The sequence below is a fragment of the Anaerovorax odorimutans DSM 5092 genome (assembly GCF_000426305.1).
Taxonomy (GTDB): domain Bacteria; phylum Bacillota; class Clostridia; order Peptostreptococcales; family Anaerovoracaceae; genus Anaerovorax; species Anaerovorax odorimutans.
Genome location: NZ_AUFC01000023.1, coordinates 1 through 40,939, shown reverse-complemented (window position 1 = coordinate 40,939; position 40,939 = coordinate 1). Strand labels below are relative to the sequence as shown.

At 28.6% G+C, this 40,939-nt stretch carries 44 protein-coding genes; 18 read left to right on the top strand and 26 right to left on the bottom strand.

What is annotated here, in order from left to right; genetic code table 11:
• The coding region (locus K292_RS0109495) for a helix-turn-helix domain-containing protein (RefSeq protein WP_027399652.1) at positions 1-192 on the bottom strand (192 nt) is incomplete at its 3' end.
• 116 nt (positions 193-308) lie between these two features.
• Positions 309-1,106: a transglutaminase-like domain-containing protein gene (locus tag K292_RS0109490; protein WP_027399651.1), complete on the bottom strand. Its 798-nt coding sequence runs from the start codon at positions 1,104-1,106 to the stop codon at positions 309-311.
• Between the two features lie 457 nt (positions 1,107-1,563).
• Between K292_RS0109490 and K292_RS0109485 the strand changes: the two genes are divergently transcribed.
• The 6 genes from K292_RS0109485 to K292_RS0109460 are packed head-to-tail and all read left to right on the top strand — an operon-like array spanning position 1,564 to position 5,381.
• Positions 1,564-2,625 (top strand): type II secretion system F family protein, encoded by a 1,062-nt coding sequence (locus tag K292_RS0109485; protein ID WP_051280584.1) that lies wholly within the window; start codon positions 1,564-1,566, stop codon positions 2,623-2,625.
• 10 nt (positions 2,626-2,635) lie between these two features.
• On the top strand, positions 2,636-2,965 hold the full coding sequence (locus K292_RS0109480) for a hypothetical protein (protein ID WP_027399649.1): 330 nt from the start codon (positions 2,636-2,638) through the stop codon (positions 2,963-2,965).
• A gap of 16 nt (positions 2,966-2,981) precedes the next feature.
• Positions 2,982-3,497, top strand: a complete 516-nt coding sequence (locus tag K292_RS0109475; RefSeq protein WP_027399648.1) for a DUF4860 domain-containing protein — start codon at positions 2,982-2,984, stop codon at positions 3,495-3,497.
• Positions 3,494-3,913: a type II secretion system protein gene (locus K292_RS0109470; RefSeq protein WP_027399647.1), complete on the top strand. Its 420-nt coding sequence runs from the start codon at positions 3,494-3,496 to the stop codon at positions 3,911-3,913. Before K292_RS0109475 ends, K292_RS0109470 begins: the two co-directional genes overlap by 4 nt.
• Complete coding sequence (locus K292_RS0109465; protein WP_027399646.1) at positions 3,910-4,305, top strand: hypothetical protein; 396 nt, start codon at positions 3,910-3,912, stop codon at positions 4,303-4,305. The genes K292_RS0109470 and K292_RS0109465 overlap by 4 nt, the downstream gene beginning before the upstream one ends.
• Before the next feature lie 17 nt (positions 4,306-4,322).
• On the top strand, positions 4,323-5,381 hold the full coding sequence (locus K292_RS0109460; RefSeq protein ID WP_027399645.1) for a type IV pilus twitching motility protein PilT: 1,059 nt from the start codon (positions 4,323-4,325) through the stop codon (positions 5,379-5,381).
• Positions 5,382-5,587: 206 nt separating this feature from the next.
• Here the strand turns inward: K292_RS0109460 and K292_RS0109455 are convergent, their stop codons facing one another.
• The 9 genes from K292_RS0109455 to K292_RS0109415 form a co-directional block, all read right to left on the bottom strand.
• Positions 5,588-6,871 (bottom strand): LysM peptidoglycan-binding domain-containing protein, encoded by a 1,284-nt coding sequence (locus tag K292_RS0109455; RefSeq protein ID WP_027399644.1) that lies wholly within the window; start codon positions 6,869-6,871, stop codon positions 5,588-5,590.
• A 132-nt stretch (positions 6,872-7,003) separates the two neighbouring features.
• Positions 7,004-7,702, bottom strand: a complete 699-nt coding sequence (locus K292_RS0109450; protein ID WP_027399643.1) for a LiaF transmembrane domain-containing protein — start codon at positions 7,700-7,702, stop codon at positions 7,004-7,006.
• Between the two features lies 1 nt (position 7,703).
• The gene (locus K292_RS0109445) at positions 7,704-8,159 is read right to left on the bottom strand and encodes a LytTR family DNA-binding domain-containing protein (protein ID WP_027399642.1); all 456 of its coding nucleotides are present in this window, start codon (positions 8,157-8,159) and stop codon (positions 7,704-7,706) included.
• Positions 8,160-8,480: 321 nt separating this feature from the next.
• The gene (gene rlmH / locus K292_RS0109440) at positions 8,481-8,960 is read right to left on the bottom strand and encodes a 23S rRNA (pseudouridine(1915)-N(3))-methyltransferase RlmH (protein ID WP_027399641.1); all 480 of its coding nucleotides are present in this window, start codon (positions 8,958-8,960) and stop codon (positions 8,481-8,483) included.
• Positions 8,961-9,141: 181 nt separating this feature from the next.
• Positions 9,142-10,362, bottom strand: a complete 1,221-nt coding sequence (locus K292_RS0109435; protein WP_027399640.1) for a S1C family serine protease — start codon at positions 10,360-10,362, stop codon at positions 9,142-9,144.
• A gap of 17 nt (positions 10,363-10,379) precedes the next feature.
• Positions 10,380-11,174 (bottom strand): MBL fold metallo-hydrolase, encoded by a 795-nt coding sequence (locus K292_RS0109430; protein WP_027399639.1) that lies wholly within the window; start codon positions 11,172-11,174, stop codon positions 10,380-10,382.
• Positions 11,175-11,252: 78 nt separating this feature from the next.
• Positions 11,253-11,972, bottom strand: a complete 720-nt coding sequence (gene yycI / locus K292_RS0109425; RefSeq protein WP_027399638.1) for a two-component system regulatory protein YycI — start codon at positions 11,970-11,972, stop codon at positions 11,253-11,255.
• 12 nt (positions 11,973-11,984) lie between these two features.
• Positions 11,985-13,457, bottom strand: coding sequence for a hypothetical protein (locus K292_RS0109420; protein WP_027399637.1), 1,473 nt, complete (start codon positions 13,455-13,457; stop codon positions 11,985-11,987).
• Positions 13,458-13,477: 20 nt separating this feature from the next.
• Positions 13,478-14,002, bottom strand: a complete 525-nt coding sequence (locus K292_RS0109415; RefSeq protein WP_027399636.1) for a hypothetical protein — start codon at positions 14,000-14,002, stop codon at positions 13,478-13,480.
• A 143-nt stretch (positions 14,003-14,145) separates the two neighbouring features.
• Between K292_RS0109415 and K292_RS16635 the strand changes: the two genes are divergently transcribed.
• Complete coding sequence (locus K292_RS16635; RefSeq protein ID WP_084145957.1) at positions 14,146-14,688, top strand: RNase H family protein; 543 nt, start codon at positions 14,146-14,148, stop codon at positions 14,686-14,688.
• 39 nt (positions 14,689-14,727) lie between these two features.
• On the opposite strand, the gene K292_RS0109405 is transcribed toward K292_RS16635, so the two are convergent.
• From K292_RS0109405 to rsmG, 7 genes are all read right to left on the bottom strand, one after another.
• A complete protein-coding gene (locus K292_RS0109405) occupies positions 14,728-15,831 on the bottom strand; it encodes a SpoIIE family protein phosphatase (RefSeq protein WP_027399635.1) in 1,104 nt (367 codons plus the stop codon).
• Positions 15,831-16,265 carry a type II 3-dehydroquinate dehydratase gene (aroQ, locus tag K292_RS0109400; RefSeq protein ID WP_027399634.1) on the bottom strand — a complete coding sequence of 145 codons (435 nt, stop codon included), beginning with the start codon at positions 16,263-16,265 and terminating at the stop codon, positions 15,831-15,833. Before aroQ ends, K292_RS0109405 begins: the two co-directional genes overlap by 1 nt.
• A 36-nt stretch (positions 16,266-16,301) precedes the next feature.
• A complete protein-coding gene (locus K292_RS0109395; RefSeq protein WP_027399633.1) occupies positions 16,302-17,441 on the bottom strand; it encodes an aminotransferase class V-fold PLP-dependent enzyme in 1,140 nt (379 codons plus the stop codon).
• 252 nt (positions 17,442-17,693) lie between these two features.
• Positions 17,694-18,608, bottom strand: coding sequence for a ParB/RepB/Spo0J family partition protein (locus K292_RS0109390; RefSeq protein ID WP_027399632.1), 915 nt, complete (start codon positions 18,606-18,608; stop codon positions 17,694-17,696).
• The gene (locus tag K292_RS0109385; protein ID WP_027399631.1) at positions 18,608-19,381 is read right to left on the bottom strand and encodes a ParA family protein; all 774 of its coding nucleotides are present in this window, start codon (positions 19,379-19,381) and stop codon (positions 18,608-18,610) included. The genes K292_RS0109390 and K292_RS0109385 overlap by 1 nt, the downstream gene beginning before the upstream one ends.
• Positions 19,382-19,842: 461 nt before the next feature.
• Positions 19,843-20,658, bottom strand: a complete 816-nt coding sequence (locus K292_RS16630) for a ParB/RepB/Spo0J family partition protein (protein WP_037372934.1) — start codon at positions 20,656-20,658, stop codon at positions 19,843-19,845.
• 110 nt (positions 20,659-20,768) lie between these two features.
• Entirely contained in the window at positions 20,769-21,479 is a 711-nt protein-coding gene (rsmG, locus tag K292_RS0109375) for a 16S rRNA (guanine(527)-N(7))-methyltransferase RsmG (protein ID WP_027399630.1), read from the bottom strand.
• Positions 21,480-21,596: 117 nt separating this feature from the next.
• Between rsmG and K292_RS18620 the strand changes: the two genes are divergently transcribed.
• Positions 21,597-21,818, top strand: coding sequence for a hypothetical protein (locus tag K292_RS18620; protein WP_156900510.1), 222 nt, complete (start codon positions 21,597-21,599; stop codon positions 21,816-21,818).
• An 83-nt stretch (positions 21,819-21,901) separates the two neighbouring features.
• Here the strand turns inward: K292_RS18620 and mnmG are convergent, their stop codons facing one another.
• The 7 genes from mnmG to rpmH form a co-directional block, all read right to left on the bottom strand.
• On the bottom strand, positions 21,902-23,788 hold the full coding sequence (gene mnmG / locus K292_RS0109370; protein WP_027399629.1) for a tRNA uridine-5-carboxymethylaminomethyl(34) synthesis enzyme MnmG: 1,887 nt from the start codon (positions 23,786-23,788) through the stop codon (positions 21,902-21,904).
• A 10-nt stretch (positions 23,789-23,798) separates the two neighbouring features.
• Positions 23,799-25,178: a tRNA uridine-5-carboxymethylaminomethyl(34) synthesis GTPase MnmE gene (gene mnmE / locus K292_RS0109365; protein ID WP_156900509.1), complete on the bottom strand. Its 1,380-nt coding sequence runs from the start codon at positions 25,176-25,178 to the stop codon at positions 23,799-23,801.
• Positions 25,179-25,278: 100 nt separating this feature from the next.
• On the bottom strand, positions 25,279-26,085 hold the full coding sequence (jag, locus tag K292_RS0109360; protein ID WP_027399627.1) for an RNA-binding cell elongation regulator Jag/EloR: 807 nt from the start codon (positions 26,083-26,085) through the stop codon (positions 25,279-25,281).
• 36 nt (positions 26,086-26,121) lie between these two features.
• Entirely contained in the window at positions 26,122-26,808 is a 687-nt protein-coding gene (locus K292_RS0109355) for a YidC/Oxa1 family membrane protein insertase (protein ID WP_037372932.1), read from the bottom strand.
• 50 nt (positions 26,809-26,858) lie between these two features.
• The gene (gene yidD, locus K292_RS0109350; protein WP_027399625.1) at positions 26,859-27,068 is read right to left on the bottom strand and encodes a membrane protein insertion efficiency factor YidD; all 210 of its coding nucleotides are present in this window, start codon (positions 27,066-27,068) and stop codon (positions 26,859-26,861) included.
• Between the two features lie 18 nt (positions 27,069-27,086).
• The gene (gene rnpA / locus K292_RS0109345) at positions 27,087-27,425 is read right to left on the bottom strand and encodes a ribonuclease P protein component (RefSeq protein ID WP_027399624.1); all 339 of its coding nucleotides are present in this window, start codon (positions 27,423-27,425) and stop codon (positions 27,087-27,089) included.
• Between the two features lie 49 nt (positions 27,426-27,474).
• Entirely contained in the window at positions 27,475-27,609 is a 135-nt protein-coding gene (gene rpmH / locus K292_RS0109340) for a 50S ribosomal protein L34 (protein ID WP_027399623.1), read from the bottom strand.
• 351 nt (positions 27,610-27,960) lie between these two features.
• On the opposite strand from rpmH, the gene dnaA reads away from it, so the two are divergent.
• The 10 genes from dnaA to K292_RS0109290 all read left to right on the top strand — a co-directional run bounded on the left by dnaA (position 27,961) and on the right by K292_RS0109290 (position 40,608).
• Complete coding sequence (dnaA, locus tag K292_RS0109335) at positions 27,961-29,292, top strand: chromosomal replication initiator protein DnaA (protein WP_027399622.1); 1,332 nt, start codon at positions 27,961-27,963, stop codon at positions 29,290-29,292.
• A gap of 227 nt (positions 29,293-29,519) precedes the next feature.
• Entirely contained in the window at positions 29,520-30,629 is a 1,110-nt protein-coding gene (dnaN, locus tag K292_RS0109330; protein ID WP_027399621.1) for a DNA polymerase III subunit beta, read from the top strand.
• 67 nt (positions 30,630-30,696) lie between these two features.
• Positions 30,697-31,800 carry a DNA replication/repair protein RecF gene (gene recF / locus K292_RS0109325; RefSeq protein WP_027399620.1) on the top strand — a complete coding sequence of 368 codons (1,104 nt, stop codon included), beginning with the start codon at positions 30,697-30,699 and terminating at the stop codon, positions 31,798-31,800.
• Between the two features lie 284 nt (positions 31,801-32,084).
• Positions 32,085-34,007, top strand: coding sequence for a DNA topoisomerase (ATP-hydrolyzing) subunit B (gene gyrB, locus K292_RS0109320; protein ID WP_027399619.1), 1,923 nt, complete (start codon positions 32,085-32,087; stop codon positions 34,005-34,007).
• A gap of 12 nt (positions 34,008-34,019) precedes the next feature.
• Positions 34,020-36,521 (top strand): DNA gyrase subunit A, encoded by a 2,502-nt coding sequence (gene gyrA / locus K292_RS0109315; RefSeq protein WP_027399618.1) that lies wholly within the window; start codon positions 34,020-34,022, stop codon positions 36,519-36,521.
• A 60-nt stretch (positions 36,522-36,581) separates the two neighbouring features.
• Positions 36,582-36,893: an STAS domain-containing protein gene (locus K292_RS0109310; protein WP_027399617.1), complete on the top strand. Its 312-nt coding sequence runs from the start codon at positions 36,582-36,584 to the stop codon at positions 36,891-36,893.
• Positions 36,894-36,923: 30 nt separating this feature from the next.
• Positions 36,924-37,328: an ATP-binding protein gene (locus K292_RS0109305; RefSeq protein WP_027399616.1), complete on the top strand. Its 405-nt coding sequence runs from the start codon at positions 36,924-36,926 to the stop codon at positions 37,326-37,328.
• Positions 37,329-37,342: 14 nt separating this feature from the next.
• Positions 37,343-38,083 (top strand): SigB/SigF/SigG family RNA polymerase sigma factor, encoded by a 741-nt coding sequence (locus K292_RS0109300; RefSeq protein WP_027399615.1) that lies wholly within the window; start codon positions 37,343-37,345, stop codon positions 38,081-38,083.
• 37 nt (positions 38,084-38,120) lie between these two features.
• A complete protein-coding gene (trpS, locus tag K292_RS0109295; protein WP_027399614.1) occupies positions 38,121-39,101 on the top strand; it encodes a tryptophan--tRNA ligase in 981 nt (326 codons plus the stop codon).
• 316 nt (positions 39,102-39,417) lie between these two features.
• On the top strand, positions 39,418-40,608 hold the full coding sequence (locus tag K292_RS0109290) for a pyridoxal phosphate-dependent aminotransferase (protein WP_027399613.1): 1,191 nt from the start codon (positions 39,418-39,420) through the stop codon (positions 40,606-40,608).
• 166 nt (positions 40,609-40,774) lie between these two features.
• Here K292_RS0109290 and K292_RS19550 read toward each other — a convergent pair whose 3' ends face one another.
• Complete coding sequence (locus K292_RS19550) at positions 40,775-40,939, bottom strand: transposase (RefSeq protein WP_281168543.1); 165 nt, start codon at positions 40,937-40,939, stop codon at positions 40,775-40,777.

Sequence of the window (40,939 nt, the reverse complement as noted above, 5' to 3'; positions counted from 1 at the left end):
GAAAGGGTATATATCATTTTTTCTGGAACGAAGTAAGCCCTCGTCTCCAAACTCTTTATAATTCTTTACCCATATTTCAATTGAAGATTTATGTGCTATATCAAATTTTTTTGCTAGATATCTGGTACCACCTTCACCTCTAATATAGGCAATAACTACTTTTTTCTTAAATTCATAACTATATTTTGCCATGAAAATACCGACCTCCCAATCGTTAGATTCTTAGGTCTAACTTTTGGGGGTCGGTTCAAAAAGGAAGTCTATTTTTTATTTATCCTATCTAATAGATTATATGCTTTTTTAATATTTTAGTATTCATATACCTTTTTAAAATCCGATGCATCTTTTTTCATAGATGCTTTTTTCGTTTTTGCATATACTTGTAAATCATAAGTTGTATCGATTATCATCCATTGTTTATTTTTAGTATCATATATTTCATTCCATGCATGATACCCCACAGCATTTTTAGGAGCATACCCTGTTACTAATTTTGCTGGTGTTCCTTCACTTCTAAGCATTGCTGCAAAAAGAGAAGAGAAATCATAACAAATACCTGATTGTTGCTTTAAAGTTAAATCCGGAATGGGAATATAGTTTTTAGATAATGAAGATGACTTATTATAATCATATATATTATTTTTAATAATATAATCCCATAGTACTTCTGCTTTCTTTGCTATATCACTTGTTCCGCTTGTTAAAGAGGAGGCTTTTGCTACAGTCAGTTTATTTTGAGACCAATTTATATTTTGAACTGAATTCAAATATACTGAATTAGGGTCTTTTAAATTTATATCAACAGTTGTTGAAGAAATCATTTTATAATAACTTGCAGAAGTATTCTCTAATAAACTTATATTATAGGTACCATTACCCATCTGTAAAGGAAAGCTTTCCTTTGTTCCATCATTTTTTATATCATAAATATATTTTTCTTCGCCCTTCTTGATAATTATTTTAGCTTTTTTATCAGTATTACATGACACATTAATTATACCCTTATCAACCTGACTTGTATCAAAATAATTGTCTGCATTGGATATAATTGAAAAAGCTAAAATAAAAACCAATACTAGCATTATAAATAAAGCCTTTCTTTTCATTTAAATCCCCTCCACATTTTTCATTTCAACGTAATAACCCTCATTTTTACTTCTATTAAGTTGTTTCAATTATAAGTTAAACAATCAAGAGTAATTTTATAATCACCTTTTCCATTCTGATTAGCTAATAATATCATGTCTGTATGTACTCCACATGGTTCAATGTTTCTTCATATCCACAACTCTACTTTAATCATAAAAACTATTATACCTTTATAATAATATTTTTTTACTAATTTTGTCAATTGTTATACCAAAATTAAGTAAAAAATTTATATATATATAATATATAAAAGAACTCTGTTATTGCATTATTTTAACAATTTGTATATATTATACTTTAAAGGTTCTTGTCTAGCCTTCCACATTTTATTATAATATTATTTAGTGATACTATTTTTGATAAAGTTTTTAACTATTTATAATAAATCAACACAGTATAAAGGAGATTATGACTATGCAGCAACATAAAGAAGCTATTGTATCAAAAACAAAACCTTTTTCATCAATTGAACTATCAATATTCTGTGAGCAAGTTGCAATGATAATTCAATCAGGTATGTTAATCTACTCCGGATTACAAATGATTACAGATGATACAAAGGATATGAGAATTAAAAGAGTTCTACAAATAGTTTCTGATCAGCTGGCAGATAATAATTCTTTTGACAAAGCCCTGTCTGCTACAGGCGCTTTTCCTTCATATATGATACATATGGCAGCAATTGGAACAGAAACCGGCAAACTTGATATAATTATGCAGTCCTTATCAAAATACTACAATCAACAACATAACATGAAGGAAATGATTAAAAGTGCTGTTATCTATCCTGCTATATTAATTGTTATGATGCTTATAGTTCTTATTTTCCTCATGGTAAAAGTTATTCCTGTCTTTGAAAATGTTTTTCATAGTTTAGGTATGCAGATTTCTCCAAGTGCAGCTTATATGATAAAAATTGGTAATATGTTGAATAATTATTCTTTTGTTTTTCTTATCATATTATGCATTATAGGTATAGTAGTAGTATTTCTAACTAAGACGCAAAGAGGAAATTCTATTATTAATAACTGGATATCTCAAAGGAAATTTTCTGAAAAATTCTCCATATCGGCTTTCGCATCATCAATGTCTATTATGATTTCAAGTGGCATAGATACAGAGCAATCTCTAAAACTGTCTCTTGAAGTTATTTCAAATGTAAATATAAAATCCAAAATAAATAATTGTATTAATTTAATTGTTAATAACAATAAATCTTTTGTTAATGCTTTTGAATGTGTTAACATATTTTCCAATACGACTATGGGAATACTTTCTATTGGTTCCAAATCAGGAAATTTAAATTCAGCTATGGATTATATTGCAGATATATATGAAAATGAGTATCAATATATTATTACAAAAAATATTTCTCTTATTGAACCTATTTCTGTAACTATACTATCTATTTTAATAGGAAGCATATTAATTTCAATTATGCTCCCGCTATTGAGCGTAATGTCTTCAATTGCTTAAGGAGGTCTATATGAGTATTAATTGGAAGAAAAACTCCGGTTTTTGGAAAAGCTTAATTATTCCTCTTATTGTTTTTCTTTGTTTTATTATATTTCTTATTTTAGGTGTAAATAGTATATTAAAAACATCAAACACAGAAAGCATAAATGTTTTGCAGAATTCAATACAGAGAGCAATTATACAATGTTATTCTATTGAAGGAATGTATCCTCCATCAATTGAGTATTTAGAAGAAAATTACGGAATTGTAATTGAACATGAAAAATACGTAGTTCATTATGAAGTATTTGCTGCTAATATTTTACCGGATTTTTATGTTATAGATTTAAGCACAGAATAAAGGAGACTACTTAATTATGATTAAAAATTTAAAATTTAATTATAACCACAGATCAGTGGAATTAATTTTAATTTTAATACTTCTTTGTATTTTTTCATTTACATGTCTTTTACTTGTCTCATTTGGCAGCAACATATACAAGGAAATTACTAAAGAAATGGATAGTAATTTTCAACTTAGAACACCTTTATCATATATAAGTACCAAAATACGTCAGTATGATGCAGAAGACGCCATTTGGTTAGAAGAAAAAGATGGTATAACTGCATTGGTTTTAGAGTCAGATGATGCAGGCGAGTTATGCCAGACATGGCTTTATGAATATAAGGGCTATCTTTACGAACTTTACATAGAAAAGGGAACTAATTTTAATTTAGATGATGGAATTGCCATAATTCCAAGCTATGGGCTTAAGCTTTCCATGGCAAACCAAGATAGTATTTATATTCGTTCATATGATTCAAATAAAAAAAGTATGCGCCTTCTTCTAAGCTTACGCTCCGGGAAACATGAAAATGGAGGCTTTAAATGATAGATAACAGAATTACAAAGTCTAATCTATTTTTAATTGAATTGATTATTGTTATTATGTTTTTTGCATTTGCAAGTACAATTACCCTTCAAGTTTTTTTTAAAGCAAATGAAAAGTCTGCTGATTCAACTGCTTTAAATGGAGCTCTTATGGTTACGCAAGCAGCAGCAGAAAAAGCAAAAAGTATTACATATACAGATCTTAACAAAATAGCCGAGACTGAATATTTTGATGAAAATTGGAACCCATCGAATGTTGAAAATGCAAAATATACTCTTAATACAAAAATTAAAACCGAAACAAAGAATAGCGGTATAATGGTTACATTAACTTATAAAGCAAAAAGTTCAACTGAGACTATTTATGAGTTAAAAAGCAAAAAATATTTCCCTAATGAAGAAAGGCAAATATTATGAGCAACAAATTTAAATTGAGTCTAGGTCTGGGAGGGCCGTCAATTATCATGATTTTTGTTATCCTATGTTTAACTGCTCTAGGTACTCTTTCCCTTTTAACAGCAAATTCCGATTGGAAGCTTACAAACAAATATGAGCAATTTGTTACTTCATATTACAAAGCTGACAATAAAGTTGAAGAATGGCTGGCTGATGTTGATTATACCTTAAAAACAGGAGAACAACCAGAGTCAGATACCTTTACTGCTTCTGTTTCTCCCTATCAAAAAATAGTAGTAAAAATTAAAATTAACGGCACAAAATATGAAGTTATATCACAAAAGTTAATTACAACAAATCAATGGAAATATGAAGAAGATCAAAATGAATTTAACGATATTATATTAGATTAAAGCGAGGAATATATTAAATGGATATTATAGAGTTTTTTAAAGAAGCTATAAGTAATAATGCTTCAGATATTTTTATAATTGCAGGCAAACCTTTAAGTTATACGTGTAATAGTGAATTTATATCTATTGGTGATAAACTTTTGCCTCCTGATACACAAGATATAATCCATAAAATTTATGATCAAGCTTCAAGAAACATTAATATATTAAAGGAAAATTTTGACGATGATTTTTCTTTTTCTATACCTAATATTGGTCGTTTTCGTGTGAATACATTTATTCAAAGAGGCTCAATGGCAGCTATTCTTCGTATTGTTTTATTTAATCTTCCTGATGCCTCAAATCTTGGAATTCCAAAACAAGTGACTGAATTTCATAAATTAACCAAAGGATTGGTATTGGTAACAGGTCCTGCTGGTAGTGGAAAATCCACTACTTTAGCCTGTATAATTGACCAAATTAACAAATCCAGGTCAGCACATATCATTACACTTGAAGATCCTATAGAATATTTACATCGTCATGACAAAAGCATTGTAACTCAAAGAGAAATATTTTTAGATACTAAAAGCTATTCTAAAGGATTGCGTGCAGCACTAAGAGAAGCTCCAAATGTAATTTTGCTGGGCGAAATGAGAGACTATGAAACCATAGCAATTGCCATGTCTGCCGCAGAAACTGGTCAGCTTATATTTTCTACACTACATACACTTGGAACGGCAAATACTATTGATCGCATAATTGACGTATTTCCTCCGGATCAACAGCACCAAGTACGTATTCAGCTTTCCATGGTACTTAAAGCGGTTGTTTGTCAGCAATTGATTCCTTCTACAAACGGAAAGCCTGTTCCTGCATTTGAAATTATGATGTGTAACAATGCTATTCGTAACATGATAAGGGAGTCTAAAGTACATCAAATTGATTCTATTATTTATTCATCTAAGGATCAAGGCATGATAAATATGGATACTAGTATTATGAATTTATATGAAAAAAAATTGATTACTAAAGAAAATGCTTTAGTATACAGTTTAAATCATGACGCTATGAAAAAATCTCTATCAAAAAAATAAAAAAATTTATAGTACAGACTTATAAATAATCATTTTAAAAAAAATATATATCAATTACCGCTTTTCTATAAGTCTTATAAAATTAAATCTCTTATTATTAAAGGCAATATTATAATAAAATAATATTGCCTTTAATAATAAATTTTAAAAAGAAAGGTTTGATTTTTAGGGATTCAAACCTCTGTTTATTATACACCCATTCTTGTTCAATTGCTATAAGGAAATTTTTTAATATTAAAATTATCGTTAAGCAATTCCCAGTTTTGCGGGAAAGGATATCCCAAAACCCAATAGCTTATACCTTTTAAATTATAATCTTTTACTAAATCAAATTTTGACTGTGCACTTCTTGCATCTTCAAACCATACTTCATGCAATCTTCCCTTTTCATCTTCATAGCGATAATAAGGTGATTGGGCAACCGTATCATATTTAATCTCAGCTCCGTATTTTGCCGCTCTTTTAATAGCTTCTTGTGTACTGAAAGTTTCTGCTTCTTGACCTTCTTTATATGGTAATAACCAATCACGTGCATAAATTTGAAATCCAAAGTAAATTTTATCTTTAGGAATAACAGTAACTGCATAATCAAGCACTTTTTTAATCTCATTTATAGGTGAAATAGCTCTTGGAGGACCCATTCTATATCCCCACTCATAAGTCATTAAAATAACAAAATCTGCAAGGTCACCATGCGCCTTATAATCGTGAGCTTCGTATAATTGCCCCATTTGCTCCTCACTTGTTTTTGGTGCTAATGCTGTGGAAACAAAATATCCTTCATCATGCATGCGATCTACAACAAGCTTTAAAAATCTATTATATGATTCACGATCTTGTGGATAAACATTTTCAAAATCAACATTTAAACCTTTATATTCCTTCTCTTTTATAATATGTACAATATTTTTTATTAATTTTTCCTGAACCCTGTGATCGTTGAGTACAATATGTGCAACATTCTCTCCTTTTTCGTTTACAGTAAAATTAGTAATTGTCATCATTGGAGCAACATTTTCTTCGTAAGCTGAATTTATTGCCTGCTTATCTTTTATTTTATTTAGGTTACCATTTTCATCTATTAAATAAGCAAATGGACTTAAAAAACTAAGATTCTTACCTCTTTCTTTGACAATAGGTATGGCACTTTCACCCAAATTATAAATATATGCATTTACATCTATTTCTGGCTTCTGTTTATAAGGAATAATTAATTGAGTATCTGAGTACAAAGTATATGGACTTTCTATATTATTTATAATTAATAAATCTTCCAAAGACACGCCATATTTTTCAGATATTTCATATAGTGTTTCACCAGGTTTAACTATATGAATAGTTTCTTTTTCTGGAATTATTAAAGATTGACCAACTAATAAATTCTTTGGATTTGGTAATTTATTTAATTCTATTATTTCTTCAATTGTTACATTATAAAAATCTGCAATATCAGAAATCAATTCATCTAGCTTTACGGTATGAATAATCATATAAAGATGTCCTCCCTATTATATCTATACCATAATCTATGTTTAATATTTTTATACATTACATAAAATTTATTAATAATTGAATTACATTGTTTTTTTATGTTTTTCTACCATATTTATCTATTCTTCTAACTAAATGTATATTATTTCTACACCTGCAAAACGAATATCTCCAACTAATGTCAAAGTCTCCGTTGTTATTTTTTCATTTTTGTTTTTTTCGCTAATTGCACCTAAAAAGACCTTGGTTTTATCTTCAATTTTCCAAGTTTTCGGTATATATAATTCTATTCCAGAAAAGGACGCATTAATATTAGCTACAGCATTTCCATTTGGTATTACTGCATTATCAAAATATACCTTCATCGCACCAAATGAACAGTTAAAATCACCTTGCTCAAAATTATCCGTGTTTACATACTTTATACTGGCTCCAAAAGAATTGTTAAAATTAACATAACTTTCATCTTCTACATTAATTTTTTCAAATTTATAATCTTCAGAGTTATAATATCTTTTATCCCATCTTATTCTTTTGTGAAAAATCATAGAAAACCCAATACTTCCAAGAAGCGCTGCAATTAATACAGTCCAAGGTGTAATATTTGTAATACCTAATTGTTTATCATATATTATACAAAGAAATGCAATAGGGAAAAAAACACCTGTAAAATTAATACGAATTAAACTTTTTATAATAATTACTATTAGAAAAACTGATAATAATAAGCTAAATATATTTATGTCAGGAAAATACCCAAGCTTACTTATAATCAAGAAAACAGCACCTACTATAAATAATATACCCCAAAAAATTCTTTCTTTTTTCATTTTATTTCCTCTTTTCTAATAACTTAATTTTCAATGGCTTATAATAATATCTTGATATATATACCTGTTTATGAGTATTCTTAAATTCAACTTTACTCGATGATGATATGTTATGTTTTATGGAATAAATACAATCTGTATTAAGAATTGTTGATTTTGAAATCCTCATAAAATAACCTGGCAGAAATTTCTCAAGTTCATAAAGTTTATATTTAACATTAAATATATTATCGATAGTATGCGCACAAACACTATTATTTTCTGTTTCAAAAAATAAAATCTCTTCTAAAGATAAATAATATTCTGTATCACCTCTGTAAAAAGTTAATTGTTTCTTTTGAGATAAAATATTATTAAGAGTAACTTGAATATCTTTAATCTCTTCATTTAACTCTTTACATTTAATGATAATTTCATTTTCTTCTATCTTACTATCTACTTCAACTCGTATTTTCATATTTTTACTCCCCACATTTTTAATTATATTACCCATTTCTTATTCTGTAAATATAACTGTAGTAAGAGGTAAATTATCAGCTGTAAGTGGTATATTTTTAAACTTATATTGTTTAGTAATGCTTCATAATTCTTTTTTAATTTTTAAAACTTACGAATATTAAAAAACCCCAATGTGGGAAGTTTCATACCCTCATGCTGGGATTTTCTGAAATAAATATATATTTAAAATTTACATTTACTTATATATTTATTTATACTATTTTTTTAATTAACTATTTTATAAGCTAACATTCTTTTAATATCTTAGTTATCCTAACTATTATTTGTGGTATGTTTCATTTTTATTTATCTTAAAACTTCTGTATATCTGCTCTAAAAGTATTATTCTCATCATTTGATGTGGGAATGTCATCTTTGAAAAAGATAGTCTGAAATCAGCTCTTGATAATACTTCATCAGACAATCCTAATGACCCTCCTATTATAAAAGCTATATCACTTTTCCCTTCAATTCCTAACTTATTTAACTTCTCAGCTAATGCCTCTGAAGAGAGTTGTTTGCCTAATATTTCCAAGGCAATAACGTACGTATCCTTTTTTATATGTTTTAATATGGATTTCCCTTCCGCCTCTATAACGGCTGATTTTTCAGCGTTTGAAGGATTATCTGGAGATTTTTCTTCTTTTAATTCGTTTATCGTTAATGTACAATATTTGCTCAATCTTTTACTGTATTCACATACTGCATTAACCCAGTATGACTCTTTTAATTTACCGATACAAATAATTCTTATGTTCATATCATTATAACTCCTATTATGGTTTAATTATTACATATCTCTTATATTTATAATACCTATATTAATAATAATTTTTCATTTACACATTTCATCTAATTATATATAAATACTAAAAGTATAAATATATTCTAAAAAAAAATTCGGACAAGGAAGTAATATCCCTGTCCGAAGTATTTTATCTTTATTCTACTGTTTCTGTCAAGGTAACATCTAAGTTTATCTTTTTTGAATTTCTTAGAACCTTTAATGTAATTTTATCACCGGGTCTATATTGATATAAATCTTTTATAAGCTGGCTCATGGTCTCTACTTCTTTATCATTTATGCCAATTATTACATCATCTTCTTTTAGACCAGCTTTTGCTGCTGGAGATTCTGTATATATTTGTACGACATAAACACCCTTCTCAGCCCCAAAATCTTCATTTGGATAAGCTTTTACAAGATCTTCTACACTTATACCCTTTATACCAATATAAGCCCTATTAAATTCCCCTTTTGTAATGATTTCTTCAACTATAGGTTTCGCTGTGTTAATAGGAATTGCAAATCCTAATCCTTCAGCACTTTGAGCCTTTGCTGTATTTATTCCAATAACCTGACCTTCGCTGTTTAATAATGGACCTCCACTGTTGCCTGAATTAATTGAAGCATCTGTTTGAATCAAATCATCAATAGTTGTAGAACCTTGACCATCTGATATGGAAATGGAACGATTTAATCCACTTACTACTCCTTGTGTAACACTTCGTTGAAATGCCATTCCAAGAGGATTACCAATTGCTACAGTATATGATCCAACATTTACTTCTTCTGAATCCCCAAGTTCAGCTGCGACCAAATTATTAGCTTTAATTTTTACTATTGCAAGATCTATACTTGCATCATTCCATAAAACCTCACCTTTTACATCTCTACCGTCTGCAAGTTGTACTGTGATTGTTTTAGTAGAACCATCGTTTACTACATGTGAATTTGTAAGAATGTAACCTTCTTTATCAACTATTATCCCTGTACCTACTCCTGTAGTTTTTTGAGTTTGCTGTCCAAAAATACTCTGAAAAGTGATTTCTGATTCTGTGCTAATACCAACTACTGAAGGGATTACTTTTTTGGCTACTACCTCTGCTGTATTAATATTACTTTCTGGCTTTATAGTTATTGTATTGCTTGTATTATTGCCCAGTATATTCTGACCAAAATACATTGCAGCTATGCCGCCTCCAAATCCTGATGCCAAAGATAAAAATACGATTAAAACAATAGCCAGCACCTTATTACCATTTCTATTTCTTTTGGGTGCTTTATTCTCTACAAAGATTTCTCTTTCAAAATCAATATTTTCTTCTGAGTTTACTTCTTTGTAAATATTATCTTGTTTTTCTAATTTTTCATTATCCATTTTTATCAACCTTCTTTTTATATTTCATATGTACGGCTTATTTCATCCCTAATAATAGTATTTAAATAAACATGTTTGCCTATATAATAGTTGGCTTCTTCTAATATATTTTTTACGGTTTGATAAGCCATTTCAGGAAAATTATTTTCTCTGCTAAGATGACCTAATAGTATTCTTCGTTCCTTTTTATTTTTCGTTAAAAGTTTTACGATAGCCTGACCTGCTGCCTCATTTGACAAATGTCCTTCATCTCCTAATACACGCTGTTTTAAAAACCACGGGTATTTACCTATTTTTAACATTTCAATATCATGATTTGCTTCAAGAATAAGAATATCAGCATTTTCAACTTCGCATAAAATCTCATCATTCATATATCCAGTATCAGTAACAACACTTATCTGTTTATCCCTTGAGTAAAAAGAAAATCCCACAGGATCAGCAGCATCATGTGAAACTTTAAAAGGTTTTACTCTTATATCTCCAATGGTAAATATTTTACCTGTATCAAATGTTTTCATTTGATCTTTACAAATATCTTTATTTATCATCTCCCATGTTTTTTTATTTGCATATACATTTAAATTATTATGTTTTTTTGTTAAAGTTTTTATACTTTTTGTATGATCACTATGCTCATGAGTTATAAGAAGTGCCGATAAAAATTCCAAATTTGTTTTGGTTTTTTCTAGGCCTTCTAATATTTTCTTTCCGCTAATACCTGCATCTACTAAAAGAGCTGTATTTTGAGATTTAATAAGGTAACAATTTCCACTGCTACCACTTGAAAAGGAACAAAAGTTTAATGTCATTTTATTCTCCTTATTATGCTATATAATTGTGATAATTTAATGTAGAAAAATTGAAAACATAAAGAATTTATCGATTCTTTATGCTTGTATATGTTTAATTTTTCCATCATTGTATGTAATTTTCCAAGTAGGTGAAGCCGTATCCAATACTGATGACTCTGTGTCAAAAACACTTCTGTCAACCCAATAAACTAATTCTATCTTCTTAATATAAATTTCTTCTTCTTCTTCTTCATTCTCACTCATAAATTTCATCAAAGCATCACTAGCCGGCATTATTTCTTTTTTTGAATTTCCAAATTCAATTGGTTTTAACCAATATCTGTCAAGTTTTATTACTTTTCCATCTTGAATAATACAATTTACATAACTGTCTTCAATAAGATATCCTTCGAAAACATTCTTATATTTTACAGTCGTAACTTCATTATCTTGAATAACTTCATCAAAAGTTATATTTTTTTCATTAATACCACATTCCTGTAAAAAATTATCTGCCATCTTTATATATTCTTCTTCAGTTAAATTTATTTTTTTACTTTGCGTTTGATTCTTAATAGCATTATCTAAATTTTCTTGATTTAAATGATCATATTTAACAGATAGTACCGGCAGGCGATTTTGTTTTTCAGGAATTTCAGTCTGTAAAATAATATTTTTACTTTTTAAATGCTCAATAAGAGCAGCATTATCAAAGCTTTCAAAATTATTTTCTTTATTAAAATAAGAAAAAATTAATAAAAGATTCGTAAGAATCAACGCTATAATTAATATACTTTTTGCTCTTGTCAAATCCATATTGATTCCTCTTTATTCAACAGAATATGTAATAGGCGAAGCATTATACAAATCAAAGTAAATATTAATTCCCTCTATAGTTATTACCCATACCGGTTTTAAATCAAACCCAGAAGAGTCATTAGTTTCAATTCTTATATAGCCTACCTGTACTTTAGTAATGCGCTTTGCCACATCTTCAAATATATCTTGAGCACTACTTGTCTCAAAATTTTTTCCTTCATTTTTCAATGAACTATAAATATATTCAGTATTTTGAGCTATCATATTTACAGCTGAAAATGCCTGATTTATTTCTGAGTTTTCAAAATTACTTTCATGAAAATCAATCATATCTCTCTTATACAAAATTACTTGCTGACCTCTTACTTTAACTGTAATTATGTCATTATTTTCATAAAAAAGTTTTCCTCCATTTAGTTCTACACCGAAAGTGATATCATAACCTTTATTTTTTCCTGTAACTTCAGTAACTTTTTTAACATAAGTATTTATTTTTGAACCATTTGAATAATTCCATGTTCCATGTGTTTGAACAAAATTCAAGGCTATATCCAATGATTCAAAATAATCCTTACTTGAATAATTCTCTTCATTTAGTTCTTCTTTATATTCCAAACTACCATCAGGTTTAAAAATTAAGGTTTTATCTCCGTAACCATACATAAAAATTATGTTTCCGTTTTTTTCTTCTATATTTCTTGTAAAATCAAAGCTTTCACCAAAAAATTTTTCTGCAATGCTGTTTATTTTATCCTTATCATCAGTATATATTTCCTGTTTAGCTTGAAATTCCGTCATTGTTGTATTTAATGATAAAGGAATAATCGTTCTATTATCCACTCCCGAATAAATTCCTAAAGGATAATATGCGTCATAACCCTTTTTCTTTATATTATCAATAAGTTTTAAAAACCATGAAAATTCTTCATCACTTATCAACATATAATATTTCTGATTTTTATCATCACTTATAAATAAACTTTCCATACTTGCCTTCGAATATCCAATAGATGTCATCATCTCAATTGAGTTATATTCTTGGGCACTTTCAATACCGTATTTTTTACAAAAATCAACAAATGGAATAGAATAAGAAAATTTTGCCTGTATAGAAGGCTGATTCATTACTTCTGTATACTGTTTTTCTGTTATTTCTTGTACTTTAATATTTTGGGATTGTCCGAAATTCTTTAATTCTTTTATGATACTATCTTTATTATCTTCTGAATTATCCCATATATAATATTGGTCATACGGTATTTTATAAAAATTATCACCGCCAAAACAAACAATTATATCTTCCGGCTTAGTAACATCTTTTATTGTTAAATCCTTTTTTTGTGATATTCCTTCTTGAAATCTTATATCATCAAATGATGCACCCAGCCAAAAAAAGTATAAAAGTAGTATTGTTAATAAAGACAATACTACTAAAATAAATGTTTTTATATTTTCAGTAATTTTTTTGTTTAGCTTCACCATAATAAAACGTCGCCTCTAGTTTAAAATATGGATTTTAACACATTTTGTATAAATTTAAAAGTTCCTGATTGTTCTGTTTTAAATAAATCCGGAGAACTATCATTTTCTTTTGCATTTACAAAACTGTAATTCGTATATTTTATTTTACCGTCTTTTCCAATTGTATCTACTTTAACTTCATATAATCCCGGTGTAATATCTATTTGTTTTGTATAAAAACTTAGATTATTATTACATGAAAAAGTTTCTGTATCCATAACAGTTACATTTTTTAAATTATCCTTCGTAAGTGTATTTGAATTCTTTACTTCGTCCGAATTAATAGATTTTTCAACGCCATTTACTACTATTTTCTTTTCATATGCAGTTACATTAATAGTTTGCGGTTTTGTAATTTTTACTGAAATAAGAAGATTATTTGCCGTAGTAGTACTACCTGTAACCGGATTAACTATACATACAGCCGGATTTGCTGCTGCAAATGCAGAAGTAGGTGCAAATACTAAAGACAGAATAATTACTACTGCAATTAAATATTTTTTCAATTTTTAACCTCCTTCTCTTATTATTTATTTCTAAATAAATTTACCTTATGTTATACTACATAGTATATAATATGTATGTTACAAACGTGTTACGCAGGGTTTAAGATAGCTTTACAAAACAAAATAGAGAGGAACAATGTAATATGAAATCAATAAATATATATACTGACGGTGCTTGCTCTGGCAATCAAAATAAAACAAATATAGGTGGTTGGGGTGCTATTTTAGAATATGGAGAACATAAAAAAGAATTGTTCGGAGGAGAAATTAATACTACAAATAACAGAATGGAAATGATGGCATTACTAAAAAGCTTAGAATCTTTAAAAAAAGAAAATCTTGTCATAAATGTTTTCTCTGATAGTTCCTATTTAATAAATTGCTTCAGACAAAAATGGTATGAAAACTGGTATAAAAACAACTGGAAAACTGCTAAAAAAACTCCTGTTGAAAATAAAGATTTATGGGAATCTCTATTTTCTTTTATTCATAACCATAATATTAACTATTATCGAGTAAAAGGTCATGTTAGTTTAAAAAATCCAAATACAAAATTAGATACTTTATACAGTAAGTTTACTGAATGGAACGGTTCTGATTTTTCTTTTGATGATTTTTTATATATAACTAAAATGAATAATCGTGCTGATGAACTTGCTAATTTAGGCATGGATGAATTAAGGTAGATATATTAAACAAAAAATTTATATATGTACACAGACTATTTATAATATTTCCATTATTAAAATTGCCATATCATCTATTGGCGTACGATCCGAATAATTTATAGCCATCTTCATAACTTTATTTATAAGTGTATTCCCTTCCACATTCAAGTTCCTGTTTATTGTTTTAATAATACCTTCCGCCCCGAATTCTTTGTCATTTGAACTGTTATATATTTCTGAAATACCATCAGTATAAAGAGCAATTCTATCACCTTTATTTAAATCCAGTGTAACAGTCTCATGATTAGATTTATTTATTAAACTGCAAATAGGCATACCATTGACCACAATTTCCTCTGCGTCTTTACCCTTTTTTATAAAAATAGGTAAACAATTATGACCTGCATTTGCAAAAGTAATTCTATTCAGTTTTTTATCATAAATACCTCCCAGAATCGTCAAATATTGTTCATATCCAACATTTAAATCATTAAAATTTTTAATAAGTTCATTTAATATATCTTTAATATATATAGAATCTGTTTTAGTACCTCTTATAACCTGTCTTAAAAAAATGGTTAAAAGGGATGACTTTATTCCATGACCAGATACATCTGAGATATAAATAAAACATCTGTCATCATCTAATTTTACTACATCAAATAAATCTCCGCCTAAATCTTCACTCTGAACATAACTGGAATCGATTTTGAATGAATTACAGTATATACCATCTTTTGGTAGTGCCTGTGTTTGTATATGCTTTGCAAATTGAATATCATCTTTTAATTTTTTATAATGTTTTAAAAGTTCTAACTCTGTCTTCTTTTGATCTGTTATATCCTGAAACAATTCAATAGAGAAGCTTTTATCATCGCCTAAGTTTACAGGGGAAGACATAACTCTATAAAACCTGTCTTCTATTTCAACATCTTTAGAATCAGGCTGTCCTGTATATTTAGCTCCTGTAGTAATACAGTGTTGGCATCTTTCATTATTTCCAAATATTTCATAACACATATTCCCTATTGTATGTCCAAAAATATCTCTCATTTTTTTATTCATGTAAACAACTCGATGCTCTAAGTCCATAACTCTTACCATGTAGTCCATCTTATCAATTACTTCATGCATAAATTCTGCATTTTTTCTTATTGCCATTACCCATTATTCCTCTCAAAAAAAATTCTTAGTGCTTCTAAATATGAATCTATTCCTTTTCCTGAAATTTGTTCTATACATACGTCTTTTATAACTGATTTTTTTCTGAATTCTTCCCTATTATTTATATTGCTTAAATGAACTTCAATAGTAGGAATACTGACACTTGCTATAGCATCTCTTATTGCTATGCTATAATGCGTATACGCTGCAGGATTTATTATAATCCCATCAATTTCATTGAAACATGATTGAATTTTATCAATTATATCACCTTCGTGATTTGATTGATAAAATTCAACTAAAATATTATAGCGACTAGCTTCTTCCTCTATTCTTTTATTTATATCATCCAATGTTAATTTTCCATATATTTTTGGTTCTCTAATTCCAAGCATATTTAAATTAGGACCATTTATCACCTGTAATTTCATATTTTCTTTTACCTTTCTTGTTTGATATCTAGTATACTACTTTTTACTTATTTGGTAAATTGATTTTATTAATGTTTCTATATCTCTTTTTGTATTAAAAGGTCCTACACTTACTCTAACAGCACCGCAATCCCAAGTACCTATCGTTTTATGTGCAAGACCTGCGCAGTGAAACCCTCCGCGGCAGGCAATACCATATTTTCTGTTTAAATCATCGCAAACTTCTTCACAACTCATATCATCAATATTAAAAGTTGATATACCTGCTTTATTTTTGTAATCACTAGGACCATAAAGAGTGACTCCTTTTATATTTCTTAACCCCTCATCTAGTCTTTTAATAAGTTGTTCTTCGTGATTTCTTATATTTGTTATTCCTTTATTCATTACATATCTTGCCGAATATCCCAATCCAATTATTCCAGGTGCATTTACTGTTCCTGATTCAAAACCCTCCGGATAATCTTCTGGTTGATATATTTCTCTCGATAAAGTCCCTGTTCCACCTTGTTTCAATGGACAAAGTGATATTCCATCTTTAACATACAATACACCTGTACCAAGCGGTCCTAATAACCCCTTATGACCTGGAACCGCCAATAGATCTATATTCATTTTCTCTACATCAATTGGTATACATCCTGCACTTTGTGCTCCATCTACTAAGAATGTGATTCCTTTTTCTTTTGCTATAAGACCAATTTCATCAATTGGCATAATTGTTCCTGTTACATTTGATGCATGAGTACAAATGATTAATTTTGTATTTTCTCTGATACCTCTTTTGAAGTTTTCTAAATCAAGACTACCGTCTTTTTTACATTTTACAATAGTAAACGATACACCTTCTTTTTCTAGAGCTTTTAAAGGTCTTAACACAGAATTATGTTCCATTGTAGTTGTAATTGCATGATCACCTTTCTTTAAAATACCTTTAATAGCTATATTTAAAGATTCTGTTGTATTTAAGGTGAAAATAATTCTGCTACAATTATCAATATTAAATATCTTACCTATTGATTTCCTTGATTTATATATTTCTTCTCCTGTTTTCATTGACATTGCATGTCCTGATCTGCCAGGATTACCACAATATCTAGCCATACAATCCTCCATAGCTAATATCATTCCAACTGGCTTTGGAAAGCTTGTAGCTCCATTATCAAGATATATCATTTTACACCTCTTTCGTTTTTCATTATGAAAAACCTTTTAATATCTAATTATATTATGCATTTTAAATATTTTCTGTTACATTTCATCTCTGTATATTGTTTAATCTACATTTAGCCATTTTCACTAGTATTAATTAAGTAAAAATTATTATGTTTTTAAACTACATTATTATGTAAAATAACTTTTTCTACACAAAAACAAGAGGTGTTTCACGTGAAACACCTCTTTAAACCGTTAATATTTCAATATTATTTATATATGTTTACCAACATTTGATAAACTCAATAATATTTCTATCAGTCTATCTAATTCTTCCTTATTATAATATTCCAATTCAATTCTTCCATTTTTCCCTTTATGGTTTATAGCTACCTTTGTACCAAATAAAGTTTTCAATTGTCCTTCTATATCTAAAATTTCTTTATTTTTTACTCTTGGTCTGGCCTTTGGTTTTGGCTTCCTACCTTCTACGATTTCTCCTGATAAAATTTCTATTTCCCGGACTGATAATCCTTCTTTAACTGCTTTTTCTGCAAGTTCTAATTGTTTTTTCTCATCTTTAATTACAATAAGTGCTCTTGCATGACCATTTGTTAAACTACCATTTATAACATAGTTTTGAATTTTATTTGGCAATTTTAATAATCTAATAGAATTAGTTATATATGGCCTGCTTTTACCTACACTCTTTGATACTTCTTCCTGCGTGAGTCCATATGTAGAAATCATTTGATTCAGAGCTTCAGCTTCTTCAATTGGATTTAAGTCTTCCCGCTGCATATTTTCTATAATAGCAATGAGCATATTCTGCTCTTCAGTTAAATTTCTAACTACACAAGGTACTTTTTTTAGTAAAGCTTTCCTTGCAGCTCTCCATCTTCTTTCACCTGCTACAATTTCGTATCCTTTATTAGAGGGTTTAACCATAATTGGTTGTATAATACCATGTGCTTCTATGGATTTTGCCAAATCATTTATCTTTTCTTCTGTAAAATTCTTTCTAGGTTGATTTTCGTTAGGTTTAATATCATTAATATCAAGGAGCATAATAGATCCACCCTCTATTGTATCTGTGGTAGATTCTTCAATATCTTTTGTGCTTATTTCTACATTATTAAATAAAGCTTCCAGACCTTTCCCTAATCCTCTACCTTTTGCTCCAGCCATTATTCTTCACCTTCCAATTCTAAAAATTCTTCAGCAAACTCAATATAAGCTTCAGCACCCTTTGACTTTGGATCATATTCGGTAATTGGCATACCATAACTAGGAGCTTCTGCCAATCTTACATTCCTCGGAATAACAGTAGCATATACCTTTTGTCTAAAATATTTTTTTACTTCTTCCACAACTTGTATTGATAAATTAGTCCTGCCATCAAACATGCTTAAAATTACACCCTGTATTTCCAAATTTTTATTTAAACTTTTCTTTACAAGATCTATAGTACTCATTAACTGGCTTACCCCCTCCAGCGCATAGAATTCACATTGAATAGGAATAAGTACGCTGTCAACTGCTGTAAGAGAATTTATTGTAAGCAAACCTAATGAAGGAGGACAATCTATAAATATATAGTCATAATTACTTTTAATTTTATCAAGAGCTTTCTTTAAACGTTTTTCTCTGCCCTCTAATTGAACTAATTCTATTTCTGCTCCGGCAAGTTGTACACTTGCTGCAATAATATCTAAATTTTCAACACTGGTTTTTAGAATTGCTTCTTTAGGATGCATTTTATCATTAATTAAAACTTCATACATGGTTTTTTCCAACCCTTTTTTAGCAATTCCCATTCCACTAGTTGTATTTCCCTGTGGATCAATATCTAAAATAAGTACTTTTTTTCCTTTTAAAGCTAAGCATGCTGCTAAATTTATATTTGTAGTAGTTTTACCAACGCCGCCTTTTTGGTTAAATATCGCAATTGCTTTCCCCAAAGTTATTCCTCCCTTTTCTCTTTATAACTATTATTATTTCAACATTTATTTCCTAATTTTTAAATTAAACCAAAATAGCTAATTAACATTATATACTATGAATCAATTTTTAACTAGATAAAAACAATAAATTAATATTTAATATTTTTAATTTTTTTCTTATCCTATTTATTTAATAAATAATACTCTGATTTTAAATAAACCATTTTATATATATTTTTTACTTTATTTAATTTAAAAAATATGTAAACTCTCATAACTTTAGAAATACTGATTACATAAAGCAATATTTACATAAAAAAAATGCAAATCACAAAATCAATAGATTTAGATTTGCAATAATATGTTATTTTAATATTTTTTAATTATAATACGTAGATTTGTCCATAATAATTTTTTATTTTAATAAATGTTTCACGTGAAACATTTAGACGTGAAACATTTAAATTCAAAACAGAGTTCTATTCAACCAGCGATAAATTATTTTGTAAATTACTTTTTGGTATGGTAATTTTAACTTCTAAATAATCCCCTTTATCTTCCTGATGATACTTAGCTCCCTTCTCAACTTCGTTTATAGAAGAAAAGGCTTTTTTTAGTGTATTTATGTAAATTTTGTAATTTATGTATTTTACTTTATCTCCTTTTCTTTTTTCTTCTTCATGTTTAACAAGTATATCATCAATTAACTTTTCCGTTTGCTTAACATTTAAACCATTAGCTGTAATCCGCTGCAATATCTGAGCCCTAATTGATGAATCTGGAATTCTAAGCAATGCTCTGGCATGTCTTTCTGAAAGATGATTATCTGAAAGCACTTTCCTTATATCAGACGGTAAAGCCAATAATCGTATCTTATTAGATATTGTAGACTGTTGTTTACCCATCTTTTTAGCAATTTCAGTTTGAGTTAATCCATAATCTTCCATAAGTTTTTTATAAGCCTCTGCTTCTTCTATATAGTTTAAATTTTCTCTTTGAACATTTTCAACTAATGCAAGCAAAGCTGTATCCTTATCATTTGCATCTCTTATTATTGCCGGAACTTTCTTAAGTCCTGCCATCGTAGCTGCTCTTAATCTTCTTTCACCTGCAATTAAAACATACTGATCTTTGGCATTTTTCCTCACAATAAGAGGCTGTATAATTCCAAACTCTTTAATAGAGTCTCTTAATTCCATTAATTCCTTATCCTCAAAAACTTTTCTAGGTTGATCTTGATTGGCGGAAATGAATTCAATCGGTATTTCCATTTGGTCAACTTTTTTTAAAAACATGACAATCCCCCCTTGTCCTAAATCCATACAATCTACTTCATATATATATCATAACAGATAAGACAATAGGTACTAAACCATTACTACACAACAAAAAACCTCTAAAATCGTTATTTTAGAGGTTCTTTCCCAGGAATTCCTGCTTTTCTTGGATATTTCGATATAGTATTTTTAATTTTCTTTATAATTATAATTTGATGATCTAAATCAAAACAATCAATATTCATTATTTTTTTCTTCTCTATTATACCACCTAATATATCTATTGCTTTTAAACTATTATCAATTTCTTCTTTAGCATTACCTGTTTTGTATGCTGCAAAATATCCCCCTACTTTAACAAATGGTAGACAATATTCCGATAATACTGATAAATTGGCAACTGCTCTTGAAACACATAAATCAAACTTTTCTCTGAATTCTTTTTTATGTGCAAATTCTTCTGCCCTACCATGATACAAATTAACATTATCAATATCAAGGCTAGTTTTTATTTCATTTATTATTTTAATTCTTTTATTCAATGAGTCTAAAAGGAAAAATTCTTTATCAGGATAAATTATAGCCAATGGAATTCCCGGAAATCCTGCACCGGTTCCCACATCTATTATTTTTTTGAACTTTTTCATTTGCTCTAATTCACAACAAGCTAAAGAATCAATAAAATGTTTTTTTACAAATTCCTTCCTATCAGTAATCGCAGTGAGATTAACCTTATCGTTCCATTCCAATATAGAATCCATATATTTTTCAAATTTTAGAATCATATCATCATTATAATTTATATTTAATTGCTCTAATGCTCTTTTTAATTGATCCATAATATTTTGTTAAAATAAACCTCTCTTTTATACTATAACATGACATTAGTTTCCAAGCATGTTTCAATGATTCTTACATTACAGCAACGCTGTTTCAATCATTAGAATCATTATAACATGACACAAGCTATCAAGCATGTTTCAATGGTTCCCTCATTACAGCAACGCTGTCTCAATCATAGAAATCATTATAACATGACACAAGTTTCCAAGCATGTTTCAATGGTTCCTCCCTTACAGCAACGCTGTCTCAATCATAGAAACCATTATAACATGACACAAGCTATCAAGCATGTTTCAATGATTCTTACCTCTCAGCAACGCTGTTTCAATCATTAGAATCATTATAACATGACACAAGTTTCCAAGCATGTTTCAATGGTTCCCTCATTACAGCAACGCTGTCTCAATCATAGGAACCATTATATCGCTTTCCTATTTCGTTTCAACTTCTCCAAATAAATTAAAAGTACATTAATATCTGCTGGAGACACTCCTGAAATTCTGGAGGCTTGACCCAATGATACAGGTTTTAACTGATTTAATTTTTGTTTTGCCTCGATTCTAAGTCCATCTATGGCATTATAATCTAATTCCATAGATAATTTTTTATTTTCTAGCTTTTTAAATCTCTCAATTTGATGAAGCTGCTTACTAATATACCCGTCATATTTAATTTGAACTTCCAATTGAGTTATTGAATGTTTCGAAATTTTTGGTCTTTCGTTATCAATTTCCCCTAGTATTTCATATGTTAATTCCGGTCTTTTTAATAATTCTGCAAGGGAAATTTTATTTTGTAATGGTGTACTTCCCTTAGATTCTAAAAAATCATTTATTTGACTTGGAAGTACAAATGTTTCTTCCAATCTGATTCTTTCATTTTTAGCATCATCTCTTGTTTTTATAAAACGTTCATATCGCTTCTTTGTTACAAGTCCACATTCATGACCTTTTTCAGTTAAGCGCAAATCGGCATTATCCTGCCTTAAAACAAGTCTATATTCAGCTCTGGAAGTCATAATACGATATGGTTCATTAGTTCCTTTTGTAACAAGATCATCAATTAGTACACCAATATATCCTTCTGATCTATCTAAAATTAGAGGTTCTTTACCTTCCAATTTTAAAGCTGCATTTATACCTGCAATAAGACCTTGTGCAGCAGCTTCTTCATACCCTGAACTACCATTAAATTGTCCTGCACAAAACAGTCCTTCTATTTTTCTATGTTCAAGAGTAATCTTCAATTCAAGGGGATCTATACAATCATATTCTATAGCATATGCAGGCCTTACTATTTTTATATTTTCCAGCCCCGGAATCGTCTTATAAAACTGCTTCTGGACATCTTCAGGTAAACTTGACGACATTCCTTGTATATATACCTCATCTGTATAAAGACCTTCAGGTTCAATAAATAGTTGATGTCTTTCTTTATCTGCAAATCTATTAATCTTATCTTCTATAGATGGACAATATCTAGGTCCAATTCCTTCAATTTGTCCGCCAAACAAAGCAGAACGAGAAAAGTTTTTTCTAATAACTTTATGTGTTTCCTCATTTGTATAAGAAAGCCAACATGGAACTTGATCTTTTTCTAATTCATCATTCATAAAAGAAAATGGCACTATCTCTTTATCTCCAGGCTGCATTTGCATTCTTTCATAATTTAAACTCCTTCCAAGTGCTCTTGCAGGAGTGCCTGTCTTAAATCTGCGAAGATTTAAACCGTGGGATTTTAAATTATCTACAAGTTCAATAGATGGTGATAAACCATTTGGTCCGCTTTCAAAAGCCCATTCTCCAATAAAAATTTTACCTCCTAGAAAAGTTCCTGTAGCTAAAATAACACTCTTTGCTCTATAAGCTGATCCTGTCTTTAAAACAACACCTCTTACAGCATCATCTTCAACTAATAGCTGAACAACTTCTCCTTGTTTTAAATCCAAGTTTTCTTCTTTTTCTAAAGTTTTTTTCATTTCTTCATGATATCTTGCCTTATCTGCTTGAGCTCTAAGAGAATGAACAGCAGGACCTTTTGCCGTATTAAGCATTTTACTTTGAATAAATGTTTTATCTATATTTATTCCCATTTCTCCGCCTAAAGCATCAATCTCTCTTACAAGATGTCCTTTACCTGTACCTCCTATAGAAGGATTACAGGCCATCATTGCAACTGCTTCTAAATTTATTGAAAGTACTAATGTTTTATGACCCATTCTAGCTGGAGCGAGACCCGCTTCACAACCTGCATGTCCTGCACCTATTACGATCACATCATATTCATCCATAATAAAATAATTCATTCTTCTACCTCTATTTACCCAAACAAAATCTCTCAAAAACTCTGTCTATAATATCATCTGTTACTGTTTCACCAATAATTTCTCCTAAAAGCTCCCAGCTACGTTTTATATCAACTTCAATAAAATCCAAAGCTTCCATTCTTTCTGCCATATCAATTGCATCACAAATAGATTTCTTAGTTTTTTCCAATAAATCTTTATGCCGTACATTTGAAATGAGCATACTATCTTGCTGTTTAACTTCTCCACCATATACTAATTCTGAAATTTTATTTTCAATTTCTTTAATACCAATCTCGTTTTTGATGGCAGTTTTTATAATATAAGCCCTTGGCATTATACTTTTAATATAAGATTCTTCTATTTTTGTTCCAATATCACTTTTATTTAAAAGAACTATTGATTTTCTGTTTTTTAAATACTCTATTATTTCATAATCCTCTGAAGTCAAATCTTTACTTCCATCTATCATAAATATAATTAAATCTGCTTGATTAAAAGATTCTTTACTTTTTTCAATTCCTATTTTTTCAATTTTATCTTTTGTATTTCTTATACCTGCTGTATCAGTTAATTTAACAGGAATATTATTTATACTTAAAAATTCCTCAATAGTATCTCTTGTAGTCCCCGGAATTTCGGTTACAATGGCTCTTGATTCTTTAAGCAATGCATTCATTAATGAAGATTTTCCTACATTTGGTTTACCTACAATAGTAACTTTTAAACCATCTTTTATAATTCTTCCTGTATCAGCTGTAATCAAGAGTTTATCTAACTCATCGTTTATTAACTTTAAACTTTTTATTAATTCATCATACGTTACTTCTTCAATATCTTCATCAGGATAATCTAAGTTTACAGTTACATTAACTAAGATATCCATTATTATTTCACGAAGTTCTCTTACTTTAATAGACAGCTTTCCTTCCATCTGAGATAATGCGATTTCGAAACTTTTATCTGTTTTTGCTTTAATTAAATCTATAACTGCCTCTGCTTGAGATAAATCTATTCTTCCATTTAAAAAAGCCCTTTTTGTAAACTCACCTTTTTCTGCTAATTTTGCACCATTTCTTAAAACCAAAGATAAAGTTTTTCTAAGAGATACATTACTGCCATGACAATTTATTTCAACTATGTCTTCCGTAGTATAAGTTGACGGACCTTTCATATAAACAGCAAGAACTTCATCAATAATTTCATTTGATGAGGAATCCACAATATGCCCATAATATAATTGTTTATTTGAAAAAGATTCATTATTATTTAAATATTTAGGTACAAAAACTTTTTCTAATATTTTTTTTGATTCATTACCGCTTATTCTAATAATACCAATTCCACCTTCACCTTGGGCAGTAGCAATAGCAGCTATTGTATCTTCCATCATATATCCCTTCTTAATATAAAATTTAAAATATTATAATTTATTATTTAACAAATTGAGAAAAATAACCTGTGCTTTACACAGGTTATTTTAATTAATTTTATTTACGTTCTATAATAACCCTTCTAAATGGCTCTTCACCTTCACTTCTAGTAGTTACATCTGGGTTTAATTGGAGTGTTGCATGTATTACCTTTCTTTCATAAGGATTCATAGGTTCTAATCTAACACTTTTATTTGTTTTTAAAACTTTATCTGCTAATCTGTTAGCCAATTGCTCTAAAGTTTTTTCTCTCTTTTGCCTATAATTTTCAGCATCTATAATTACTCTAATATATTTTTCTTTATTTTTATTTACTACAAGGCTTGTCAAATATTGTATAGCATCTAATGTTTGTCCTCTTTTTCCTATAATAGTACCAGAATCTTTACCTTCAATTTCTACATAAATACTATCTTCATTTTGGTAAGCTCTTATTCCTAATTTCAACCCCATTTTATCTATTATTTCAAATAAAAAATCAAGAGCTGGTCCATCTTTAATTTCTATTAAATCTTTAGGCTTTTCTTTAAAAGAAAACTTACTTTCTTCCGATGCTTTTATTGCCTTTTTTTCTGGTTTTATTTCAACTTTAGTTTTTTCATTTTTAATTTTTTCATCATTTTTCACATTTGACGAAAGACGTGATTGAGATTTATTTTCTGGAATAAATTCTTTTTTTTCTTCTTTTGGCTCTATTTTTTTCTCAACTCTTACCTTGGCAAGTTTTGAACCTAATCCAAAGAATCCTCTTGTAGGCTCTTCTAAAACGATTACATTCACCTGATCTTCTGTAAGTTTTAAGTCCATTAGGGCAAGTCTTACTGCTTCATCTATATCTTTTGCCCATTTTTCTGAAAAATCCATATCTAATTTTCCTCCGTAAAATTACTTACAATTCTCTTATTTGGTTTTTAAATTTTTCTTTAATTTATTTAACGCTAAAGTTTGGAAAACTTGAATAAAAGTTCCTATAAACCAATACATTGCTAATCCTGCAGGAAAAGATCTTCCCATCCAAACTATCATAATGGGAAAGAAATACTTCATCATATTCATCATTGAGGACATTTGATTATTATCACCCATTGAATTTTGAGCCTGTGTTAAAGTATAAGAAAAGTATGTTGTAATACCTGCAAGTATAGGTAAAACCCAAGGATCAGGCTGGCTTAAATCAGGAATCCAAATAAATGATTCATGAATTGCCATTAACATCTCATTTCCTTTAATAAATATCATAGGATTTCTTAAAAGAGCAAACAATCCAAAAATTATAGGCATTTGAATCAACATAGGCAAACAACCTCTCATTGGATTAAATTTTTCTTCTTTATAAAGTTCCATCATCTTTATATTTAAAGTTTCTCTATCATTTGCATACTTTTTCTGTAACGCCTTCATTTTAGGCTGCATATCTGCCATTCTTGTAGAATGCTTTATTTGATCTGCATACAAAGGAAACAAACATGCTCTTACAATTATTGTAAATACTATAAGTGTTACTCCATAATTTCCTATATAATCGTATAGCAAACTTAGAAGCATTCCCAAAGGTCTTGCTACTACTCCTACAATTGTATTGTACATTCAATATCCTCCCTAATTTATGTAATTATACATAAATTATTTTTTTCTAATCACTTTAATGGATCATATCCTCCCGGATGAAAGGGATGACATTTTAAAATCCTTTTAATTCCAAGAAAGCTACCCTTAATTACTCCATATTTTTCTAAAGCTTGTATAAAATATGTTGAACATGTAGGGTAAAACCGGCAAGTAGCCGGAAACATTGGTGATATAATTTTTTGATAACCTTTAATTAGAATTATAATTATATTTTTCAATTTATCAACCTCAATACATTACTTCTTTATAATCTTTGTTTTTATCAAAGCGGCTTCCATAGATTTTTTCACATCCGCACATTTCATATTTTTTATTGTATTTCTGGCTATAAATATAAAATCATATCCTATACTTATATTTTCTTCTAATTCTTTATAACTTTGTTTCATAAGTCTTCGTGCCCTATTTCTAATTACGCTGTTACCGACTTTTTTACTAGCTAAAAATGCTTTTCTATTATAATCTAAATTATTTTTTCTGTAAAAAAGAACAATATACCTTTCACCAATAGATTTTCCTACTTTGTATATGGTAGAAAAATCTTTTTTTCTTCTCAAAACATTAGGTTTCAGCATAATTAACCCCTTACAAAAAACTAAAACAAAAAGACCACTTTTGCGGTCTCTATGCTGTAAGTTCTTTTCTTCCTCTTGCTCTTCTTCTTTTTAAAACATTTCTACCGTTTTTAGTACTCATTCTTTTTCTAAAGCCATGTTCTTTTTTTCTCTGTCTCACTTTAGGTTGGAAAGTCTGTTTCACTTAAAACACCTCCTTATTCAAAATTTATATAGAATTACTCTTATTTTGTAATCCTTATTTATTAATCCAATACACGCCTAATAATTATACATTTAAAATTTTTTTATGTCAATGGTTTTATATATTTCAAGTATTTATCTTATTTTATAAACTTAAATCAAATTTAAATAATCGTACATTTTGTTATTATTGTGGAAAATTTGCACAAAGTTGTACACAGGTAGTGGATAACTTTGTAAAAATATATTTTTTTATTATTTTTTATTTTTTATTGCTTGTGGATAACTTTTTTTGTTATGATAATAGAACATATTATTAATTATTATTTTACATATAAAAAGGAAAAAAACTATGAATGATTTAACAGCAAATTGGCAAAAAACTTTAGAATTATTAAAACCTGAACTGACTGCAGTAAGTTATGATACCTGGGTTTGTCCATTAGTTCCTCAAAAAGTTGACTATAATGAGAACAAGTTATATCTTTCTTTATATAACGATATGGCTAAATCTATACTTGAAGGAAGATATATAAATGTAATAGAAAGCGCTGTAAAGGAATCTTTTGGAATACCTTTAAAAGTAATTTTCGTTTATGAAGAAACAGATAATAACAAATCTTTTGATGGCATGGAAAACCATTTTACAGATGAGCTTTATTTAAATCCAAAATATATATTTAATACATTTGTTATAGGAAATAACAATAGATTTGCCCATGCAGCATCACTTGCTGTTGCAGAAGCACCTTCAAAAGCTTATAATCCATTATTCATATATGGGCGTGCTGGACTTGGAAAAACTCATTTAATGCACGCAATAGGACATTACATATTACAGCAGAATCCAAAGACTAAAGTATTATATGTTTCCACGGAAATGTTTACAAATGAACTTATAAAAGCAATAAGAGAAGATAAAAACGTAGAATTTAGAAATAAATACAGAAGTATTGACGTTCTCTTGATTGACGATATTCAATTTATTGAAAAAAAGGATAGAACACAAGAAGAAATATTCCATACTTTTAATACTTTATATGAAGCAAATAAACAAATCATCATATCAAGTGATAGACCTCCAAAAGATATGACAACTTTAGAAGAGAGGCTTCGTTCCCGTTTTGAATGGGGCCTTATTGCTGATATTCAACCACCTGATTATGAAACAAGAGTTGCAATTCTCAGAAATAAAGCTGAACTTGAAGGTGTAAATACAACAGATGCTTTATTAGAGGTTATAGAAGTTATTGCAGATAAAATTCAAACAAATATAAGAGAACTTGAAGGCGCTTTTATAAGAGTTATTGCTTATGCTAATTTGACAGGCAGAAATATAAACAAAGATTTAGCTAAAGAAGCTTTAAAAGATGTTTTTTCTTCTAAAGATAAAACAATTACACCTAATCTTATAAAAAAATATGTATGTAAATATTTTAATATAAAACAAGTTGATATAGAATCGTCTAAACGTTCAAGAAATCTTTCAAACCCTAGACAAATAGCTATGTATCTATGTAGAGATATGACAGATTTATCACTACCTAAAATAGGAGAATATTTTGGGAACAGAGATCATACAACAGTTTTGCATGCATACGACAAAATTGATAAAGAATTAAAAATCAATGATTCTTTAAAAGAAATTATTGCTAATTTAAAGAAAGATATTAAAGAAGATTAGTCCACATTTTTTATTAAAACTTTTACACAATATTAACATGTTAAAAATAACAAAAAACATTGAAATTTAATTATCCACATAAGTTATTAACAAATCCACAGCCCTTATTATTACTATTACTATAAAATATATATAATAAATAAGCGCTTCGCCCCATACTTATTACACTATAGAATTGGGAATATGGTTTTACAATTTCCTGCAATATAATACTAGGAGGAATTATAATGAAATTTACATGTGATCAACAAATATTATCAAAGGCTTTAAATACTGTATCAAAAGCTGTAACTTCAAAAACAACAATTCCTATTTTAAAAGGAATACTATTAGAAGCAAAAAACAACCAATTAACATTGTCCGCTTCTGATTTAGACATAAGTATAGATAAAAAAATAAACATTACTGTGGAAGAGGAAGGAGCAACAGTTGTATCTGCAAAACTTTTTAGTGACATTATAAGAAAACTTCCAAGCGGTGATGTTGAAATTATAAAAGAAAATGATAATATTAATATAAAATGTAATGCATCAAAGTTTGTAATAGTAGGACAGCCTGCTGACGAATTTCCTAATATTGGTGAAATTAATACAGAAAATAAAATATACTTTGAAAAAGACATTTTAAAAGAAATGATAAAAAAGACTTCATTTTCAGCAAGTATTGATGAATCAAAAGGTATTATTACAGGAGTATTAATAGAAATAGAAGAAGACTCATTAAATATGATTGCCTTAGATGGTTTTAGAATGGCTATTACAAGAGAAATGGTAAAAAATAATGAAAGTAAAAAAATAATAATATCAGCAAGAATCTTAAATGAAATAAATAAAATTATATCTGAAACAGAAGAAGAAAATGAATTATATATGATTTTAGATGAAAAAAAAGCAGTATTTTTATTAAATGATACAGTAATTGTTCTTAGACTTTTAGAAGGCGAATTTATAAAATATAAAGATATTATACCTAAAGAACATGAGATAGATGTAATTGTAAACAGAATTGATTTTTTAGATAGTATTGAGAGAGCTTCATTATTAGCTAAAGATGGAAAAAATAACTTAATAGTATTATCAATATATAACGAAAAATTAATAATTACTTCTAGTTCAGAAGAAGGAAATGTAAAAGAAGAAATATTAATTAATAACTGCGAAAATGAACTTGAAATTGGCTTTAATTCAAAGTATGTTTTAGATGTATTGAAAGTAATAGATGATGAAGAAATAAAATTAGAATTTAATACAAGTATAACACCATGCTTAATAAAGCCTATAGAAGGAGATTCTTACGAATATTTAGTATTACCTGTTAGAATTTCGTCAAATAATTAAGTAATAGAGCATATAAAAAATATTTTAAAAGCATAATTTTATAATATTGTGTTAAGAAAGAAAAAATATGTATATAAAAAACGTTAAATTAAAAGATTTTAGAAATTATAAAAATTTAGATTTAAATTTTCACAAGAAAGTTAATATCATTATAGGTAAAAATGCCCAAGGAAAAACAAATTTATTGGAAAGCTTATATATAATGAGTTTAGGAAAATCTTTTAAAACCAATAAAGATATAGAAATGATAAAATTTGGGGAGAATTACAGTAAAGTTAAAGTTTCTTATTCAAAAAATATTGAAGATCATGATTTAGAAATTATATTGGGTAAAGAAGGAAAACAAATAAAAATAGATGGTATTAAGGCAACAAAAAATTCTGATATTCTTGAAAATATGTTAATTGTAATATTTTCTCCAGAGGATTTAAAAATAGTTAAAGAAGAACCAGAAAAAAGAAGAAAATTTATAGATAGAGAACTTTGTCAGTTAAAACCAATATATTTTAAAAATCTTTCAATATACAAAAAAATTCTAAAACAAAGAAATGCATTATTAAAGCAAACAGAAATAAATGATGAAGTTCTTTCAATATGGAATTGTAAATTAGCAGAATATGGCTCAAAAATAATACTTCAAAGAAATGATTTTATTAAAAAATTAAATAAAATCAGTAATGAAATACATAAAAATATTACAAACTGCAAAGAAAATCTAACAATTTATTATGAATCTAATATTAAAATTTGTGAAAATGTTGAAGATCAAAATGAAGTTTTTATAAATAAAATTCGTGATAATAAAAAAAATGATATTTTCAGAAGAACTACCACAGTAGGTCCTCATAAAGATGATATAAAAATATGTGTCAATGATATTGATATCAGGCATTATGGTTCACAAGGCCAACAAAGGACAGCAGCACTTTCTTTAAAATTAGCTGAAATAAAATTAATAAAAGAAGAAAGCAATGAAGATGCTGTATTACTTTTAGATGATGTTTTGTCGGAATTGGATTATGAAAGACAATCTTATTTAATTAATTCATTGGGACAAGTTCAATTATTTATAACTACTACTGAAATAGGGCAAGAACTTAAATGTAATTTACCTAATGGATTTATTTTTTTTGTAGAAAACGGAATAGTTAAAAAGTTAGTAGAAAATTAAATATATATATATAAATTAAATATTAGTTTTTAAACACTTAAATATCTTCATACAAAAGAAAAAATAGAGTTATTATATATAAATATCCTTTTTTAATAAAATTTCTTGTAAAAATCCATTTTTTATTATAAAATGTATGATGGTTTAATATAAAATTATTTAATTATATAAAATTATTTATTAAATAAATAGATGAACAGAAAATTGCTGTTTTAAATACTAAAAGTTCTCAATTTTAATTGTTTGAACTTTTTCAAAAGAAAAAAGAGGTGAGATTGTCAAAAATGGGAGCAGATACAAAGCAACAATATAATGCTGAGCAAATACAAGTATTAGAAGGTCTTGAGCCTGTTAGAAAAAGACCTGGTATGTATATAGGGAGTACAGGTCCTAAGGGGTTACATCATTTAGTTTATGAAGTAGTCGATAATAGTATAGATGAGGCTTTGGCAGGATTTTGCAAGAATATTAATATTACAATTCAAGAGGATAATTCTATCGTTGTAGAAGATGATGGAAGAGGTATGCCTGTAGATAAACATCCTAAATTAGGACTTCCTGCAGTAGAAGTAATACATACTGTATTACATGCCGGTGGAAAATTCGGAGGCGGAGGATATAAGGTTTCCGGTGGTCTTCATGGTGTAGGTGCATCTGTAGTAAATGCATTATCTGAATTCATGGAAGTAGAAATAAAAAGAAATGGAAAAATTTACAGTCAAAGTTATTCCAGAGGCAAGACACAGACACCTCTTACAGTAGTTGGTGAATCAACAAATACTGGCTCTAAAACTATGTTTAAACCTGATTATGAAATATTTGAAGAATTGGAATTTGATTATAATATTTTAGAACATAGATTCAGAGAAATGGCTTTTCTAAATAAAGGAATAAAAATTACTTTAAAAGATGAAAGAGAAGGCAAGGAAAAGCTTGATGTATTTCATTATGAGGGTGGAATAAAGGAATTTGTAAAGCATCAAAATAAAAATAAAGAAGTGATACATCCTGATATAATTTATTTTGAATATCAAAAAGATGATGAATTGGAAGTTGAAGTTGCTATGCAGTATACCGATCGTTACAATGAACTCATACTTTCTTATGCAAATAATATAAATACCACAGAAGGTGGTACTCATATGATTGGCTTTAAATCAGCTTTAACAAGAGTATTTAATGATTATGCCAAGAAAAATAAATTTATAAAAGAAAACGAAGAAGCACTTTCAGGTGAAGATGTAAGAGAAGGATTAACTGCTATAATTTCTGTAAAACTTACAAATCCGCAATTTGAAGGTCAGACCAAAACAAAGCTTGGAAACAGTGAGATGAGAGGTTTTGTAGAAACTACTACAAATGAAAATCTTACAGGTTTTTTGGAAGAGAATCCTCAGCAAGCTAAAATTATTATAGATAAATGTTTAAGAGCAGCAAGAGCCAGAGAAGCTGCAAGAAAAGCAAGAGAACTTACGAGAAGAAAAGGAGTTTTAGACGGTCTTACTCTTCCAGGAAAATTAGCTGATTGTTCAGAAAAAGATCCAGCAATTTCAGAAATTTTCTTAGTCGAAGGAGATTCTGCGGGTGGTTCTGCAAAATCAGGAAGAGATAGAAAGAGACAAGCTATCCTACCTTTGAGAGGTAAAATTCTTAATGTAGAAAAGGCAAGACTGGATAAAATTTTAAATTCAGAAGAAATAAAAAATATGATTACGGCTTTTGGCTGTAATATAGGTGAAGAATTTAATGAGGAAAAATTACGTTATCATAAAATCATTATAATGACAGATGCTGACGTTGATGGTGCTCATATAAGAACACTTTTATTAACATTTTTCTATAGATATATGACTCCTCTTATTGAAGGAGGATATGTTTATATAGCGCAGCCGCCTCTTTTCCAAACTAAAAAAGGAAAAGAAGTACATTATACTTATTCTGAAAGAGATCAAGAAAAATTAATGGCTGATTTGTCAGACAAGCCTGGTAAAGCAAATATACAAAGATATAAAGGTCTTGGAGAAATGGATTTTCATCAACTTTGGGAGACAACAATGGATTATAACAACAGGACTTTAATACAAGTAACTATAGATGATGTAACTGCTGCAGATGAAATATTTACAACTCTAATGGGAGATAAAGTACCTCCGAGAAGACAATTTATAGAAGAAAATGCTAAATATGTTAAAAATTTAGATATATAGGGGGTGGGTTAAATGACAACAAGTTTTTTAGATGATACGAAATTACTTCAACACGAAATCCACGATGAAATGAAAAATTCATATATAGATTATGCTATGAGTGTCATTGTGGGAAGAGCTCTTCCAGATGTTAGAGATGGTCTTAAGCCTGTTCATAGAAGAATATTATATGGAATGAGTGAACTAGGTGTTACACCTGATAAACCGCATAAAAAATCCGCTCGTATTGTGGGTGAAGTAATGGGTAAATATCACCCTCACGGTGATAGTTCTATTTATGATGCCATGGTAAGAATGGCTCAAGATTTTTCAATTAGATATAAATTAGTTGATGGACATGGAAATTTTGGTTCTGTAGATGGAGATGGTGCAGCAGCAATGCGTTACACAGAAGCACGAATGACTCCTTTTGCATTACAGATGCTAAGAGATATTGAAAAAGAAACTGTGGATTTCATGCCTAATTTTGATGAAGAAGAATCTGAACCCGTTGTTCTTCCGTCAAGATTTCCTAATTTACTTGTAAATGGATCAAATGGTATTGCAGTTGGAATGGCAACGTCAATTCCACCTCATAATTTAAATGATGTAATAGATGCTACAGTAAAATTAATTGATGATACAGAAGCTGATGTAGAAGATTTAATAAAGATTGTAAAAGCGCCTGATTTTCCTACAGGTGCCATTATAATGGGAAGAAATGCTGTAAAGGAAGCATACAGAACAGGTCAAGGGAAAGTAAAAGTAAGAGCAAAAGTTGAATTTGAAGAAACTTCAAAGGGTAAGACACAGATTGTTTTTACTGAAATTCCATATCAGGTTAATAAATCAAGAGTAATAGAAAAAATTGCTGAGCTTGTCAGAGATAAAAGATTAGAACATATAGCAGATATAAGAGATGAATCTGACAGAAATGGAATGCGTATAGTAATTGAATTAAAAAAAGATGCAAATCCTCAGATTACACTTAATAGATTGTATAAGCATACACAGCTTCAAGATACCTACAGCATTATTATGATTGCCTTAGTTGATGGGCAGCCTAAAATTTTAAATCTTAAAGATATACTTGAAGAATATTTAAAGCATCAGAAAGATGTTGTAACAAGAAGAACAATATTTGATTTAAGAAAAGCTGAAGAGAGGGCTCATATATTAGAAGGACTGAGAATTGCTCTTGATAATATTGATGAAGTAATAAGAACAATAAGAGAAAGCTATAACGATGCAAAAGCAAAATTAATTGAACGTTTTGGACTTTCAGAAATTCAGGCACAAGCAATTTTAGATATGAGACTTGCCAGATTACAAGGCTTGGAAAGAGAAAAAATTGAGAATGAATATGCTGAATTAATGAAGCAGATAGCATGGTTTAAACAAATTCTTGCTGACGAATCAATTTTAATGAATATTATAAAAGAAGAGCTCCTTGAGATTAAGAAAAAATTTGGTGATGAGAGAAAAACTGATATACAATCCGATGCAGAAGATTTAGATGATGAAGATCTTATACAAGAAGAAAAGGTTGCAGTTACTCTTACACATCTTGGATATATAAAAAGAATCTCTGCTGATACTTATAAAACACAAAAACGTGGAGGAAAAGGAATTACAGCACTTACAACAAGAGAAAATGATTTTGTTAAGAATTTGATTATGACTTCAACCCATGATTATTTAATGTTCTTTACAAATACGGGAAAAGCTCATAAAATCAAAGCATATGAAATTCCTGAAGCAACAAGGACAGCTAAAGGAACACCTGCGGTTAATTTTTTAAATTTAATGCAGCGTGAAAGAATTACTGCGGTTATACCTATTCAAAATTTTGATGAAGATAAGTATTTGATCGCTGTAACAAAACATGGAACTATAAAGAAAACTCCACTTTCTCAGTTTGATACAAACAGAAAAACAGGTCTTATAGCTATTAATCTAAAAGATAATGATGAATTAATAGGCATAAAACAAACAACAGGTACAAGTAATGTTATTATCGTTACAAAAAATGGAAAATGTATTTGTTTCTCTGAAGAAGATGTAAGAAGTATGGGAAGAATAGCCGGTGGCGTAAGAGCAATAAAACTTGAAAAAGATGATGAAGTAGTTGCTATGGAGCTTGCAGAAAGAGATGAAGAATTATTAGTTGTGACACAAAATGGCTATGGTAAGAGAACCTCTGTAAATGAATATAAGGTACAAACCAGAGGAGGAAAAGGGCTTTTAACATATGATAAAGGTAAGTTTAATAAAACAGGTGCATTGATAGGTGCTATGGTAGTAAATGAAGATGATGAAGTTTTACTTATTAATTCTGATGGAATTATAATAAGAATTAATGCAGGAGAAGTTTCAAAACTTGGCAGAGCTACTCAAGGTGTTAAAATTATGAAAGTATCTGAAGATGCTAATATCATTACATTGGCAAAAGTTATAAAAGAAGAAGATGTAGATTTAGATTTGGAAAGTCATTTGAAAGATAATGATAAAAATCAATTAAAATTAGAAATTTAAAATATCATAAAAGAGTTTAAATGTCTATTTCTTAGGGTATAGATAAGCGGAGGAAGTAAAATGTCACTACAAATACAAAGCAATTATAATCAAGAATTGAATAAATGGGATTTAAAGCTTGAAGGTGAAATAGATTTATTTACTGCTTCTAAGCTGAAAGCTAAAATAGAAGAAGCTTATGAAATAAACCAATCAAATATAGAATTAGATTTAACTGATTTAAATTATATTGATAGTACAGGACTTGGTGTAATGATTGGAGCTTATGGAAAAATGAAAGAAAATAATAAATCTATAATCCTTTTAAATCCAAAAGATAATATTAAAAAATTGCTTAGTATCACTAATTTAGATAAAGTGCTATGTCCTTAAATCTAAAACCATAGAAAGAGGAGAATTGAAATGTCAGATATATTGAAACTTTCAGTACCTGGTAAACCTGAATATGTAGGAATGGTTAGACTTGCAATATCATCTTTGGCTAATCATGCAGGTTTTGACATTGAAGCTATAGAGGATATTAAGGTAGCCGTTTCAGAAGCATGTACAAATGTTGTTTGCCATGGTCAAGTAGGGTTTTGCAGTAGTTATGAGGTTGATTGTGAAATTGGTAATAATAAATTGATAATTTCAATTATTGATCAGGCAGGTGGTTATGATATAAATAATTATAAGGAACCCAATATTGATTGTCCTAAACAGGGAGGTCTTGGGGTTTTTATTATAAAAGCATTGATGGATGAAGTTATTATTTGTTCAGATATAGGCACTGGAACCAGTATTAAAATGGTAAAATATTGTAAATAATAAAGAGGTAGGCAATGGCCGCTGAAATTAATAACAAAGAACTTTTTGAAGAGTATAACCGTACAAAGAGTATTGATATCAGAAATCAAATTGTGGAAAAATATCTTTATATGGTTGATATATTAGTAAAAAAATATTTAAATAAAGGCGTAGAATACGATGATTTATATCAGGTTGGTTCTATGGCCTTAGTTTTTGCTGTGGAAAGATATGATATGAGTAAAGGATTTGAATTTACAAGTTTTGCAACGCCTACTATTATTGGGGAAATAAAAAGATATTTCAGAGATAAGGGATGGGCAATAAAGGTGCCAAGACGTTTAAAAGAAATATCATCTCAAATTCCAAAAGCAAAAGAAATTTTATATGGGAAATTATACAGAACACCTACAATTTCAGAAATAGCAGAGTATTTAGGATATACAGATGAAGAAATTCTAGAAGCTATGGAAGGTGGAAAATCATATGGTACATATTCTTTAAATCAAAAATTTGAAGAAGGTGAAGATGAAGATGCATCATTGGAAAAATTTACTGGTGTTAAAGAATCTGGATATGACAGCTTTGAAAATGCTGAATTGATTAAAACTGTAATGAAAGATTTATCTGATAACGAAAAAGAAATTTTTAATCGCAGATTTTTCAAAAATGAAACTCAGCAAGATATTGCTAAATCTATGGGAGTTTCTCAGATGACCATATCAAGAATAGAAAAAAAATTAAAAGAAAAATTTAAACAAGAATATTATAGGTAGTTTACTTTTAATAAATTAAAATGTACGGAGGAAAATTATGAAACGAGTGTTTTCGGGTGTGCAGCCTACAGGAAATATACATATTGGAAATTATTTAGGAGCATTGAAACAATTTGTGGAATTGCAAGATAGTAATGAATGTATTTATTGTATTGTTGATATGCATTCAATAACTGTTCCTCAAGATCCGAAAATTCTCAGAAAAAATATACTGGATGTAGCAGCTTTATATCTAGCAGTAGGGCTAGATCCAAAAAAATCAATTATTTTCGTACAATCTGATGTTCCAGGACATGCAGAACTTTCATGGATTCTAATGTGTAATTCTTATACCGGTGAACTTTCAAGGATGACTCAATTTAAACAAAAAAGCAAGGGTAGTGAATCAGCACCTACAGGACTTTTTACTTATCCTATTTTAATGGCAGCAGATATCTTATTATATGATACAGATGTAGTTCCTGTGGGCAATGATCAAAAACAACATATAGAAATAACAAGAGATATAGCAGAAAGAATTAATAATAAATACGGAAAAACTTTTATAATACCTGATGGAAGATTTTTAAAGGCAGGTGCCAGAATAATGTCACTTGATGATCCCACATCAAAGATGAGTAAGAGTGCAGAAAATATTCACAGCAGGATATCACTTTTAGATGATTCAAATAAAATAAAAAAGTCTATTATGAAAGCAACAACTGATTCAGATGGTATAGTTAGATTTGATATAGAAAATAAACCGGGAATCAGTAATTTATTAAATATCTACAGTGCTTTTTCCGGAATCAGTATTAATGATATTGAAAAAAAATATGAAGGAATAGGATATGGAGAATTTAAAAAAGATTTAGTATCTGTAGTAAATGATTCAATATCTCCAATACAAAAGAATTTCAACGAAATAAGAAATTCGAAAGAATTATTGGACATATTAAGAGATGGCGCAGAAAGGGCAAATGCAATCTCAGAAAAAACTATTAAAAGGGTAAAAGATAAGTTTGGATTAGGTTTGTAATTAATAAAAGAAATTATAATATATGTTTAAATAAGGAAATCTGAATATAATAAATTCAGATTTTTTTATTTATAGGGTGTTTTTTTTAATTATTAATTATAATAAAAACCATAATATTTTCGGAAAAAGTTAATATAATTCAAATTTATCAATAGAAATTATATAAAAAACTAATTTTTACTTAATTTTATATTGAAATATATATATGAAACGATATATAATTAAATTCATTGTTAATAAAATTTTTATAAATGTTAAAGATTTAAATAAATAGATAGGATTAATTTATATTAATCAAAAATAGGGAGATTTTATAATGAAACAGTTATCAAATAAAATGTTAAGTATGAAACCTTCATCAGTAAGAAAGCTAACAAAGTATGCTGATGAAGCTGAAATAAAAGGAAAAAAAATTTATAAACTAAATATAGGGCAGCCTGACTTAAGAGTTCCAAAAGAATATTATGATAGAATAAGAGAATATAATGAGCCTACAATTGAATATATGCCTTCAAACGGTATTCCTGAGCTTATTTTGGCAGTACAAAAATATTATAATGAATCAGGTATAGATATAGAAAAAGATAATATTGCAATAACAACAGGGGGAACAGAAGCCGTATTATTTACATTGCTGGCTCTTACAAATCCAGAAGATGAATATATAATATTTGAACCATATTATTCGAATTATAATACATTTTTTACTATAACAGGAGCCACTCCTGTTCCTGTAACTACTTATGCAGAAAATGGATTTCATTTTAGTAAAAAAGATTTAGAATCAAAAATAACGCCAAAAACAAAAGCTATATGGGTAACAAATCCAGGTAATCCAACGGGCAGTGTACTTACAGATGAAGAAATTGAAGCTATTTGTGATATGGCTTTAAAATATGATTTGTTTATTGTTGCTGATGAAGTTTACAGAGAAATGGTATTTGATGGAAGGAAAATTAAAAGTTTTGGGTATATTGATAATATTCAAGATAGATTAGTGATTATAGACAGTGTATCTAAAAGATTTAATGCTTGCGGTGCTAGAATTGGAGTTGTAATTTCAAAAAATAAAGAGTTCTTTTCAGTAATATCAAAATTATGTCAAGGTCGTCTTGCTGTTTCCACTATTGAACAGCAAGGAGCAGTAGGTTTGTATTCCACTGGATTTAGAGTAATTAATGAAATAAGAAGCGAATTTGAGAAAAGAAGAAATATAATTTACAATAATCTTATAAAAATTCCGGGAGTGATTTGTGAAAAACCCGAAGGGGCATTTTATGTGGTATGTAAGCTTCCTGTAGAAGATACTACAGAATTTCTTATTTGGATGCTGCAAAATTTTGATATTGATGGAGAAACTGTTATGGCAGCTCCTGCCGATGGATTTTATGCGACAGAAGGATTAGGAAAAGATGAAATAAGAATTGCATATATCTTGGAAGAAGATAAATTAGAAAGAGCAATGTATATACTTGCAAAGGGAATAGAAGCCTATAATAATAAATAATAATAAAAGGGGCTGTAAAATAAGTCTCTAAAAAAATCCATCATCATCGGAGATAATTTCGATGATGATGGATTTTTAATTTTTATAGTGCTTTCAATATATATCATTGAAAAATGAGTGCACAAAATAAGGAGTTATCTTTTTGAAGGCTATTTTTCGATTTCTATTATGCCACCAATGCAACTCGATTTCGCTTATTGTGATATTTATATAAGTTGTAACCACAAGAAATTAAAGTAAGTTCAAGAATTACTCCTTTAAGTCCTCTCCTAAATAGTCTTTTGTAAGACCTGTTCCATTTTATTATTCCAAAAGTTCCCTCTGATTGAAT

Coding starts and splice junctions, on each gene's coding strand:
- K292_RS0109490 (WP_027399651.1), bottom strand. CDS start 1,106: ATGAAAAGAAAGGCTTTATTTATAATGCTAGTATTGGTTTTTATTTTA.
- K292_RS0109485 (WP_051280584.1), top strand. CDS start 1,564: ATGCAGCAACATAAAGAAGCTATTGTATCAAAAACAAAACCTTTTTCA.
- K292_RS0109480 (WP_027399649.1), top strand. CDS start 2,636: ATGAGTATTAATTGGAAGAAAAACTCCGGTTTTTGGAAAAGCTTAATT.
- K292_RS0109475 (WP_027399648.1), top strand. CDS start 2,982: ATGATTAAAAATTTAAAATTTAATTATAACCACAGATCAGTGGAATTA.
- K292_RS0109470 (WP_027399647.1), top strand. CDS start 3,494: ATGATAGATAACAGAATTACAAAGTCTAATCTATTTTTAATTGAATTG.
- K292_RS0109465 (WP_027399646.1), top strand. CDS start 3,910: ATGAGCAACAAATTTAAATTGAGTCTAGGTCTGGGAGGGCCGTCAATT.
- K292_RS0109460 (WP_027399645.1), top strand. CDS start 4,323: ATGGATATTATAGAGTTTTTTAAAGAAGCTATAAGTAATAATGCTTCA.
- K292_RS0109455 (WP_027399644.1), bottom strand. CDS start 6,871: ATGATTATTCATACCGTAAAGCTAGATGAATTGATTTCTGATATTGCA.
- K292_RS0109450 (WP_027399643.1), bottom strand. CDS start 7,702: ATGAAAAAAGAAAGAATTTTTTGGGGTATATTATTTATAGTAGGTGCT.
- K292_RS0109445 (WP_027399642.1), bottom strand. CDS start 8,159: ATGAAAATACGAGTTGAAGTAGATAGTAAGATAGAAGAAAATGAAATT.
- rlmH (WP_027399641.1), bottom strand. CDS start 8,960: ATGAACATAAGAATTATTTGTATCGGTAAATTAAAAGAGTCATACTGG.
- K292_RS0109435 (WP_027399640.1), bottom strand. CDS start 10,362: ATGGATAATGAAAAATTAGAAAAACAAGATAATATTTACAAAGAAGTA.
- K292_RS0109430 (WP_027399639.1), bottom strand. CDS start 11,174: ATGACATTAAACTTTTGTTCCTTTTCAAGTGGTAGCAGTGGAAATTGT.
- yycI (WP_027399638.1), bottom strand. CDS start 11,972: ATGGATTTGACAAGAGCAAAAAGTATATTAATTATAGCGTTGATTCTT.
- K292_RS0109420 (WP_027399637.1), bottom strand. CDS start 13,457: ATGGTGAAGCTAAACAAAAAAATTACTGAAAATATAAAAACATTTATT.
- K292_RS16635 (WP_084145957.1), top strand. CDS start 14,146: ATGAAATCAATAAATATATATACTGACGGTGCTTGCTCTGGCAATCAA.
- K292_RS0109405 (WP_027399635.1), bottom strand. CDS start 15,831: ATGGCAATAAGAAAAAATGCAGAATTTATGCATGAAGTAATTGATAAG.
- aroQ (WP_027399634.1), bottom strand. CDS start 16,265: ATGAAATTACAGGTGATAAATGGTCCTAATTTAAATATGCTTGGAATT.
- K292_RS0109395 (WP_027399633.1), bottom strand. CDS start 17,441: ATGATATATCTTGATAATGGAGCTACAAGCTTTCCAAAGCCAGTTGGA.
- K292_RS0109390 (WP_027399632.1), bottom strand. CDS start 18,608: ATGGCTGGAGCAAAAGGTAGAGGATTAGGGAAAGGTCTGGAAGCTTTA.
- K292_RS16630 (WP_037372934.1), bottom strand. CDS start 20,658: ATGTTTTTAAAAAAAGTTGACCAAATGGAAATACCGATTGAATTCATT.
- rsmG (WP_027399630.1), bottom strand. CDS start 21,479: ATGGATCAATTAAAAAGAGCATTAGAGCAATTAAATATAAATTATAAT.
- K292_RS18620 (WP_156900510.1), top strand. CDS start 21,597: ATGACACAAGCTATCAAGCATGTTTCAATGGTTCCCTCATTACAGCAA.
- mnmG (WP_027399629.1), bottom strand. CDS start 23,788: ATGAATTATTTTATTATGGATGAATATGATGTGATCGTAATAGGTGCA.
- mnmE (WP_156900509.1), bottom strand. CDS start 25,178: ATGGAAGATACAATAGCTGCTATTGCTACTGCCCAAGGTGAAGGTGGA.
- jag (WP_027399627.1), bottom strand. CDS start 26,085: ATGGATTTTTCAGAAAAATGGGCAAAAGATATAGATGAAGCAGTAAGA.
- K292_RS0109355 (WP_037372932.1), bottom strand. CDS start 26,808: ATGTACAATACAATTGTAGGAGTAGTAGCAAGACCTTTGGGAATGCTT.
- rnpA (WP_027399624.1), bottom strand. CDS start 27,425: ATGCTGAAACCTAATGTTTTGAGAAGAAAAAAAGATTTTTCTACCATA.
- dnaA (WP_027399622.1), top strand. CDS start 27,961: ATGAATGATTTAACAGCAAATTGGCAAAAAACTTTAGAATTATTAAAA.
- dnaN (WP_027399621.1), top strand. CDS start 29,520: ATGAAATTTACATGTGATCAACAAATATTATCAAAGGCTTTAAATACT.
- recF (WP_027399620.1), top strand. CDS start 30,697: ATGTATATAAAAAACGTTAAATTAAAAGATTTTAGAAATTATAAAAAT.
- gyrB (WP_027399619.1), top strand. CDS start 32,085: ATGGGAGCAGATACAAAGCAACAATATAATGCTGAGCAAATACAAGTA.
- gyrA (WP_027399618.1), top strand. CDS start 34,020: ATGACAACAAGTTTTTTAGATGATACGAAATTACTTCAACACGAAATC.
- K292_RS0109310 (WP_027399617.1), top strand. CDS start 36,582: ATGTCACTACAAATACAAAGCAATTATAATCAAGAATTGAATAAATGG.
- K292_RS0109305 (WP_027399616.1), top strand. CDS start 36,924: ATGTCAGATATATTGAAACTTTCAGTACCTGGTAAACCTGAATATGTA.
- K292_RS0109300 (WP_027399615.1), top strand. CDS start 37,343: ATGGCCGCTGAAATTAATAACAAAGAACTTTTTGAAGAGTATAACCGT.
- trpS (WP_027399614.1), top strand. CDS start 38,121: ATGAAACGAGTGTTTTCGGGTGTGCAGCCTACAGGAAATATACATATT.
- K292_RS0109290 (WP_027399613.1), top strand. CDS start 39,418: ATGAAACAGTTATCAAATAAAATGTTAAGTATGAAACCTTCATCAGTA.